A 57671-nucleotide genomic window follows, 5' to 3' on the forward strand; every position below is an offset into this window, starting at 1 on the left:
TATAGCATCTGGCGCCAAGCGGCCCGGAGGTAGAGCACTGATTAGACTAGGGGGCTTCACCGCCTACCAAATCTAGACAAACTCCGAATGCCGGCCCGTGTTGCCAGGTAGTCAGCGTGGGGGCGATAACGTCCTCCCGCAAGAGGGAAACAACCCAGACCACCAGCTAAGGCCCCTAAATCCAAACTAAGTTGAACAAAGAAAGTTGGGTTGCCCAGACAACTAGGAGGTTGGCTTAGAAGCAGCCATTCCTTGAAAGAGTGCGTAATAGCTCACTAGTCGAGCGGCCCGGCGTCGATAATTCGCGGGCATAAGTTTGGTGCCGAAGCTGTGGATTGTACCGATTCGTCGGTACAGTGGTAGAGGAGCATTCCAGCGCCATCGAAGTTGGTCTGTAAGGACCAGTGGAGGCTCTGGAAGCGAAACTGTAGGCATGAGTAACGATAAGAGGGGTGCGAACCCCCTCCACCGAAAATCTAAGGGTTCCTGATCAACGCAAATCGGATCAGGGTTAGTCGAGACCTAAGGCGTAGCCGACAGGCGAAGCCGATGGAAAACCGGTTAAATATTCCGGTACCGCTATCCAGCTATAGATGAAGGCGTCACGCAGAAGTGACACTACCGCCTGCTGATGGAATAGCAGGTTAAAGGCAGTAGGCCGGTGGGTAGGCAAATCCGCCCACCACCAAGGCCGAACGCCGACAGTACGGGGAGCCTACGGGCAAACCGATAGCGTAGGTAATCTTGCTGCCAAGAAACCCGTCGTCATCTGCTGGCATAGCGCTCGTACCAAAACCGACACAGGTAGATGAGGAGAGGATCCTCAGGTGCTCGAGCGAATCGTGGCTAAGGAACTCGGCAAATTAGATCCGTAACTTCGGGAGAAGGATCCCCCCGGCCGGCTTCGGCCCGTCGGGGGCGCAGTGACCAGGTCCAATCGACTGTTTACCAAAAACACATGCCTCTGCTAAGTCGTAAGACGATGTATAGGGGCTGACACCTGCCCGGTGCTGGAAGGTTAAGGAAGGCTGTTAATCGCTTCGGCGATGAAGCGGCCAACTGAAGCCCCAGTAAACGGCGGCCGTAACTATAACGGTCCTAAGGTAGCGAAATTCCTTGTCGGGTAAGTTCCGACCTGCACGAATGGTGCAACGAATTGGACACTGTCTCAGCCACGAGCTCGGTGAAATTGTGGTATCGGTGATGACGCCGATTACCCGCAGCGGGACGGAAAGACCCCGTGAACCTTTACTACAACTTTACATTGGCTTTAGCTGCCCGATGTGCAGGATAGGTGGGAGACCCGGAAGCGCCAGCGCCAGCTGGCGTGGAGTCGTCCGTGAAATACCACCCTTTGGGCCGCTGAATTCTAATCCCGAGGATTCGGGAGACAGTGTATGGTGGGTAGTTTGACTGGGGCGGTCGCCTCCTAAACAGTAACGGAGGCTCCCAAAGGTACCCTCAGCACGGTCGGCAATCGTGCGCAGAGTGTAAAAGCATAAGGGTGCTTGACTGCAAGACATACAGGTCGAGCAGCTGCGAAAGCAGGGTTTAGTGATCCGGCGGTTTTCCGAATGGAAGGGCCGTCGCTCAAAGGATAAAAGGTACTCCGGGGATAACAGGCTTATCTCCCCCAAGAGTTCACATCGACGGGGAGGTTTGGCACCTCGATGTCGGCTCATCGCATCCTGGGGCTGGAGAAGGTCCCAAGGGTATGGCTGTTCGCCATTTAAAGCGGTACGCGAGCTGGGTTCAGAACGTCGTGAGACAGTTCGGTCCCTATCTGCTGTGGGCGTTGGAATGTTGCGGAGAGCTGCTCCTAGTACGAGAGGACCGGAGTGGACGCACCGCTGGTGGACCTGTTGTCCGGCCACGGGCATCGCAGGGTAGCTATGTGCGGAAGTGATAAGCCGCTGAAAGCATCTAAGCGCGAAGCACGCTCCAAGATAAACATTCCCTTTACAGCCTTCTGGAAGACGACCAGATCGATAGGCGGCAGGTGTAAGCGCGGTAACGCGTGCAGCCGAGCCGTACTAATAAGGCTACCGGCTTCCGCTTATATGGCTTGCACGACCCGTTGGGTCGGGCAGCCAAGCCGAAGCAACGAGCAAGCAGCAACCTCCGATCCACCCCTTACCCCAGCTATCACTACGTCGAAGACCACCCTTTGACATACTGTTTTTACACATTTTTGAGCAGGCGGGCCAAGCGCCGGGGCTCCACCCGTTCCCATCCCGAACACGGCCGTGACACCCGGCAGCGCCGATGGTACTTCCCGACCGGGAGGAAGCGTAGGTCCCCGCCCGCTCTCTTTTTTTATTTTTTAGCCCTTTTACGCTATGCGTGAAGGGCTTTTTTTATTGTAAAATATTCAAGATTAAATCTTTGTAGCTAAGATTTCTGCCTTTTCTTTATACCAGTTATGGAATGTATCATTGGCAATTCGCTCTTTTACTTCATTCATCAGCCATAAATAAAATGTGAGATTATGGAGGGAGGCTAATTGTAATCCGAGTAATTCATCATTACGAAACAGATGATGGATGTACGACATTTTATATTTTTGGCACAAATCGGTAGGAAATTCCGGATCTAATGGTTTCTGATGATTTTTCCATTTGGCATTTCGAATATTTATGTATCCATTGCGGGTAAATATTTGACCATTACGGGCATTTCTTGTTGGCAATACGCAATCGAACATATCAATGCCTCGAGCAATGGCATGCAAAAGATTTTCGGGCTTTCCTACGCCCATCAGGTAACGGGGTTTATTTTCAGGAAGGTAGTCAGTATTGAGGTCAGTCATTTCATACATTAATTCGGTAGGTTCACCTACACTGAGCCCGCCGATGGCAATACCTTCGAAATCAAGATCGGTTATGAATTTAGAAGATTCTATGCGTAGATCTTCATAGGTGCCACCCTGAACGATCCCAAACTGTGCTTGTTGGTGGCCATATTTTGGGTTCGTCTCCAAAAATGCTTCTCTTCCTCTTTTTTCCCAGCGATGGGTAAGTTCCATAGATTCCTTGGCATATTCATAGCTGCTAGGATAGGGTGGGCACTCGTCTAAAACCATCATGATATCAGAACCAAGGGTGCGTTGAATTCCTACAATATTTTCGGGAGTGAACATATGTTTTGATCCATCCAGGTGGCTTTTAAACTTTGCTCCTTCTTCAGTTAGTTCTCGATTATCGGACAGAGAAAAAATTTGATATCCTCCGGAGTCTGTCAAAATGGGACGATCCCAATTGATAAAAGAATGAAGTCCACCCGCGTTTTCAATAATATCACATCCGGGACGGAGATAAAGGTGATAGGTGTTGCCTAATATTATTTGAGCTTTTACTTTATCGATCAGCTCGTCCTGCTTTACGGCTTTTACTGTGCCTAACGTACCCACCGGCATAAAGATTGGGGTATCAATTTTCCCATGAGCAGTAGTAAGTGTACCGAGACGTGCTTTTGTAGATGAGGCAGTCTTCTCTAAATTAAACAATGGTAATAAATATTAATAAGTTAGCAATTCTTTTATATTCTTAAGCGCTGAAGATAGGAAAATTATTTATGCAACATTAATAAGCTATTTCGTATCCTTAGTACATTTTAGGAGAATAGAGAAGTATCCGTTAAGCAGAAATAATCATTTTAACAAGATTTATGTCTAAAGAGACATTAGTAATAATTCCTACATATAACGAAGCTAATAATATTTCGGAGCTTATCGATCAGGTATTAAATCAAGATGAGGATATTGATTTATTAATTGTTGATGATGGTTCACCCGACGGAACAGCTGATTTAGTCAATGAAGCTCAAAATAAATTTGGGAATCGACTGCATTTAATTGAGCGATCCGGCAAACTGGGATTGGGAACAGCTTATGTAGAAGGATTTAAATACGCACTCGATCGAGATTATTTGTATATCTGTGAGATGGATGCCGATTTTTCTCACAATCCGGAAGATCTTCCAAAATTAATAGCAGAAGTAAAAGCGGGAGAGGCAGATGTGGCCATTGGATCGCGATATGCTAAAGGAATAAGTATTATTAATTGGCCATTGAGTCGGCTTATTTTGTCTTACAGTGCTAATCTTTATGCCCGATTTATTACGGGATTGCCAATTTTTGATACGACAGCTGGATTTAAATGTATCCATCGAAAAGTGCTTGAGGATATTTCAGTGGAAAAAATTCGGTCGAACGGTTACGCCTTTCAAATAGAACTTCATTTTAGGGCATGGCAAGCAGGATTTTCACTTAAGGAAGTAGCTATTATATTTCGTGAACGCGAAGAAGGAGTTTCTAAGATGTCGAAATCTATTGTTTGGGAGGCTATTTGGCGGGTATGGACATTAAAAATTCAAAGTATATTTGGGACACTTTAGACAGTAAGATATCTTCTTAATATCTTCGGATTAGTTCTTATATTTGAAGTCATTTTTAAGTGATAAAATTCGTTTATGCAGTATTTAGATTTTGAGCAACCTATTGCCGATCTGGAAAAAAAGATCAAAGAGCTGAGTGAATTGTCTGTTGCGGATGATGATGTTCTTTCGCCAGAGATAAAACGGCTTGAAAAACGTGTCGATGAACTTCGAGAATCGATATTTACAAATTTAACACGCTGGCAGCGTGTGCAGTTGGCACGTCATCCCGATCGTCCCTATACGTTGGATTATATTTATAAAATCACCGAAAACTTTGTTGAAATACATGGCGACCGCTACCACAGTGATGACAAAGCCATTGTAGGTGGTTTTGCGACTATTGATGGTCAGTCTGTCGTTATTATGGGACATCAAAAAGGCCGTGATACGAAAAGTAGAAAGTATCGCAATTTTGGGATGGCGAATCCCGAGGGATATCGTAAGGCTCATCGCTTGATGAAGCTGGGTGAAAAATTTGATATTCCGGTTATTACATTGCTTGATACGCCCGGTGCTTATCCCGGACTGGAGGCCGAAGAGCGTGGACAGGCTGAAGCTATTGCAAAGAATCTAAAGATGATGGCTACACTGAAGGTACCCATTATCACGATTGTGATTGGAGAAGGAGCCAGTGGCGGTGCCATAGGTATAGGTATGGGCAATGAAGTTTATATGATGGAGAATACTTGGTATTCGGTGATTTCTCCGGAATCATGTTCCTCTATTTTGTGGAAGACATGGGATTATAAAGAGCAGGCAGCAGCGGTATTAAAACTTACGGCCGAAGATCTCGAAGAGATGGATATTATTGATGGTATTATCAAGGAGCCGCTTGGCGGGGCTCACCGGAATTATGATCAGGCCGCTAAGGCGGTAAAAGAACAAATACTGGAATCGTTAAAACGGTTAAAGAAAAAATCATCCGAGAAATTAGTTGAATCCCGTATTGACAAATATGCCAACATGGGTGAATTCAAAAAAGTATCTAACAAGAAGTAGACCGGATTTCATTGTTTCCAGATAAAGATCCTATTTTTAGTTACAACCATCAGTTGCGCAGTCGATATGGTGAAACTGATAAAATGGGATATGTCTATTACGGCCGATACCTGGAATATTTTGAGGAAGCGCGTACCGAGATGATACGGTCGCTGGGACTACCTTATGCTAAATTAGAGCAAAATGGCATCATGCTACCTGTAATCCATACACAGGTGGATTATAAATCACCGGTTTTTTATGATGAGCTGATGGATGTAGAGGTATTGCTGTTTGATATTCCCACGGTGCGACTCGAAACGTATTATTATGTTAAAACTGAGCGAAGGGAAGCCCCACACATCCAAGGGAAAGTTGAACTCTGTTTTATGAAAGAGGATACTCGTAAACCGTGCCGGGCTCCTTCTGATTTTATAAATGGATTAAAAAAAGTAGTTAACGGTTAATGCTGTCATGCAAATACGCCAGCCAATATTATATGGATCAATATTATTTTTGGCTTTTGTAGTAGTATTTGTTGCTCTTGGAGGTGGATTGTTTAACCAGTCTACTCCATGGCCAGGGCAATGGCAACATCAGAGTTTTTATAGTTTATGCCATCAAATTGCCGATCGCTCGTTTTGGATTAACGGGCAACCCATGGCTGTTTGCAGCAGATGTATAGGGATTTATTCCGGATTTGCTTTAGGATGGGGGCTATTGCCAATTGTAACATTATTAAACATAAAGAGGGTAACATATATAAAGAAAATCGTAGTATTTATGCTATTATTTAATCTTCTTGACGCTGCCGGAAATTTCTTTGGACTCTGGCAGAATACGTTAGTTTCACGTACACTGTTGGGTGGGATGCTGGGAAGTTCAGCAGCATTAATTTTTATCGGAGATTTTTTTCATCATAACTAAAACGAAACGGGATCATTATGGATGAAGTAGCAGAACAACAAGCAGAGCAAAATAATCAACCACCGTATTGGACATCGGTAGGGATAGCAGGATTAATATTTGGGGTTATCGTTTTTGCACTGTCTTTAGTAACGAGCTATGCAGTTATTAATTCGGAACCTACGGGATCGTTATTTTCACCGGTGCAGCTGTTGGGAGTATTCGTTTGTTTGGTTGGTGCCTTTGGTGGTATGCTGGCTATATGGCACTATGCTAATGAATATGAGATAAGTATAAAACTGGGAAAAGGAGCACTTATCGGGTTGTTTACCGGTATTTGTATTGCATTGGTAACTGTTGTGTTTAATCAGATCTGGCTGCTTATTGATCCCGATATGACGCAAAAACTAATTGACAGTACGATTGCTAATTTTGAGGCCTCAGAATTGCCCGATGCTCAGAAGCAGCAGATGATTGATTCAACGGTGCAAAGTATGCGCAGCCAAAATAGTATAGGCACACAGCTTTTATATAATCTCCCCATGTATGGCATCCTAAATGTTTTAACCGGCATGATAGGAGCCAAGCTTTTTGGAAAGCAGGAAGGATAATTGTAGATACCAAAATAAGTTAGTGAATAACGAATCTTCTGGGACAGATACATTTAATTCAAATTATCATTCTTGGGCTGAACGCAACGGCTTTTCCGATTGGGCGCTGGCCCTGCTTTGGATTATAGCGGCGTTCATCCTTTTTCAGGTTACAGCCTCGGTTGTGGCTATTGTATTGATGTTAATGGAGGGCGGTATAAGTGCAGACGCCAACGAGATGATGTCGCAACTTACCGAAAACCTGGATCTGCTTTTTATAGGTAATTCGGCAGGACAGATATTATTTCTGGGATTGGCGACTTGGTTTTTTGCACGCTTGCACAGCTCTAAAGAGGGACGAAAAAAGTTTCTCCGGTTTTCTATTCGGCCCGATACTCTTCAATTATCGGTTATAACTGTTGTGCTAATTGTTGCGATACAACCCACTATTTGGTTTCTATCGTGGCTTAATGCTCTTGTCCCCGTACCCGAAATGTTTAGCAACATGCAAAATACTCAAATGCAGATGATCGAAAACTATCTGCGCGGTGATCACTTGTTGCTACTTACCTTATTTCATGTAGCACTGGTACCGGCCATTTGTGAGGAAACCCTTTATCGCGGATACGTAATGAGTGCTTTTCAAAAAAGCTGGGGTATCTGGCCGGCTATTATCGTATCGGGATTACTTTTCGGTTTATATCATATTCAGCTTAGTAATTTAATACCACTTGCAACGCTGGGCATGTTATTCGCATACATCACATGGGTATCAGAAAGTATTATACCGGCCATTGTCGCGCATTTGATTAATAATGGTGGTAGCGTGCTTGGTGGGGACGTATTATCCCGAATCAGCTTTTGCAGAAATTACCCCCGAATCAATGCCACCATTGTGGGCCGTAATTATTAGTCTGTTAATTACTGCTTATATTGTATATTGGATGTATGGTCAAAATAAGAAATTAATAGCCTAAGGAGGTTTATTATGTTCGAAGGTTCTGAACCAAACGACATTGAAAACTGGACGTGCGTAATGGAGGGTGGTACCGAGTACGAAGTTGAAAGCGCTAAAAATTACCTTGCCAGCCTTGAAATCCCCTCTAATATTTTGTCTAAACGTGATTCCTCATTCAGTGTAAATTATGGTGAGATGGGAATGGTTTACCTGTATGTGCCAGATGAATACGAAGAGGAAGCGCGAAATGCGTTGACTGAATTTGAGGTGCCGGAAGAAGGAAACAACGAAGAAGAATAATTGATCTGTGACTGAGCTTACGAAACGTATTCTATTTGCTGTCCCGGCTGCGGCTTTCTTTATATTTATCACATGGCTCGGCGACTTTTATTTTGTTGGATTAATTATTCTGGTTGCCCTTTTTATTCAGCGAGAGTTATCTATGCTGGCTGCAGGAGCTGGATTTGAGCCTGATAATCTCTTTCCATATACCATTGGCATGTGGATATTATTGAGTCCTTACCTGCCCCACGCACTTACCATAGGAATGGTTATATTTTTACTGTTTATAGCCATTCAAATTTTCAAGTCAAGTGACTACGCCTTAAAGCAGATAATTGGCACGTTCTTTTGTGGTATTTATGCTCCACTGGGATTATTGGCAATTATTTTGATTAGAAGTACGGGAGCTGCCGAAATTGGATTTGCGTTGACGATGGGGTTGCTGTTGATGGTCTGGGGGAATGATATATTTGCCTATTTTGGAGGTAAATATCTCGGAAAAAATAAATTGGCACCTGCAATCAGCCCTAATAAAACGTGGGAGGGATTTTTCTTTGGAATTCTTGGAGCTCTGGTTGGATTGACTATTGCTTTCTATGCTGTGCCTGTTGACCTTTCGGTATCACTATTTGTGTTAGCTCCTGTTTCATTGCTGATCAGCATTTTTGGTCCCATCGGTGACTTAACAGCCAGCAGAATAAAGCGGGCAGCCAATGCTAAAGATGCTTCTGATATTTTGCCCGGACACGGTGGATTTTTTGACCGCTTTGATGCTCTGATTTTAGCAAGTCCCGCATTTTATATTTACATATACGCGCTAAAAATTTCAGGATATGCCTCATTTTAAACTTGAATTTGAGAAATTAGAACTTTTACCCTCCCATCCATTTACAATAGCACGAGGAACCAAAAAAACAGTTTCTAATGTGTTAGTTACCTTATCGGCAGACGGGGTAACTGGTTTTGGAGAAGCGGGCCCGAATAGTCGATACGATGAAAATGCTGATGTAGTTTGTGAAGCTATAGAACAACTTCCTGAAATTTTTTTTGATGATATTGAGTCTGCCGATGAATTGTCTGAAGGATTAGAACAAACATCAATAAAATCAGTACAGTCAGCTAAATCTGCGCTCGAAATGGCTTGGCTGGATTGGTGGGGCAAAAACCAGGGGCAACCCTTATGGAAATTGTGGGATGCGCCTTCACAAACAACACCTCCGACCTCTTTTACTATTGGCCTTGATGACATAGATGTAATGCAGCAAAAGGTAGAAGGAGCAAAAGATTATCCCATATTAAAAGTAAAGCTCGGCACTGATCAGGATGAAGAAATTATTAAAGGTATTCGAGAGGTATCACATCAGATTATTCGGGTAGATGCCAATGAAGGATGGGAGGATTTGGCTACAGCTAAAGAAGCTATTCGGTTTTTAGCGGATAAAAATGTGGAATTTATTGAACAGCCCATGCCTGCATCATGTAAAAAGGAGTTGGCTCAGTTAAAAGAGTGGTCTCCGTTGCCTATTATTGCTGATGAAAGCTTTGTGGGCAGAGAGTATATGGATGAAATTGCTGATCAATTTGACGGCATTAATATTAAGCTTCAGAAAGTGGGCAGTTTGGTTGAAGCTTCTACGCTAATTGAGAAAGCCCGTGAGCGAAATCTTGAGGTGATGATTGGCTGCATGATCGAAAGTTCACTGGGTATATCTGCAGGAGCATTATTGGGCACATGGGCCGATTATGTAGATCTTGATGGTCATTTGCTGATCAGTAATGATCCCTTTTCGGGATTGACACTCACAGATGAAAAACGAATAAGAATGTCAGATTCTGCAGGATTAGGGGTCTCTCGAAATTAAAGAGTATCGTCTATTTGTTTAGATTTTGTTTTTGCGATTAGTACAAATGCAATAATAGTAAGCAGGATAAGCACCGCATTTCGGATTAGGGTAAATTCCAGCCCGGATGCAAAACCAAACGCACCAAAGCAACCGCAATTTTCTACCGACATCCCCTGAAAGTAAAAGTATGAAAGCACCGAAGAGAAACCAATGAGCATAGCCAAGGTTCCTGCTAAAGCCCATTTTAAAAGTTTGTTCCATATCAATAGGACAGCCAGTACGAGTTCTATGATGGATGTTGTAATTACAATAAAATTGGCATATTCAATAAGCCAGTAGTATTCAGTAGCCAACAACTCAACGAGGTATCGAGCGTCGGAACCGCTAATGAGTTTTCCTATTCCCGAAACCAAGAATAGAATGCCTAAGACGAAACGAATGACCGTTAATGCTTTATTAAGATATGATGGATTCATTACAGAACTGATTCTTAATGGAATGCTACTGAGATTCTTAATGTAATAGCTTCATATGAATATAAAAGAAAAATATTTATGAATATTTTAATTACTGGTGGTACCGGATTTATAGGATCTAATTTGCGAACGTTGCTGCTTCAAGAGGGACACTTTTTAACCATTGTTAGTAGATCACCGGAAGAATATGAGGATGAAACGGCAAAAAATCAGCAATTTGTTTCTTGGGATGATAACCTTGTGCCTGAAATGGAGCAGGCAGATGCTGTTATCAATTTAGCAGGATCCTCGATTTTTGGAACGCGATGGACTGATGAAGTGAAAGAGAAGATCTATTCCAGTCGCATCGAGTGTACAGAACAACTCGTTGAATGCTATTAAAGATGCGGACAATCCGCCTGAGGTGATGATTTCTGCTTCTGGAGCTGATTATTACGAGCCGGCTGGTGATACGGTATTGGATGAGTCGGCACCAGCTGGAAATAGTTTCTTATCAAAGGTATGTGTGGATTGGGAAGAAGCTGCCCAGCCAGTGACTGAATACGGGGTTCGCCTGGTGAATCCGCGTATTGGGGTTGTCCTTGAAAAAGACGGGGGAGCCTTGGAACAGATGCTACTGCCCTTCAAGCTTTTTGTTGGTGGACCGATTGGCAGTGGCGAACAGTATTTCCCCTGGATTCATATGCTCGATTTATGTCGCGGATTAATATATCCGTTACAAAATAAAGAGTTGGAAGGGCCATATAATTTGAATGCTCCCAATCCGGTGACGATGAATGAATTTGCCAGCGAACTGGCTTCCCAATTACATCGGCCGTCGTTGTTTAGAGTGCCGGAATTTGTATTGGATATGGTATTGGGAGAAGCTGCGAATCCCGTAATAACGAGCAAACGTATGCAGCCTAAAAAGCTGCAGCAACACGGATTTGAGTTCAAATTTGGTTACCTGCGACAGGCCTTGGGGGATATCCTGTAATTGTGGCTATTACTCTTGGGATTCTTCGCTATCCTCTTCAGCCTTATCTTCATTCGTACCAAAGATCGTCCAAGTGCGCAGACCTTCCCGCGTTTGGGCAATAAGTTCATTGTATCCATCGGCATCGATATCGGTAACAATAGGATATTGCATGCCGCTGGTTGGGACCGCATAAATACGTTCGCCATCTACTATCTCCCAAGCATATAGGCGGCCGAAGTTTGCCAATGCGACAATGTCTTTATGCCCATTCTTGTCAATATCTGAGACAAAAGGTGAAAACATCGGTGCAGCAGGTTGACCCATACTCTGTGTAAATCGTAATTGTCCTTCCTGATTAATCAAAAATACCGAACCATTTGAGCTCATTGTCAAAATCATCGGTTCCTGATGGGTTTGGTCTCCATCCTGAACTGTCAAATCGTGTACAGAAGGAGTTCCCACCAATGCGCTATTTGAAGCGTAAACAGCTTCGATATCAGAAGATTCGGTACTTGTCTCAAAGACGTTAAGTGAATCAGAAAATAGCTGGTTGGGTCCTATGGAATATAAATAACCGTCGGCTGCGTTTCCCAAAATATTACCTTCGTACAATACAGGAGAACCATTTAATGAGGCATTGATAAATTTCGGAAAACCGTTTCTTTCATTGCCATTTGCACGCCAACCATGCAGGGTGTTTTCAGCAAATGCGAAAATAGTTGTTGCCCCTTGATAATTTGTAACTGTTGGAATTGTTCTAATTTCAGCATTTGTAGTAACAGGCCAGCCGTTAATATTCTCACCGCGACCATTCATTAGGTGGAGTTTTCTATCCGCTGTAGCGATCATGGCATTTGGTAACCCGTCTCGGTCGATATCTTCTACAACTAATGGTGAAGTAATTTTTTCGTTGAGTTCAAAAGGAAACTTGGGAAGTAATTCCCCGTTGTCATTCCACCCATAGACTTTATTGCCGGCCGCAAGAAGAATTACATTTTGATTGGTTCCATACCAGTCGTAAACAACGGGAGGTCCAATCGGAGTATCAGATCCGGTATTAGCTCGCATAACAACTGTTCCATCAGCTGCCAGAGCATATAGATCGCCGGATTTTGTAGCAAAAATAACCTCATTTCTGTCACTGCCTCCAATATTAGCTAAAATTGGTTTGCCCGTTAAATCGGAACCCGTAGGGAATAGCCATTTTTCTTGATAAGGTGCTGAACGGTCTTCTGTTTGATACGCTTTTAAACTGAAAGAAAAATTATTTTCACTGTTTGCAGTCGTCGATGCTGTAATAATATCAAACTTCGAAGTGAGTGCATTAAGATAATTATTGGGGGACAGGAAAGGTTCTACAAATGAATAAAAATCACTGTTACCAATAAAAAATCCACTAATTTCTTCGGGGAGATCCTCTTTTATATCCCGAAATGTTTGCTCATAATACATGGTACGACGTCGGCTGCGGTCAGAGGAAACACCCTCGACAAGTCCTTTACGTTTTGAGATTGCTACTACATCTCCGATGATATCCAGATAAAAGTTCTGGAACGTGCAAAATGAACTCCCTATTAGCTGGGCAATTGCATTGCTGTGAATGACATATGTACCATCGCTGCGTTGAATGTGATCGTTGCGAGTCAATGAATTCAATGCTCGTCGCAAAGCTGGAACATCCGAAACCTTTCGCAAAAAGAGGTGTTCTCCGGTAGAAAGGAATCCGGACTGTGCATACATTACCAGTGAAAACTCCGGATCAAGCGTTTTTGCAATATCTGAGTATGCAATTTGGTCATCTATAAGAACCGAATCGAGACGTGTAGTGTCGGGCAGAGAAGTTGGGGGAACTCTTCGTGGCTCAAGACGAAATAACCCTGCCGCCGCTGCATTAGACGAAATATATTGATCTAAAACAATAGGTGCATTAGTAGATGAAACAGAAGCTACCAGATCGGATGGGATTTTTTCATTAAGCGGAACCGTGCCGGCAAGTTCAAGCATGCTTCCTTGTCCTTCGCCTTTTTGCGTAACGGATAATAATGTTGGTTCCGTACCTTCAAGTGCATTCTTAATAATCGGACGATACGTAACCATCGACAACTGTTCCGCCCATTTATCAAGAGAGGGTGTGTTCATGATGATGTTCCCCGCCTGGGGCGTAATATCGGACAGATTTGCCCGGGGATGAGTACCCGTGTATGCTCGGATAGTTTCTTCAAGGGCCAGGCTGGATTCGGATATAAATAGATCATCATGAAGTTGAGTTGCAAAAAGTCTCCGATCACCAAGATGTAAAATATGTATTTTGATGTCGTTAAAAGAGTACTGGTTTTGCGCAAAATCGAGATAAAAGTTGTTTTGCATCCGTTCAATAAATCCGCGGGACGCCTGGGCCATCCAAACAATGGCAAGCTGATTATCAGCGTCTGGATAAAGTGTGATAGCATTTAATGGAATTGGAGACTGGGCTGTAGAGTCGATTCGTGATAATAATTGAACGGCTGAAGAAGTGATGTCATCTAATAAAGGAGTGTGAGATGCATCAAGCACCGTATTGAGCGAAGCTGCTTCATCGGGAATAATTACAAAAGGTGCTTCTTCTGGTACGGCATCCGACCAACTGCGATCGGGAATATCTGAGCATGACGCTAATAGTAAAACAGTACATAAAAAAATACCTGCAGCTTTAAACGTATTCATGAATGGGGATAAATTTTTCTCAGTAATAATTGTTAAAATATCGCTGTTTATTTAATAGCTTATGAGTGGGCAATTTTATTTGAAGCCTTCAAAAGTAACAATTTTGATATAAATGAACTTTCTTAATCCTTTATTTTTGTTGGGGCTTTTGGCCGTAGCGTTACCTGTTATCATTCATTTGATTAATCTGCAACGGCCACAAAAGGTTGCCTTTTCAACCCTGTCTTTTTTTAATGAGCTTCGTAAAAGTACAATACGTCGCATACGAATCAAACAATATTTGTTGCTGGCGTTGCGAACATTGGCAGTATTATTTTTAGCTCTTGCGCTGGCCCGTCCTTTTTTACCTCCAACTATAACGGGCTCAGCAAGTTCCGGTGAATCCCGATCTGTGGCTATTTTGATCGATAACAGTGCCAGTATGAGCCGGGTTGGAACGGATGGCCCACTAATCGAGCAGGCCAAGGATGTTGTTGACCGGATAATAACAAACGGGAATTCCGATGATAAATTTCTTATAAAAACGACTAATGCTACTGATGCTACAACTAACGGGTTTGTCAATAGTAACAGGGCGATCAGCCAGTTGGATAATATAACATCCGTTAATCGTGGACATTATACTGCAGATCAGTTTAAAGAGGTGTATCAGCAACTTAAAGAAGCACCGAGTGGCCGATCTGTGTTGTATATTGTTTCTGATGGGCAGGTTAGTCAGCTATCGACTTTAGAAGAGATTGAACTTGACGATGAGTCGGAAGCAAAGTCGGTTTCTGTACAGCTCATTCAGCTGGAAGAGGCCAAACAACAAAATGTGGCTGTTAAATCAATTTCACTCGAGAGCCAGCTTCTGAGTCCGGGTTCTCCGATAACGCTTTCGGTAGAAGTAGAAAATACGGGTGATGCAGCTGTTGCCAATCAGTTTGTATCGTTGCAGGTAAAAGGGGAGATGACGGGCCAGTATGAAACTGCGTTAGAGCCGGGTGAAACCAAAGACTTTTTATTTGAACTCATTCCGGAAGAGGTGGGGTATCTGTCGGGTCAAATTCTGTTGGAGGGAGACGAAGTAGATTTTGATAATACAAGACATTTTGTAGTACATATTCCCCGGCAGCGGTCAATTTTATTGGTTAACAATAGCCAAGAGTCCCCTTCTTTCACATCTTATATTGCTCCGGCATTAGAAGCAGCCCGGAAAACCAATGCACGTATCCTATTTGAAGAAAAACAGGTGAATGACATTGAACAGGGGACCTGGACAGACTACGATGGATTGATATTAAATGGACTAACCAGTATTCCTGCATATTGGCATCAGGGACTGAGCCAGTATGTGCAAGATGGAGGGGGCATCCTGTTTTTACCCTCTGAACAGGGTGAAATCGAAAACTATAATCAATTTTTCTCTCTTTTTAATGCCGGCCAATTTGATAATGTGATGGGAGAGTACGGCTCTTTTGAAACTATTACTAAAATGGGAGGACTTGAAGAGGGACATCCAATTTTAGACGGAATCTTCAATAAAGAAAAAGATGAGGAAATTCGGGTCGACTTACCCTCGCTGTTCTACTACTACCATTATGAGCCTGCTTCAAATTCCAATAGTTTAACCTTGCTGGAAGCTGCAAATAATGATGTTTTGCTTGCCGAACATAGGTTTGGGGAAGGAATGCTGCTCATTTCTACATTGGGAGCTGATCCGGGCTGGTCAAATTTTCCTGTAAATCCCCTTTTTGCTCCCATGTATTATCGAACTATATTATATGCATCTTCCCCCGAAAGAGGCGGTCTTCAGCAGCATCAGCTTGGTAAAACCTTTGAATGGGAAGAAGCCATTTCAGAAACAGATATTACACTTTCGATAAATGGAACGGATTACAAGCCGGAGGTTCAGCGACAGTCCAATGGGATGAAAATAGTGTATGAGGGAAGAGAGTGGGAGCCCGGCATATTAGAAATATCTGCTGGCGATCAGGTAATTCAGGTGGCTGTAAATCAAAATATAATGGAATCGCACTTTGATACGTTAGAAGAAGAGGAATGGCGGCATATGCTGGATGATGAGGTTTATACTCCTGATATTATTGCTGCAGATGACCTCTCAAATGATAAATTGGATGAACAATTGCGTTCTTCTGTGTTCGGAAAAGAAATTTGGAATTGGTTTATTTGGATAGCATTGCTTTTTTTAGTTACAGAAACACTGGTTACGCGATTATACAAGGCCGAATCAACATCTTGATGATATGATAAGTACGAATGCTGATATTATTCTCTGGTTTGTGCTGGGCATTTTTACGTTGGGTGCGGCTGTACTGGCTACTTTCTCTGTAATAAATGTTATTCGGTTGCGTAATGTACGATTGAGCTGGAAAACCGGGAAATTGGGAGGATATCCGTTGTTCTCGACGTTGTTTATGCTTACCGTTTTTATAGCAGGCGGTGTTGCTATATACCGTGGTGCAACAAGTGAAATAGCACTTGCCGGCATGTATAGCTGGCTCGGGTTTTGCTGGTTTACCGCCAGTCATTTGGCAACAAAGCGATTTATTACTGACAACGGAATCGTAAAAAACGTGAATGAACCGTCACAAACCGTAGCTTGGCACCAGATTCGTGATTTTGTGGAAACAGAACATGAAACATATACGCATTATATTTTTATCTACAGTGTTGATAAAAGTAACAATACCGATAAATTTATTCGTTTGGAACTGGATGTGCCTCATCACAGGAAAGCCTCTTTTAAAAAAATAATTTCACACAAACTCGGACGACGTATTCGTTGTTATGTTAAGGATGATATAAACATCCAGCAGTTTAAACAGCTGTAGCAATCTTAATTAAAACTTTTAGACCTTACTCATTTGTTTGAAGAGATTCGAAATTCTGACATTGTTCAAGAACGGGCCGTTCTCGTAGGTGTTTATGGCCCCGAGACTCCGCGCATACAAGCCGAGGAATATTTGGATGAGCTTGAGCTGCTCACCTATACTGCTGGTGGTAAGACGATAGACAAAGTCTTGCAAAATCGAATGCACCCCGATCCCTCTTCGTATGTAGGGTCTGGTAAGCTTCGTCAGCTGAAATCGATGAAAGGAGAAAGAAATGTCGATACCTTTATTTTTGATGATGACCTTTCACCGACCCAGATCCGAAATATTGAAAAGGAGACAAAGGCCAAAGTATTGGATCGCAGTGGATTGATCCTGGATATTTTTGCATCACGAGCTAAAACGGCTGCTGCCAAAACGCAGGTAGAGCTGGCACAGCTACAATATTTGTTGCCGCGACTAACGCGATTTTGGACACACTTGTCACGTCAGCAGGGTGGTATCGGTACTCGTGGACCCGGTGAGTCTCAGATCGAGATGGACCGTCGCATGATTGACAAGCGTATTGCTACGCTCAAAGAAAAGCTAGATAAAATTGATCAGCAGCGGCAGACCCAGCGCAAGGGACGATCCGAAAAAGTGCGAATTTCGCTCGTTGGTTATACCAATGCCGGCAAGTCTACCTTGATGAATGCGTTGACAGATACGGAAGTGTTGGCTGAAAATCGCCTTTTCGCAACGCTTGACTCCACTGTGCGACAGTATGAAATTGGTAACCACGAAGCGCTTTTGTCAGATACTGTAGGATTTATCCGAAAATTGCCGCACGATCTAATTGCCAGTTTTAAGTCTACACTCGATGAAGTGCGTGAATGTGATATTTTATTACATGTAGTAGATGCTTCATCACGAGTAGTCCAGGATTATATCGATGTGGTAGATGATACTCTTGAGGATATGGAGGTAACTGATAAAAAGAATCTACTCGTGTTTAATAAGATGGATGCTATCGATTCGCATCGCATAAATGAGCTGAAACGGGCCTACCCGGATGCTGTATTTATTTCTGCCGAACGGAGTATTGGTCTTGATAAGCTGGAAAATAGAATTAAGGAACTTATTGAGGAAGATTTCGTTACAAAAACGATGACCATTCCCGCAGCGAAGTATGAAGGGGTCGCATTTTTACATCGCGAAGCAAATATTTTAGAAAAAAAATACGAAGGTTCAGATATAAAGCTTACGTTTAGTATAGATAAAGCAGATTTAATGCGGCTTAACGCAATACTCGACAATATTGATACGGCTGAATCAGTTATGTAACAAATTGTATTATATTATCTACCAATGCTTGTAAATAAATCTATAACAAAGTCAGAATTTGAACCTCTCCGAGGTACCGATACCGTTGAAGCGGTAAGGGAACGTATAAAAGAGGAGAAGGTAAATGCTTTGCCGGTAGTGGATCCTACTACCCAAAAGCTTATTGGTCAGATTGATCGTGATCAACTTTCCCGAGCCGAGGATAACCAGCGGATTTCAGATCTGCAGATGGATAAAGTTGTCAAAATTTTTGAAGGCCAGCACATTTTTGAAGGCGTTCGATTGATGTTGCAATATGAGTTAAACTTGCTTCCGCTGGCAAATAAAGAAGGTACCTATTTGGGAGTTATTACCAAGCAGCAAATACTGGAGGCCATCTCCAAGATGTTGAATCTCGAGCAAAAGGGCTCTGTACTGACAATAGAAATTGAGCCAATAGATTTTACACTCTCCGAGATTGTGCAAGTTATTGAGGCCGAGGGTGCAAAAATACTGGGTTTGGCAGTAGAGAATCCAGATAATAATCACGAGACATTTGAAATATCCGTAAAGCTTAATTTGGAAGATATTTCTCGTGTAACGGCCGCTCTTAAACGATACGGGTATTCTGTCCTTGTTGAATCGGAGAACACCGTCCTCGAAAATGATCTTGAATATCGAGCTGATGAATTGATAAAATACATGGATATGTAAAGTCTATGTATAAATGGAATTCCTTTCTGTTATTTGCGGAACAAAAACTCAATTCTTGGTATATTCAGTAATAACTGAAACCTGAATTTTATTTGATCAATGGTAACCGTGCGCCGAATTATTACATTACTATTCATCGGTATACTCACTGTATTTACACACCTTCAAGCACAAGGTATTCAGGAGGCGACTTCTCAAGATTTCGATAATGCTGTCACCCTTTTTAATAAAGGACTTTTCGAAGAATCTATTGATGAATTCAGGCATTTTATTCAGAATCATAAAAATCATCAGCTTGTTACTTCCGCAAACTATTATTTGGCAAGAGCTAAGGCTAAAACGGATTCTGTAAATAAATCAGCTCATTTTGAAGAATATATTGATGAGTTTCCGTTTTCCAGCTATTCCTCGAAATTGCTTTTTGATCTGGGTCATCAGGCTGATAGCGCAGGTCATTACAAACAGGCTGAAACCTACTACAACCGTGCCCTAAAATTGGGTTTGGATAAAAAGAAGTCTGCCAAGGCCTATTACTGGATGGGCGAATCGGCTGCAGCCGACAGTAATTTTGTACAGGCGCGACAGTATTTTATGACGTTGGCTGATAAATATCCCAAAAGCGAGTGGGCAGCCAAGGCACTATATGCTCGGGGAAGGTTATATCTGAGTGAAAATAAGTACGATTCTTCAAGCGTTGCCTTTGAAATCTTAAAAGACCGCTATCCCAATAACGAAATGACCCGTCGCGTGGGCACGGCATTAGGAGAATCCTATTATCAGCAGGGACGCTATGAAGAGGCTATAGAAGCTCTTAAAAATGCGATGCCTCATCTTGATGATGAACTGCGTTCTAAAGCGGTTTATTTGATTGCGGAAAGCAGTAATTATCTGGGTAATTATGATGAAGCCTCAAGATATTACAAGCAATATATAAATCTCAACGAGGGGACCGATGAAGTAAGAGTAGCTCATTATGGGTTGGGATGGCTCTATCATAAACAGGAGATTTACCATTGGGCTGCTGATGAGTTTGGAAAAGCCGCCGAGGGTAATGATGAAACAGCCCGAAAGGCTCTATACTATAAGGCAGTGAATGAAAAACTCGGTTCGCGATATGCTAATGCATTAAAAACCTTCCGCACATTTGGAGAACGCTTTCAAAAAGGACTCTGGGTAGAGCGAGCCTATTATGAATGGGCCATTACGGCTTATGAAGTTGGGCGATATACTGAGGCTATTGAGGCATTACTGCCGTTGGTACGGAGTGATCGTGAGCTCGACTGGAAAGGGAAAGTCTATACTCTACTTGGCGAAGCTTATTTTGCTAATAAAGAATATACGCGTGCCTTACAGGCTTTTGAGGCGGCAGAGAAAGTTACAGATGTTGATTCTGCCATAAAGCGTCAGGCCAAGTTTCAAAAAGCATGGGTTCAGTATAGTAATCATGCATATGAACAAGCTCAGCCAATTTTTAGATCTGTATATACTGAAGCGCCCGATACCAAATTGGGACAGGAAGCCCTTTTCTGGAGCGCCGATGCGCTTTATCACTTAAAACAATATGGACAGGCTGCCAAACAGTTTGGTGAATTTATAAATCGCTACCCCGATCATGAGATGATTGGTCCGGCTAATTATGCACTGGGCTGGAGCTATTTCAAAAACGGTGATTACAAGCAGGCTATTGATCCATTTAAAACCTTTTATGAGGATTATGAAGCTCCGGATGTGGCGTTATATCCCTATGATACTGACACGCAACTGCGAATTGGAGATGCCTATTATGCGATTAGTGACTACGAAAATGCTATCTCCTATTATCAGGAAGCGATAGGAGCCGAACCGGGCGGCGATTATGCGATGTATCAGATGGCGAACAGCTATTACCGGGATGAACAGACCTATGAGGCGGTGAAAACCTTCCGGCGATTTTTGAGAATTTATCCTTACAGCCAGTTTGTAGAGCAGGCACAGTATAATATCGCCTATATCTATTTAAATACCGGAAATTATACCCAGGCGGTTGAAGAATTCCAGCAGGTGATTAATAAGTATCCTAATACAGAATGGGCAGCACGTGCTCAGTACAATATCGGTGATGCCTATTATAATGCCGGTGATTACGAAAAAGCTATTGCCTCTTATAAAGGCGTGATGGAAGAATATCCACAGAGCGAGTATATCATTGAAGCGGTGAATGGTATTCAATATTCGCAGATGTCGATAGGGCAGCCCGATTCAAGTTCAGCTATTTTGGAAGATTTTATTGCAGATCATCCTCAGACTTCGATGGCCGACAGGCTTCGGTTTCGTCAGGCTGATAACCGCATGCAGTCGGGAAATTACCAGGCAGCTATTGATGAATTTCAGCAATATATCAGAATCACTAATAACCAAGAACTACTGCCGGATGCCCATTTTAACCTGGCCAATGCTTACGAGCAAACCGATCAAATTGCCAAGGCGATGGATGAATATGAGATGATTGTTAACGAGTTCCCTAATTCAGAGCGAGTTGGCCCTTCGCTGGCATCATTGGGACGTATTGCCTATTCACGGGTTGATTATCAACAGTCATTCGAATATTTCAGCCGTCTTGCTGAACAGGAGCAGAAATACCGACAGGAAGCATACATCGGTATGGGGAATGCTCAACTGGCGATGAATAATCTTGACGAGGCTGAGAAATATTATCAGTCGGCACTGGATAGTAATGCTGATTATGAGCCAGCAGAGGTTGGTTTAGCAAAAATTGCTATTGAAAAGGAAAATTACCAACGAGCACAGGAGTTATTGTCACCCATTGCCGAATCGAACACGACTGAAGTGGGAGCCGAGGCTCAATACTATTTGGGAGAAATTTATCAACAGCAGGGTAATTATCAGCAAGCGGTCAAGGCCTATGCCAACGTAAATATTTTATATGAGGCATTTAGTGATTGGGTTGCCCGAGCTTTGCTAAGGCAAGCTGAAAGTTATATTCAGATGGGGCAAACCGGTGAAGCACGATCTACGCTCAATACACTTATTGAAGATTATGCCGGTACACCACAGGCAAAAGATGCACAGAAATTATTGGATTCACAGTAGGCTATGAATAAAGAAGTTAGTCCCACTCGCGCCCTAAATGGAACAATAAAACTACCGCCAGATAAATCAATTTCGCACAGATCGGTGATGTTTGCTTCGCTGCACGAAGGCAGATCTGTCATACGCAACTTTTCTTCTGCCGCCGATCCTCACAGTACTATCGAGTGTATGCGTGGGCTGGGAGTAACGGTGAGTAAGAATGAGAGTACTGTGGCAGTCGAAGGTGTGGGTAGAGATAGGTTGCAGTCACCAGAAGGAGATTTAGACTGCGGAAACTCTGGCACGACTATGCGCTTGCTGAGCGGTATCATTGCGGGTTCGGGTGTTTCGGCGCGTCTTATCGGGGATGAATCCCTGTCAGCCCGTACGATGAAACGCATTATTGATCCGCTTACCGAAATGGGAGCGGAAATCACTGCTCGGGAGGATGATTTTGCTCCGTTGGAAATCAGTCGTCCTGGATCATTAAAACCACTGCACTTTCCATTGCCGATTCCCAGTGCCCAGCTAAAATCTTGTGTGTTGCTGGCCGGTTTGTTCGGAGATAAGCAGACCGAAGTAATAGAAACGCTTCCCAGCCGTGATCACACCGAGCGATTGTTGAATCTTACCATTAAGAAAATAGGGGACGAGAAGCATATCTATTCATCACGGACAGATAAAGTTCCTGAGCAGTCGTATCGTATTCCCAATGATTTTTCGGCTGCGGCCTTTTGGTTGGTAGCAGGAGCTATTCATCCCAATGCAGAAATTAGTTTGCCCAACGTAGGGATGAATCCTACTCGTTTTGCGGCTTTGGATATTCTAAAACAAATGGGAGCTAATATTACGGTGAGTGATGAGCACAATGAAGGGGCTGAACCGGTAGCTGATTTGAGCGTGGTAAGTTCAAAATTGCACCCGATTGAGATCACTGAGGAGTTCGTGCCCAACTGTATTGATGAAATTCCAATTCTTATGATTGCCATGCTTTTTGCCGACGGTGTATCTCGCATATCCGGTGCCGAAGAGCTGCGTCATAAAGAAACAGATCGGTTAGCAGCGATGGCTAAGATGCTTGAAAAAGCTGGTGCGGATTTTACTGAATACGAAGATGGATTTGAAATAAGAGGTAATCCCGACTTCGTGCCGGAATCGACATCCTTTAACAGTTATCACGATCATCGTATTGCTATGTCGGCCGCTGTATTGAGTATGATGGGAGATCATCCATCCCAAATACAGCACGCCGAATGTACTGCCATTTCTTACCCTTCGTTCTGGAATGATCTGTCACTCCTGACGAATTGATTGCCCAATCCGCAAATCTGACAATTCACTCTTGCTGATGACGTAATAATGCCAATACGTCATAAAAGTATCCCACCTTTACAGCTTGGCATTGTGATTGCTCATATAAAAGTGAATTCGAAACAAATGGGTAAATCCATGAATGATTTTGCAGTTGATATCGAACGACAGTTGAACAAGCTGGGAAAGGATATACAAAATTTTGTAGAGCGTATTGTACCCCTTGAAGATAGAGGGCATGATTTTGCACCGGCTTGCGATATTGTAGAGAGTGATGAAACGTATGTGATCAAACTGGATTTGCCCGGGTTGTCAAAGAAAGAAATTAATATTGCTCTTAAAGAGCATGTTTTAACGGTGAAAGGCGAACGGGCCGAAGAGTTAAATAATTCTGAGGTCTATCGTCGTCAGGAGCGTTCAGCGGGTGTGTTTTCGCGGTCGTTTGCGCTGCCTGAAAATGTGAATACTGCTGAAATTGATGCGGTATTCCGCAATGGGGTATTAACTATTACAATGCCCAAATCGGATGTTCTCAATGATGCAGAATCGATTCCGATTAAATAAATGATATAGAAAGAGTGTCATCCCGAACTTGTTTCGGGATCTTCCAAAAATTGAACTGGAGATGCTGAAACAAGTTCAGCATGACACAGAATAAAAAGAGTTTAAACAAAGAATTAAACAAACAACAAAAAATCATAAACTACTATTATGGGAAAAATTATAGGAATTGACTTAGGTACAACCAACTCCTGCGTTGCCGTAATGGAGGGTAATGAGCCTACTGTTATTCAAAACTCAGAAGGCGGCCGAACAACCCCATCGGTTGTGGCTTTCTCCAAAGACGGTGAGCGTTTAGTTGGTGCACCTGCGAAACGACAGGCGATCACAAATCCGGAAAAAACGATCTCTTCAATTAAGCGCTTTATGGGCCGCTTCTACGACGAAGTGGAAGAAGAATCCAAGCAAGCCTCTTATAAGATTGTAAAAGGCGATAACAATACGGCTCGCGTTCAGGTTGAGGATCGTACATACACTCCTCAGGAAATTTCAGCTATGGTGCTTCAAAAAATGAAGCAGACCGCTGAAGAGTACCTCGGAGATGATGTAACAGATGCGGTTATTACGGTACCTGCATATTTTAACGATGCACAGCGTAAAGCTACGCAGGAAGCCGGAGAAATTGCCGGTCTTAATGTGAAACGAATTATCAACGAGCCCACCGCTGCTTCACTGGCCTATGGTCTGGATAAGAAAGATCAGGATATGACCATTGCCGTTTACGACCTCGGTGGCGGTACATTTGATATTTCTATTCTTGAGCTCGGTGACGGCGTATTTGAAGTGAAATCTACCTTCGGAGATACTCATCTTGGCGGTGATGATTTCGACTCTCGTCTGATTGATCATTTGGCTAAAGAATTTAAGAAAGATGAGGGTATTGACCTTCGCAATGATCCGATGGCAATGCAGCGACTCAAAGATGCTGCTGAGAAAGCCAAAATAGAGCTTTCAAGCTCACAAAAAACGAATGTGAATCTACCGTTTATAACGGCTACGGATTCCGGACCCAAGCACTTGAATATTGATATTAGTCGGTCCCAGTTCGAGAAAATGATCGATGATCTGGTTCAGAAGACGCTTAATCCGTGCAAAAAAGTGTTGGATGATGCTGACCTATCACAAAGTGATATCGACCAGGTTATTTTGGTCGGTGGATCTACTCGGATTCCAAAAATTCAAGAAATTGTCAAAGATTTCTTCGGCAAAGATCCAAGCAAGGGCGTAAACCCCGATGAAGTTGTAGCGGTAGGTGCTGCAATTCAAGGAGGCGTAATGTCCGGAGATGTTGACGATGTTGTTCTGTTGGATGTTACTCCGCTCTCGCTCGGTATCGAGACGCTCGGTGGTGTTACTACAGAGCTGATAGAGGCAAATACGACCATCCCGACCAGCAAAACAGAAACATTTTCTACTGCAGCTGACAATCAGACCAGCGTAGAAATCCACGTAGTGCAAGGTGAGCGTGCCAAGGCTCAGGACAACAGAACGCTTGGACGCTTCCACTTGGATGGTATTCCACCGGCACCCCGAGGCGTACCTCAAATTGAGGTTACCTTCGACATCGATGCCGACGGCGTACTTAATGTAAGTGCCAAAGATAAAGGTACCGGCAACGAACAAAGCATTCGTATCGAGGCCTCTTCCGGTCTTTCTGAAGAAGAGATCGAGAAAATGAAAGATGAAGCCGAAAAGCACGAAGAGGAAGACGAGCGAATTCGCAAGCGTGCCGAGAAGTTGAACAAGGCCGACAGTCTTGTATTCTCAACACGTAAGCAGCTTGATGAGCATGAAGATAAAATCTCTGATGAAAACAAAGAGAAAATCGAAGCTGCACTTGATAAAGTGAAAGAGCTCCACGATCAAGAAAAAGTGGATGAGCTCGATGATGCCATGGAAGAGTTGAATAACGCATGGTCAGAAGCTTCGCAAGAAATCTATCAGGGTGCTGCGCAAGGTCAACCCGGAGCCGGTGCAGCCGGACCGGGAGGCGCTGCAGGAGCAGCTGCCGGAGCTGGAGCTCCCAATGGAGCCGCAGGCGCTGAAGCTGATCAAGACAGCGAAGATGATGAAGACGCTGTTGATGCTGACTTTGAAGTCGTCGATGACGAGGACAAAGAATAACAGCAATTAGATAAAGTACAGTTAAAAAGCCCTTCGCCAGCCGGCGAAGGGCTTTTTTATTTGAGCAAAGTTTGGTTGAAAGAAATCTCAGCTATTGATGTAAAATAGGTGTTTAAGCAATTTCGGTAGAGGGCCTGAGTTGGTTACAGTAGAAGGAACCTTTATATTTGGTTATTTCATTGGAATAGATAATACAGAAATAATATGGAGATATTGGGCATAGAATCATCGTGTGATGAGACGGCCGCTGCTATCTACACAGATGATGGACTCCAATCGAATATAATAGCTTCTCAGGCGGTCCATGAACAGTATGGCGGGGTTGTCCCCGAACTGGCATCGCGGGCGCATCACAAGACTATCTGGCATACGGTACAGCAGGCTCTTGATGAAGGTAGTACTTCTCTCGAGGAGATAGACGCCGTAGCAGTTACGCAGGGTCCCGGCCTGATGGGATCATTGCTGGTTGGTCTCTGTTTCGCCAAAGGATTATGCCTATCCCGTAATATTCCACTGGTGGGCGTCAATCATATGGATGCGCATATCTATGCCAATTTTATTGATGAGCAGCCCGAATATCCGTTTGTATCACTAACGGTGTCAGGTGGACATACTCAACTGGTTTATGTGTCTGCTCCCTTTGAGCATGAACTGCTGGGACAAACCCGTGACGATGCTGCGGGAGAAGCGTATGACAAGATTGGAAAGATTCTGGGCTTGCCCTATCCGGCCGGACCGGTTATTGATGAGCGATCAGAACATGGAGATCCCAATTTTCATGATTTTCCACAGGCGATGTTGGATAACGATTTTGAGTTTAGTTTTTCGGGACTCAAGACATCAGTCAAATATTTTTTGGAGGATCAGGACGACCAAGAGCAATTTTTAGAAGATCACTTGGATGATATTTGTGCAAGCGTCTCGCATGCGATTACTGAGGTATTGGTGAAGAAACTCCGTAATGCCATTGAGCATACCGGAGTAAAGACGATCGCCTTAGCGGGTGGAGTATCAGCGAATTCCATGCTACGAAAAAAAGCTAACGAATTAGCTTCAGATACCGGCTGTGAACTGCATATCCCCCAATTAGCTTATTGCACCGATAATGCGGCCATGATTGCGATTACCGGTTATATGATGGCTGAGCGGGAAATGTATGCGGATATGAATTTAAGACCGTTTGCGAATCTGAAACAAGTATTAAGTCAAAAGTAGAAAGTTTAAGCAACCCTCTTGTGAATATGAACTTTCTACTTAATACTATAGACTTTTTACTAAAATTATTGAAAACGTTTAGAGGCTTCTACCGCTAACGCATCCACGCGGTTATTTCGCTCATTATCGGAGTGTCCTTTAACTTTTATCCACTCCACATCATGGGGTTGCATTGCTGTAAGCATTTCCTCCCATAAGTCTCGATTTTCAACCGGTTTCTTGTTGGCTTTTTTCCATCCTCGTTTAAGCCAGCCGTCTATCCAACCCTGTTTAAAGGCATTGACAATCAGGGCACTGTCACTGTGAATTTTTACATGACATGGCTGGTTGAGTGCATTCAGAGCTTCAATTACAGCGCGCATCTCCATACGGTTGTTGGTAGTATGTTTAGCACCGCCCGTTAATTCTTTTTCCTCGCCGTTCCACTGCAAAAGTACGCCCCATCCTCCGGGTCCCGGATTTCCGCTACAAGCACCGTCGGTAAATACAATAACTGTTTTTTTCTTTTCTTTAGACATAGCGTTCTGTTATTGGAGCCAATTTCGTTTTTAAATTCTTTGCAGTTTCAGCTACCTGTCGGTCCCAATTGACTTCATTTTTTCCTGCGTAAATAATACTCCGGCTGGAGTTGATAAGGGGAGTGCCTGCGTGTTGTTCCAGTGATTTATTTAAGGCTGAAATCGATCCGCCTTGTTTGCCAACTCCGGGAATAAGTAGCGGAGATGTGGAAAATTTATTGATCACTGATTCTAATTCATCGGCCTTGGTTGCCCCAACGACCATTCCGATGGAGGTTTTGCTTGCCCGCTGTTTTATGTTTAGCTCTTTGGCGATAAAGCTGGAAATAGTTCCTCCATCCGCTAATTGTTTAAGCAAAATATCACGAGCTCCGGGATTCGAAGTCAGCGTTAGCACATAAATGCCTTTGGAGTCATCATTTAGAAATGGATCCAGGGTTTCAAAGCCCATAAGGGGATTCAGGGTTACCGCATCTACATTAAATTGTTCAAAAAAGGCTTTGGCATAATGCTCTGCGGTAGAGCTGATGTCGCCCCGCTTGGCATCAGCAATGATGATCTTGTCATTCGGGATATAATCTAATATAGCTTCAAGCGTATCCAACCCATCAGCACCCAGCGCCTCGAAAAATCCAAGATTTGGTTTATAGGCCGCGCAGTGATCAGCCGTTACATCAATTACTTTTTTTAGAAATTGTTCTACTTTTTGGGGATTGGATTGCTCTGTTGATGTAATTGGATCCGGCATTAAATTCAGGTTGGGATCGAGTCCCACACAAAGGGTAGATTCTGTAGCCTGTACGGCCGATTTGAGTTTTTCGTTGAAAGTCATGAAAAGGTGATTTTAAGTTCAGCGGAAGATACAAAGGGCAGGGAGGAATCGAAATCAACCAAATAAAAAAAGTGGAGGGAAATCCCTCCACTTGAATCATAGAAATAGAATAGTACCAGTTAATTGGCAACAGGAATCCCTTCAGGGATTTTAGCTACATTTATACGTTGGATATTGGCATTGTAGGCTTCGTTAATAGCTTTAATTGTTTCGTTAGCAATGACAGCAGATCCCCTGTTTGTGGGATGCACGCCATCAAAGCTGAACAAGCTTCCAATGGTTGGTTGTAGGGTTACACTGGAGTTTGGATCGGTATACTGTCCATCCTGAATGATCTGATCAAAAGCCATTTACATCAACATCAGTAACTTTGAAATGAGTTAAAAGTTTCAGCAAAGATTTGATTGATGTCAACAACAGTAAATCCAGCCGAAGCAGCTGAATTTTCAATCGTAGCATTATATTGTTGAATAGCACCAGCTGCTTGTTCAATTTCAGAGCTGCCTTGAGGGCCCCCTGCAGGGCCATCGAGTACTAAATTATCTGGAACGGCTGTTTGTGGCTGTACGGGAGGTTGAGTTTCACCATCTCTCACTTGAGCAAAATAGGATTGGGCGGAAAGCAGCGGGAAATCGGCTTGACGCATCACACGTGTTCCGTCATCAGTTTCAATATAAATATCGAGATTACCTTGCTCTGTAACGAGTTGATATCTTTGAGTCTCATCGTTGAATACTATAGCCCCTTGTTGTTCTAACTGTGTTCTTAGATAGAATACATAGGGAATTGTAGTTACATCAGGTATGGTATAAACAACAACATTGGCACTGGTTGAAGCCATCGCTTGAACTGATCCCTGATAAAGTTGAGAAAAGTTGTTAGGATTGGTAATACTTTGTCCTTCTCCCCCGGATGTAACAAATCCAAGCACATCATTATTACCTAACCAGAAAGTAATAAAAGTTGGTTGTTGTTTGGCAACTTGATTGTGCAAGTTCGGAGCATTTTTAGCCAATTCTGACTGTTCCATTACTAATCCGTAGAATGGATTATATGCAGGGTTATCTGGATTTGTAGCTCTTCCTTTAAGGTCACCACTATTATTTGGATTAAGATAATCCACAAGTACAGCACCAGGAACTCCAAGGTTTGTAAATGGTTTAGCATTTTGATTGATAGGGGAACCCATTGAACTGTTTGCTGTAGTTTGAATCGGATCTAAGTTTGCAAGTTCTATGCGGCCGTCGCCACTGCTTATTCCTGGATCACTAACCAAAGGTTGATCAAAGTTTTCAGACTGATTTACTTGTCGAGCAAGTAATTTAGGGAATGAGTACTTCTGTCCAGATTGATATAGAGCATTGTTTTGAAAGCCGGCTGTTAAGCTATTGCCAACGGCTACATAGGATGAAAAATCAGCATCGCCGGTATCGACCGGATCAACATCAAGATCCTGATAGTCCTTACAGCTTGTTATAAGCGCCAGTACAAGAACCAGCGACAGTAGTTTTTTGGAATGTTTTATCAAATAATTCATAGCGTAATATCCTTAATTCAATTATAAATTCAGTGTGAAGCCGAGACCGGGAAGATTGGCATAGGTAGTATAAACACCGTCAATGCCACCTTCGTGTGTATTAGTTACTTTTCGCTGTTTCGCTCGGATAAAGATATAAGAGGCATCAACAGCAAAGTAATCAGTAACCTGGTAGCTTAGTCCGCCAGAAAACAACCAGCGATCAGAGTCGGGAAGAGTGGGGTCTACATAACGGTCGCGAATGGGGTTTTCATCATAAGCAATACCGCCGCGAACTGTTAAGCCTTTAACAGGAAGTTCGGTGTATTCAGCACCAAAACGAAGCTGCCAAGAATCTTTATAATTTCGTTCACTTACAATCGTACTGCCGCCGAGCGCCGGAATAGGTTGATCAAATTCAATAGCTAATTCATCATAACTTGACCAGCCCCACCACACGTAGTCGAGCTCGGTGCGCAGGCCTTCAATAGGCTCAACATTTACCGCAACTACATAGCTTGCGGGTAGGGTGATTTCGGCCCCGCCTTGGGCAGAGGAGGGAAAACCTACACTGAGATTTTCAAAAGTAGCATCACCTTCAAACTCGGTTGTTACTTCACTACGATAGGTGAAACCAAAGGTAACTTTATCGGTGGGTTCGTATTGAACGCCTGCATTGAATCCAAAGGCTGGTTCTTTAAGGTCTCCGTCCAGAGCAAAAGTACCTTCAGGCGAAAAGCTTGTTACAGCGCGGCTTAATTTAACTTTTCCGTGAGCAGCAACCCGCAGGCCGGCCCCAACGCGAATATCACCAATACCGGTATCCGAAAACTCATATCCTACCGAGGGGGTAACAAAAAGAGTTTCAATACTGGTTTCTATTGAAGATCCCCTGCCAACCCAGTCTTCCGGCCATTTTGTGCCTAACCCAAAGGGGGCATAAACTCCAATTCCGGCTGTCAGGTTATCGGTTATCTGATAAGAACCATAGAAGTTGGGTACCAGAAATTCCTGCTTCTCCATCTTTGTTTCCTGACCGATGGGAGCTAGTGGAGAGAGGTTTCGGAAGGATGAGCGCGGGGCAATAACAGTAGCACCACCGGTAATATTTATTCCTTCCAATCCACCTAATCCGGCCGGATTGTAAAAGATAGAAGATGCGTCTTCAGCATAAGCTGAGAATGCACCAAGCATTCCATTTGCTCGTACGCTGGCTTCGTAGATTGAAAATCCGCTTGAATAAGCCGATCCCGAGCACATCAATAGTAAAAATACCGTAGCTATTAGTCTTCGCATAGATTCAAAAGGTTTTGTTAGGTTTTAATGATCATCATGTAAATGATTTGTTATAAACACTATTAAAATTGTAACCGGTTTCAGTATCAACACATAATTAAAAAGTTAACAGTGTTAATCTTAAAAAATTAAAAGATTAGCAAACATAAAAGGATGGGTTTGCAATAGGGGTACTTTTTTGCTTCATTCGAGCATTAAATAATGTAAATGGTAACTAAAATAGTTTTATGGATTGGTTTGAAGAGTGGTTTGACAGTCCACTTTACGAAAAACTGTATGCCGATCGGGATGAGGCAGAGGCAGAACAGCTGGTTGAATTTTTAGAAGAAACCTTACTATCAGAACAATATCACTCAATTCTTGATTTGGGCTGTGGTCGAGGGCGCCATTCTCTTAATTTAGCTAAGCGGGGTTATGACGTAACAGGTATTGATCTATCACCAGAAGCGATTAAGACGGCCCAAGAGAAAGCAGAAAAACTGAATTTATCAAACACGCAGTTTAAAGTTGGTGATATGCGAGATCCGTTGCCCCGGAAGTTTGATGCTATTGTAAATTTATTTACGACCTTTGGATATTTTAAAAGTGATGAAGAAAATGCTTCCGTTCTTGATGGTGTAATACAGATGCTCAAGAACGAAGGGCTTTTTGTACTCGATTATTTGAATGCCGAAAAGGTAAAACAAGATTTTGTACCTGAGGAGGAGGGAGAGTTCCAGAAAATGAGATACGAGATTAAGCGCTACATTAAGAATGGAGCTATCCACAAAGATATTGCATTTGCGGGTGAAAAATTGGATAAACCGCGTGTTTATTGGGAGCGTGTGAAGTTGTATGGGTTGGATTGGTTTGAAAAGGAGATGGAAAAGCGAGACCTGGAAATAATTGACGTAAATGGAGATTATGAGGGCAGTGATTTTGATCCCGAGACAAGTCCCCGATTGCTGATAATCAGCAGATTATCAAAATAAGGAGATAAAAAAAGAGGTTATCCCATCTTAGAGATAACCTCTTTTATGAGTAGAATTTGGGTGAACTTATTTAGCAGAAATTCCGAAGCTGATATTTTCTGAAATCGCTTTTTGCTGCTGTTGGCTTACACAATCTCCGGCGCAAAGTTGAACGCTTGGCAAGTTAAGAACATCTACTTCGGGGATACTGGCTCCGAATGCCTCCTCAATAACGTGGATAAACTCATTGGCTAAGATAGCGTTTCCGCGTGCATTGGGATGGATGCCATCGGTTGAAAATACGCCATTGGGAGAAAAATCTGGCTGTAATAACGTACCCTCTACTCTGATTCCCAACTCCCCATCGATACCGAAAAGATCTGCAAAAGCCCCTAATTCGGTATTGGGATTCCCGGGGAAACCGGCGTTGATATCGAAGAGTGCCAGTCGGTCAGCATTTTGCGCAACAGTGGTTGCAATAATGGTGTTAAAAGCTGTTGTTCTGTTTTGGATTTGTTGTTGTTCAGGAATCGTCAAATAACACTCGTCACCTTGTACTTGTGTACATCCTAATGCAGGATTTTGAGGATTGGGAAATCCCAATGGAATTACTACGCCAATAGTAGTTGGTGCTTCACTTTGGGGATTATATTCTGTACCTAAAACAGAACCTGCCGACAATGTTACCAATTCATTGGCCGTAAGGGGACGTGATTGCTCATAGGGAACTAAGGCCTGCCGCTGTTCAGCAGGATAGCACCTAGTCGCTGATCAAATTCATCTTCAAGTTCAGCAAATTCAGGGTCATTGACTAAAATAGGATTCGTTCCTTCCTGGTAATTCACCTTTCGAGCATCCATATCTTCCTGCGAACGATTGGGGAAGTTAGCAGCAACAGCATCAAAAGCGTTATTAACACCGGCTAAGCTTGATTAAGTTGCGTTGCTTCTTCGCTCGATAATTCTACGGCATTAAAAGAAATAGCCCGGAAAAAGGGCACGGTAGAGACCGGGGGGATGGTTGCGACAACGCCATTTGCAGAAGTATTATTTAAAAGTTGGTTAATTACCCCACTCTGACCATCTGAATTATTAAAATAATCTTGAAAATCCTGTTCCGATGTTAACAGATTTGGATTTGCTCCACCCGATACGGCATAACCCAGTACATCATTGTTCCCAATCCAGAGGGTAAAAAATGTGGGTTGGGTTGCAATGGCATCACCTAATATGGTGGAACCGTTAATACCATCTTGGCTGGGATTACTGGCAAACCTCTGATAAAAAGGGTTGAAAGCTGGATTGCTCTGTGTATTCGGCCCCCCGGTAGCAGGAGTTAACAGCTGACCAACGAGAATACCCGGAACGCCGAAATTATTGAGTTCGCCGGTATTTCCCTGATAGGGAGCAATGGGATCTCCGCCAATGGTAGGAGATGGGCCGGGAATGTTGGTATCGAGTTTAAAACGCCCAAATACGGTGCCTGTTTGAGGATTTGGATTCGGTTTTACTGAGGTGTTAAATCCCAGTTCAGAATTTATATCCGGTTGATTGAAATTCCCTGGTGCTCCAGCAAATTGCATCTGTTTATGCAGCAGGGCGGCAAGGGAAAATTCTTGTCCTAAATTATAAAGAGCACCGTCCATATATCCCGCTGTAAGCGAGTTTCCGATGGCAACGTAGTTACTGAAGTCGGCCGATCCAGGATCACCTGAAATAGGTTCTGGAACAGGGTTTTCTTCAAGCTGATCTTCAACAAGGGAATCATAGCTACCTTCACATGCAAATAAAAAGGCAGCAACAAATAGCAGTAAAAATGATGTTTTTAAATAAGATATCATGGTGTAGGTAGTTTAATTCATGAATTGATCAAAAGTGAAGGAGACCAGATAGATAGCTCCCAACCGGGGGTTGCCAAATGAGGTGACATGTTGGCTGTTGAGGATATTGCTCCCACTCAATTTTATAGAAGTGTTGAGTTCGGGCAGGCGATAACTAACCTGTGCATCGAGTGTGCCGTAGGCATCGATTACACCTTTCCCGAATGAGGATTCCCAAAGGAAGGCATCCTGCCAGCGATATACCACATTAAACCCGATTTTTGGAGTAAGCTTCCGGTTTTCAAATTTGAGATTGTATCGCCACTCCGGGGTATTGTATTCGGCGCGGAAGCCCTGATCAAGGAGATCTTGCTGTGAAATCAGCTTATTGAACGCTACGTTTCCTCCCAGAGAATATCCATTGCCCAGTACATACTTGGCTTCAAAAGCAAAACCATGGGCTTCAACCGTACCGTCAGCGTTAACATCAAAACCGTACGACTGCAGGCGTCCATCATCGTTGGGTACGTTATTATTGATGATGGCTTCTTTACCATTGTCGGAATCGGGATCGAAACCCGGAGCACCGGATCAAATCCATCGCGAGCATCTTCATTACCTCGTTCAGCAATATCAACGGCCTGTGTAAATTGAATTTCAGCTATAAAGTCTTCATAGGCACTGTAGTAGTAATAAGCGTCTAAGAATAACTTATTGTTGATAAGGGTTTTGTATCCAATTTCGAATGAGTTTACCTTTTCGGTTTCAAACTCATCAAATGTTACCGGTTCCAACAGGGCACGAGCTTGGGCTATAGATTGCCCTGAATTAAGAGCCTCTCGGGCTTCTTGGATACTGTCTTCGTAGTAAACAGTATTGCTTTCAAAGTTGTAGCGATCGACAAGCACTGGGTTACTACCGATTAGCCGGCGTGTTACAACATCGAGATCAATAAGCTGTGTTTGTGTACTTGGGATCCGGAATCCTCGCTGGAATGATGCTCTGATGTTATGATTGTCAGCGACCGTAAAAACTGCAGAAAATCGAGGGCTGAACTGTCCGTCAAAATATTCGTTTTTATCATACCGGAGCGATCCCTGAAGATCTAACTTGTCATCAGCTAATGTTTTTGATGCTTGAACATAGGCTCCGAACTCGTCGATATCGAATTCTTCTCCGTTATCCTGCAGGGCAAAAAGGGTACCCTCTGAGTTTAAGTCGTATCTGCGGACGTTACCTCCTACGATAAGCTCTACAGTGGAGGGATCAATGATATCAGCAAAGTTGTATTTGGTTTCGGCATGCCATAAACCTGTTTTCTCGATAAACAGTGCACCGCCTTCAGAAATAGGAGTGTTTCTTATTTGATTTGAGAGATTTTGGAACTGTTGACTGCCCGGTTGCGGTTGTGCCTGATTTCCAGCGATACGTGCCTGGGCATGGGCTTCTTCAACGGTAGCTCCCTGTGTTCGGGCATTAGCAAAAGTTTGAAAATATGCCGGAACAAATGTTTCTATATTAATAAGTGTTGCCAGAGTATTGGCGGCGTAAGTATCACCGGCATCTTCCTGAGTAGTATAGGCGCGAACAAAGAAGTTGGGATTTTTAACCTCAACTTTTGCGGTCCAGATATTAAAATCATCAAGCACAAAACGGTCGTTGGCCGTATATACCGAACTGCCGGCCCCCCAGTTAAACTGTCCCAACATCTCATAGTCATCAGTTAAACGATAATGAAGGGCAGTGCCGAGTTTTAAGCTCTCGGAAGTGTTATCCACGAAAGATGACTCTGGGAACCCGGTGGGCGTAAAAGCTCCGGCCTCACCGTCAGGCAATAGATTTCTAATGCCAGCTATATCTTGGTTGCCTGAAGCAATCAGCTGGTCGGCAATTTGCCCGATAGTAAGCAGCTGGTTCCCATAAACATTGACGCCGTTATATACACGATTTCCGTTACGTGAAGTGGCCCCGCGTTCGACTACTCCATATGTAGCCGGACCTCTGTCACGCGTATCTTGAGCTACAAAGTCTTGAGCACGCAGATAGGAGAAGTTGAATTTATATGCGAATTTATTGTTTATGGCGTTGGCATATCGCAAGCCGTAATCTTGATAGATCTGAGGATTGTCTTCCACATTTGAGTCAAAATGATTGGCTCCCACTTTAACCTGTGCCGAAAGTCCTTGATATTTAAACGGGCTTTTGCTGTTAAGCAGAAGAATACCGTTAATAGCATTTGGTCCATAAAGTGCTGAGGCTACGCCCGGAATCAGTTCAGCGCTTTCCAGATCAAGCTCAGGGATACCCACTACGTTTCCAACAGGGAAGTTTAAGCCCGGAGCCTGATTATCGATTCCATCAATAAGCTGAACAAAACGAGTATTACCGTTAGCATTAAAACCGCGAGTATTGATAGATTTAAAAGTAATACTTTGCGTACTAAAATCGACTCCTTTTAAATTGGCAAGGGATTCATAAAAGCTGGGCGACGCCGATTGTTGTATACTTATCGCATCCAGCTTTTCAATAGACACAGGTGATTCAAGTATGTTCTCTTCCACCCGGGACGCTGATACAACGACTTCATCTCCCACAATAGCAGCCTCGGAGAGTTCGACTGTTAAATCGGTTACCGAGCTTTCGGTGATTTCTACTTCTTCGGTTCTAAAACCGACCATTGTAAAAATAAGTGTTAGAGGTGGAGCCTGTTGCACAGATAATGAAAACTGTCCGTTGGTTCCCGTTGAGGTGCCTACTACTTTGCCTTTAACACTTACATTTACGCCGCCGAGTACGGAACCATCTTCGGCATCCACAACGGTACCCGAAATCTGTGTTTGAGCGTAAGCTTGGGTGTTAATTACCAAAGTAAATGTAAAGGCCACCACCAATGCCAATAAAAACTTTTTAAAAATTATTCTATTCATATACATGTAGTTTTAGTGAAGGTTTGAAACAGTAGGGAGAAATTGTATAGCAACTGTAGATGTCTGATATTCATGGATGATCTGTTCTGAGTAAGCCATACAAATTCCGATCCCGGATACTAATTGTTGTGATCAGCATATGTTTTTTAAAATCTGATCCCTTTGCTTTTAAATAAATATAATGTATCCCTGTAATACTTAAGAATATTAAGTACTAAATAACAAAAAGCGGAGGTATTTTAAAAATTTATGGAATAACAAAAAATAGGTTCAAAAAAATCGGTAAAATATTTCAGGTGAGCATTTATAGAACGGTTTCGGGAAAAACCTCTTCAGCACCATGTGGAGGATTATCTAGTGTCCATGTTTCGAAATAGAAATGCCGCTCTGAACGCATACGCTTATTATTGATACTGAAAAAGCGAAACTCATTATCAACTAATGATTTGAAAGTTTCGAAAAGATGTGGATAAATATTTTGTTCAGAAAACAGATGGAGATCAAATCCGTGATGTGCCGGTTCTTTATATAAGAGGTAGGCCCCCGATTCAATAACCGATCTTATCTCATCTTTTTTATGTCCCACTTTTGTTTCCTCATCGATAGTCAAGGTTGCTAAATCTATATCAGGCAACTTATTGTTATTCGATATTACCAGGGCCTCTCCAATATGAAGGGTTTGCAAACCTGCTTTAATAGAATCGAATGATTTATTTGTAGTAGATATTAACTGATGATTTTTGAAAGTAGAATTGAGGTTATCAATTATTTCGTTGCTCTTGGAAAGTACGTTGATCCCAAATCTCTCCTCATTGAGGTCTGTACCGGTGATGTAGAATTTAGAATAGGTTGGATCGGGCTTCATAAAATCCTCAATGGTAGAGTCGTCCCCTTTTTTGGTTTTGTTGGCATTACGTTTGGCTAGTTTATCAAGACGAAGATCGTGATCAAAGAAGAGTTTAAAGATATCCATAAAGCGGGATTACGTGTTTCCTATTGCGTGGTATATATAAGCACCTTCAAAGATACGCAATACGCGACACGCAATAAACATAAAACAAAAAAGCCCCATCCCGTGGAATTGGGACAGGGCTTAATCTTGATAATTGTTTTCTAAGGAAGCTTAGATCATTGTTGCAATTACGAGCGCAACCACCGACATAAGCTTAATAAGAATGTTAAGTGAGGGACCTGAAGTATCCTTAAATGGATCACCTACGGTATCACCAACAACAGAGGCTTTGTGGGCTTCAGAACCTTTTTCGAGAAGTTCTCCGTTGTATTCAAAGCCTTTTTCGATCATTTTCTTGGCATTATCCCAAGCACCGCCGGCATTGGATTGGAAAAGTGCCATAAGTACTCCAGAGGCAGTAACGCCTGCCAGCAAACCGCCAAGCATTGCGGGTCCGCCAATGAATCCAAAAGCAACAGGAACAACTACGGCTAACACGCCGGGAGCAATCATCTCTCGGAGCGAAGCCGTGGTAGAAATTTCAACACATTTTTCATATTCGGCTTTTCCAATGGCCGTTTCAAAGGTATCCTGATCTTCTTGAGACCAGTCTTCGAGCTTGGTGCCTTCGTTGCGACTCATCACATCAAGTCCGGCGCGCAGTTCTGGAATATCATTGAACTGTCGTCGAACTTCTTCAATCATTGACATGGCAGCACGTCCTACCGCTTTCATGGAAAGCGCGGAAAATAGGAAGGGCAACATAGCTCCTATGAAAAGAGCTCCCATTACCTTGGGTTGAGTAATATTAATACCAGTTAATGCTACTTCATGTGTTGCATTATAAGAGGTGATAAATGCAGCGAAAAGTGCAAGCGCCGTCAATGCAGCAGAGCCAATGGCAAACCCTTTACCGATAGCTGCAGTGGTGTTACCAACTGCATCCAGTTTGTCAGTACGTTCGCGTACTTCACTGGGCAATTCAGACATTTCAGCAATACCGCCTGCGTTGTCTGAAATAGGTCCGTAAGCATCTACAGCTAACTGAATTCCGGTGTTGGAGAGCATTCCTACTGCAGCAATAGCTATACCATATAGTCCGGCAAATTCGTATGAAGCAATCATTGCAGTAGCAATAATTATGATGGGAATCGCAGTAGAGATCATGCCAACGCCTACACCGGCGATAATATTCGTAGCAGCACCGGTCGAAGATTGTTCTACAATGCCTGTAACAGGTCCTGTACCGGTTCCAGTATAGTGTTCGGTAATTAGACCAATAAGTAATCCCGCTGCCAATCCAAATATTGTTGACCAGAACACCCCCATACTTGTAATGGCAATTTCGTCTCCAAAAATAGTTGTGTGGTTCCAGCTTGCAGGTAGCATCCACTGGATTAACAGATAAGAGGCTACAAGCATTACAGCAGCAGAAACAAATTCGCCAATATTCAATGCGGTTTGTGGGTTGCCACCTTCCTTAACACGGACGAAAAATGTTCCGAGGATGGAAGTCAAAATTCCAGTACCTGCCAAAACAAGTGGAAGCAGTACAGCAGAAAGACCATTGAAGTTATCTGCCCATTCCGGATTAGCCATAAAAGCAGCACCCAATACCATCGTACCAATAATAGATCCTACATACGATTCAAAGAGATCGGCTCCCATTCCGGCAACATCACCAACGTTGTCACCAACATTATCTGCAATAGTTGCAGGGTTTAATGGATGATCTTCGGGAATACCTGCTTCAACTTTACCAACTAAGTCAGCTCCAACATCGGCTGCTTTGGTATAAATTCCACCACCTACACGAGCAAAAAGGGCGATGGATGAAGCTCCAAAAGAAAATCCGGTTACAACAGCCAATACTTTGTTGACATCGCCCGCAGTACCAGTACCAAACATATCTCCAAAGATTAGGAAAAGAACACTAAGGCCAAGAACGCCTAAGCCAACAACGCCAAGTCCCATCACGGAACCGCCGGCGAAAGCAATATTTAATCCTTTGCCAAGGCTTTCGCGAGCTGCGTTGGTTGTTCGAACATTTGCTTTGGTGGCAACACGCATGCCAATAAAACCGGCTAATCCTGAACAAAATGCTCCTACAATAAATGAAGCGGATACAAGCCAGTGGGATGTTTCAGCATTGGCGGTAACACCCAGTAGAATTGCTACGGATATTACAAATATGGACAATACTTTATATTCGGCTTTAAGAAATGCCATTGCTCCACGTTGTATGTGTGAGCTAATAGTTGCCATTTTTTTCGTGCCGGTGTCTTGTTTATTAACCCAAGACGATTTTAAGAAGGTATACAGTAGCGCAAGTACACCACTAACCGGTATTAAGTAGGTTATTAAGGTATTCATGTCAGCTTTAGTTTATTAGTATAAGTTAGTAGTCGATTAGTTAAACTTGTTCATTGCCTGATCGATACCCTCTCTGACAAAACAGAGAGCGGCATCCACCGCATTGTCCAAGGTTGTTTCAATAGTCGAACGCTCATCATCAGAAAAGGAGGAAAGTACATGCTGTACTTGTTGTCCTCTTGGAAAGTCATTTCCAATCCCAATACGCAATCGGGGAAAAGAATTTGTCCCTAATTTATTGATAATATCTTTTATTCCGTTATGGCCGCCTGCACTTCCTCCCGGACGCAAACGAATAGTTCCTACATCCAGATCCAGATCATCATAGCAAACCAGGCAGTTCCCAACATCTTCTTTATACCAATTTGCGGCCTGGCGCACGGCATCACCGCTGTTATTCATATAAGTAGTGGGTTTGATCAGGTAAATCGAATGTCCTGCATGATTTCCTTTTCCCACATGAAAAGGGCCTTTTCCAGGCCCCATTCGTACTGACAATGATGTTGCCAGTGTATTGATAAGTTCAAAACCTATATTATGACGAGTGCCAGCGTACTTACTCCCGGGATTTCCCAGACCTATAATTAGCGGCATAAAGCAGTTACGCTGGTTTGGTCAATACTATTATTCAGTTGTTTCTTCGTCGTCTTCGGTTTCTTCGCCCTCTTCGGCTTCTTCACCTTCTGCAAGTTCTTCGCCTTCTTCGAGTGCCTCTTCGCCTTCTTCGAGCTCTTCTTCGTCTGCCTCTTCGGTAATAAGTGAAGATGTAAGCAGTGCTTCGGATTTTGGAGGACGAATCGTTACCAGCGTTCTTCCAAGATCGTCGAGAGGAATAATTCCTTCAAGCTCGAGATCGCGTACGTGCAAAGAATCACCAATTTCTAAGTCACTAATATCAACGGTATAAGCTCCGGGAATAAGATCGGGCTTCACGCGGATGCGCAAGATATGCATTGGTTGGAAAACACGACCGCCGCCTTCTGTAACACCAACAGGAGTACCTTCCAGCCTGATGGGCACACTCAATGTAACTTTATGATCTTCGGCCATTACATAAAAATCGGCATGGACGGGACGATCGGTTAGTGGATGAAATTCCACATCTTTCAGAAGGGTTTCGTACTCTTCGCCATCGACCGTAATATTGAGTATCTGACGCTTACTTTCGCTTAGTACTTTTTCGAATTCCAGTTCATCAATCGAAAAATGTACGTTTTCTTCAACTTCAGGTCCATACATAACACAAGGCACGCGCATGGCATCCCGAAGGGCATCTGCGGCTTTGCGGCCTGTTTCTCTAATTTTTCCTTCTAAATCTACTACTTCTGGAGTAATCATAATCCTAAAACGTTAATTTAATCGTCAAAAAGTGCACTTATTGTATCGTTGGTGTGGATACGCTGTATTGCTTCAGCAAAAATACCCGCTACGCTCAAAACCTTAATCTTGCTCGAGGGTTTACGTAGCGGCACCGTATCGGTAACCAACAGCTGATCAATAGGTGAATCTTCAATTCGTTGGTACGCAGGCCCTGATAAAATAGGATGCGTACATGTTGCTATAATATTTAATGCTCCGCGGTCTTTCAGTGCGGAGGCTGCATTTGTTAGTGTGCCTGCTGTGTCAATAAGATCATCAACGATCAGCACATTCTTGTTTTCAACTTCACCGACAATATTCATTACCTCGGCTACATTCTGTTTGGGCCTCCTTTTATCAATAAAAGCAAGCCGTGCTCCCAGACGTTTGGCATATGCTCGAGCCATTTTCAGGCTGCCTACATCGGGAGCAACAACGACCAAATTCTCAATCGGATGGTCGCTGAAATAATCAATAAATAACCGGCTGGCATATAGATGGTCAACCGGAATATCAAAAAATCCCTGAATTTGTGCTGCGTGCAGATCCATTGTTAAAATACGATCTGCCCCGGCCTCAGTAAGTAAGTTTGCCATCAGCTTAGAGGCAATAGAAACACGCGGCTGATCTTTACGATCTTGACGGGCATACCCAAAATAGGGGATTACAGCTGTTACTCGCTTTGCCGATGCCCGTTTTGCAGCATCAAGGAGTAATAAAAGCTCCATGATATTGTTGCCCGGCGGCGGTGTAGATTGTACTACGAAAATATCTTCGCCGCGAATGCTCTGTTCGTACTTAACATAGAGCTCGCCATCCGAAAACGGCTTGATAGTAACTTCACCTAAATCTGTACCGTATTTTTCAGCAATAGCTCTTGTAAGAGCAAGATTGCTGCGTCCGGCAAATATGGCTAAGGGCGTATCCAACGAAGCGAGTTTTCAGGAAGTTATAAAAAATAGAAAAGGATGGCTATGAAGTCATCCTTTAGAATTTGTTGCCCGGGGAGGACTCGAACCCCCACTGACGGTACCAAAAACCGCTGTCCTGCCATTAGACGACCGGGCAATTTTATGCCTTTTTCAACAGATGCAGATGATATGAATTTACACGTTCTGAATCAAGAAGAAATTATACTTTTAAAAACTTTACAATCCTGACAATTGCGGGGACGGCAATAGGATCGCAGCTGATAAATAGATCCGAGTTTTTGTTTGTATAGGGAGGGAGAAACATCGGTATTATCAAAAAGTTTAAGCAGGGAGGAAGGAATATAAGCCTCATGTTTTTGCCAAAGTAACCAGCAATTATTTTTAAGCTCTTCTTTGAAAAATAGATTTCCTAAAAAATACATTGAAGGCAGAAATACGGTTCCGAAAAGAATAGAGGCCCGCTCTTGGCCAATACCTGGTGTTGTTTGGATATCATCAATTAATTTTTGCCACAAGTCTTTGGGACTATTTTGCAACCATTGTTCGAAACGAAGGTGGTGGATCTGCCAAAAGAGTTCTGCTCCTTGTTGAATGCGGAGCCGTGGGTGGTTACCGGGGCGGCATCCTTTATGATTCCAGTTAATGGATTCCCGGATGGTATGGTTACAATCAGTATCGATGCCTGAAAGTTTTAGAGCCCGAATGCGAAACGCATTTTTTGAGGAAGTATCATTATATTCTTTAAATAGAAGGTTGGCCAGCTTGCGCATTTGATGTCGATTGTGAGATATCCCAAGCCCGTCAAAAAGACCGGTAATGAGCATTTTTATCCATGCCTGCGACGGAGGCAGTGAAGCATCATAAAAAGCCAGAAGATCATCGACCTTTTGTTCGAAATATTCTTTGTGAGCTTTTTGCAGCTGTTGAGCAAAAGCCTCTTCTGATATGAAAGAAAGTTGACCTGCACAGGGCAGTTCAGGTTTGCTTTGATATTGTTCGAGGAAAGACTGCAGTGGTTGGGAGAGGTATGGGGCTAAACAAAGAGTGGGAATTTGTGTTTCATCACTCCTGCAGCTACGGGTTTCAGTAGCATTAAAAACAACGTGCAGAATGACGTTGTCAAAATTGGGATCAGTATGGTGATTATGTGCTTTCCAATCGGATAGTGACCAGTGCAACTCAACATTTCCAAACCAGCGCAGGTTCTCGATGGTAATCTCCGCGGATAAAAAATCGGGCCCGTCCGATTTATTAAGTTGCCCCGTATCATGTATCCGGACTTTTTTACCACCAATTGTTTTGAGGTTACGAAAGTTGAAATGGCGGGTTTCCCAGATCCAGTGAAGCAATTTCTCGTGATATGGAGAGGCTGACTTACTCATTTAGAATATTGTCACCGCTTAATGGAATAGTATCGGTAGCTTCATATAGATTGGGTATGTTTTGTTGGATTTCCTGGTGGATATTCTTACGGAGCTTCTGGAGTTCTTGAGAGCTTTTCCGTTTGGCCATGCGGCGTTGAATTTTTGCCCACCGGTTCAATTCCAAGGCGTTTTCTGATAACCATGCTCTATTTTGCTTACCCTTTGTGGGCGATAAAAGAAGGCCGGCTGCCAATCCTCCTAAAAAGGAGGTGGTAAATAACAGGAAGTTTGATTTGCGACTCATAATGAACCTCTCTTTTTATTTTTATTTGTTTTAACTATTAATAATGTACAAAGCTGTTTGTTTATTATAAATTATTTGCAACAGTTTATTTCTAATAAATAAAGCATTAAAGTCAATGAATTCCGGATCAGAATTAGTATTAATGAGCAGGGAACGCATTTCGCGATCCCTGAAACGAATGGCACACGAAATAGCAGAACACAATGTGGATGATGCTCCCATTGATCTTTTTGGAATCGATGAACGAGGATATGCTGTGGCCCAAGCTCTGGAGGATATTTTAAATCCTATATTTAATGATGAAGTGCGATTGATCCAACTTACACTAGAAGAGAAAAACTCACAGTCCACTTTGGAAGATATTGAATTACAGAAGAATCATTATCCGGTTATTGTGGATGATGTTATTTTTTCGGGTAAAACAATGTTTAAAGCCCTGAAAATCATTTCAAATCATATTAAACCTTCAGAAATTCATACTGCCGTATTGGTTGATCGCGGCCATCGTAAATTTCCTATAAAAGCAGAATTTTATGGTATGGAGCTGCCTACAAAATTGGATGAGCATGTCTCAGTAGTCGTGGAAAATAAACAGTTGCAAAATGTTAAGCTGATAAAATCTTGAATAACGAAACTTTTTTAGGCTCAAAAATGTCAATATATTCGAGCTGAAAATAATTAACCAATGCGATTTTTATTCCAGATAGTTTTATGAAAAAATATTTTTCATTTGTTCTCTTCCTTAGTATTACTGTTTTAATAAGCCCGCCGGTTTTAAGTCAAGAGGCTACTGAAATAAGTCGACTACTCGAAAATGATAGTGATATTTCTGTACGGGATATGTCGAATATAAACAGCAAGGTTGTTGTTGCAGACACCTTGAAGGGATGGCAAGTTGACTGGATTAGTGATTTGAGTGGTTCTCAGGCATCCTACGACAACTGGAGTCAAGGAGGGGTAAATACGATAAGTGTTACTGCTTCCACGGTGTTTAATGCTAAATATCGAAAAGGGCAGTTTGCCTATGCACTCGGAACGAATTTTAAATATGGCAAGGCACGTATAGAAGACGAGGGAACTCGCAAGACCAATGACCGTATTGCTATCAATAACAAGTTTAGCTATTTGTTTGAAGATGAACGATGGAGTGCTTTTGGGAATATCAATTTTAGCACGCAGTTTGACCAAGGATTTGATTACTCTACTGATCCTCCTGTGATGATTTCTCGCTTTTTTGCACCAGCTTATTTTACACAGATAGCGGGTATTTCATTTCAACCGGAAGATTATTTTACGGCTGAAGCGGGTATGGCAATGAAACAAACCATAGTTTCTGATACAGATTTGTCTACGCGCTATGGACTTGAGCCGGGTGAAAGCTTCCGATTTGAGCCGGGTTATTCCTTAGCAATGAACTTTGAAAAGAAAATTGTTTCGAATGTTCGTTTAATCAGTTCAGTGGAAACATTTACGAACCTGCAGCGCCACGTGGATAATACCGATGTTAACTTTTCAAATGAGTTGATCGGGAAAATTAACGATTATTTAAACATGTCATTCCAGTTTGTGATGGTGTATGACAGTGATTTCTCACGTGAGCTACAAATTAAGCAGGTGCTTTCAGCGGGATTTTCGTACAGTATTCTCTAAGGCAATACAGATAAATAATATTCCATTAAAAAAGCCCCGGTACCGGGGCTCTTTTATTTTGGTATAAGTTTTTGAAGGAAGAATTTATTCTACATCAAACTCAATGCCTTGTGCTAATGGCATTTCATCACTCCAGTTGATGGTGTTTGTTTGTCGGCGCATATAGGCTTTCCACGCATCAGAGCCGGATTCACGTCCGCCCCCCGTTTCTTTTTCGCCTCCAAAAGCACCGCCGATTTCAGCACCGCTGGTTCCTACATTGATATTGGCAATACCGCAATCTGAACCACGGGCACTTAAGAAGGTTTCGGCTTCACGCATATTAAGGGTAAACATGGATGAGCTGAGTCCCTGACGAACCCCATTGTGTTTAGCGATGGCTTCGTCCAGATCACTATATTTAATCAAGTAAAGGATAGGAGCGAATGTTTCTTCCTGCACGATGTCGTATTCGTTTTCGGCAATCACGATAGCGGGATTTACATAATGTCCTCCGTTGAGCTTCTTCTTTTCCAGTATTTCTCCGCCGTAAACAAGTTCACCGCCGGCCTGTTGAACTTCCTTAAGGGCCTGCTGCATGCTCTCGGCTGCTTGCTTATCAATAAGTGGGCCTACCAGAGTATCTTCATCCAGCGGATTGCCAATATTCACATCTTTGTAAATTTCAACCAGACGATTTTTCAGTTCATCAAAAACGTCTTCATGGACAATAAGGCGACGCGTAGAAGTACAGCGCTGACCACAGGTTCCTACAGATCCAAAGACGGTTGCCCGGGCTGCCATTTCGAGATCGGCATTTTCGGAGACGATGATTGCGTTGTTGCCACCAAGTTCAAGAATAGTTTTGCCGAGTCGGGCACCGACGGTTTGAGCTACTTCTTTGCCCATGCGGATAGAACCGGTTGCCGAAATGAGAGGAATGCGCTCATCTTCTGTCATCCACTCACCCACTTCACGACCACCGGTAACGAGGTTAAAAATGCCTTCGGGCAGATCATTTCGCTTTAATACTTTGGCAATAATATTTTGGACAGCAATGCCGCACAGAGGTGTTTTTTCGGATCCTTTCCAGATCATCACATTTCCACAGACGGCGGCAATCATGGCATTCCAACTGTAGACAGCAACCGGAAAATTAAAGGCCGAAATAATACCGGTAATACCCAACGGATGCCATTGTTCATACATACGGTGCTTGGGCCGTTCCGACTGCATCGTTTTGCCATACAGCATGCGGGATTGTCCTACAGCAAAGTCACAGATATCAATCATCTCCTGTACTTCGCCAAGCCCCTCTTGGTAGATTTTGCCCATCTCATAGGTAACAAGGCGTCCGAGATCTTCTTTATGTTTGCGCAGCTCAAGTCCTATCTGGCGAACAATTTCACCGCGTTTGGGAGCGGGAACCATGCGCCATTCTTTAAATGCCTCCTGTGCTTTTGCTACCACTTTATCGTAATCTTCGCGAGAAGTTACAGTAGTATCGGCTATTTGGGAGCCGTCAATTGGTGTGTGACTTGATATCGTTTCTTCGCTTTCTGATCCGAAAAACTTTTGTCCGGTACTTGTGCCCAGATTCGTGCCTTCGATACCTAATTTCTTGAGAAAATCCATAGCTTTGGCTTTGTGATTTATTAAATTTTGATATTAAAATAAGGATCATTTTCATGATATGAAGCTCAGTTCACAAATAATTTATTCTGGTATTTTGCAGGTGCGCATATATCAAACGTTTAATATTAATTTGTTTAGCGGTTAGATGGCAAGAATCAAGAAATACCTGCCGTGTCATCCCGGACTCCGATCCGGGATCTCGTAAGGACTATATCTTTGATCTGGCAATAGTTTTAATCAACGTTTCTTGTCCCTACCAGAACCTGAAACAAGTTCAGGATGACACATAGGCTACTTTTTAACCGCTAAACCCGTTAATACTAATAAAAATCAAATAGCTTACCATTGAATTTATCAACCGCCTCTAATCGTCAACAGACCCTTCTTCGTAAATTAAATCGCAAAAAGTATCGCTATAAAGAGCGCCTTTTTCTTTTAGAAGGGGCTCGTGCGGTACAGCAGGTGGTAGCTAATCAAGAGATAGAGATACAGGCCCTGTTTTTTGATGAGAGTCAGCGGTATTGGGAGCAAGCTGATTGGAAAAGGATAATCGATGAATTGGAGGTAGCTACCTTATCCCGGGAGCTGTTTATGGAAGTTTCGGATACCGATACCCCGCAGGGAGTTCTTGCGTTATGCGAGATGCCTACAGAGATGACGCCTGAAGAATTAGCTGACAAGTCGGGATTAATTGTTGCACTGGATGGATTGCAGGATCCGGGGAATTTGGGCACCATCATTCGTACGGCCGGTTGGTTTGGGATTTCGGGTATTATATCGGGTAAGGGAACGGTAGATATGTTTCATCCCAAAGTTGTGCGCGGAACGGCCGGGGCAACGGGTACGATTCCATTTATGAATGGGGAATTGTCCGAGGTTTTTGATACTCTTGAACGCGAAAACTGGGAAGTTTTTCTATTGGATGCCGGCGCTGAGTCAAAGGCATTGCATGAAATATCATCCCTAAAAAAGGGAGTAATTGTGGTGGGAAATGAAGGGCATGGCATTCGTGATGAGTTGATGACAGCGAACCGGAGTAGCGTTCGGATTCCGTCGCCGGTAGGTTCGAAAAATGTGGAGAGTTTGAATGCGGCTATTGCTGCGTCGATAGCGCTTTATGATTTGTCCGGGAAAATGTGAAATTTTAATTAATGAACCAGGTAAGTATTGATTCTGACTGGCTTATTCAATAACGTGTTAGAAACATTTGCGATATGGCTGTTTACTCCAATCTAAATCATTTTTGGTATGGCTAAATCCAAGAAAAAGAAAATTTACGTTCTGGATACTTCGGTTCTGTTGTATGATTCGGATGCGGTAAAAAATTTCCAGAAAAATGATATTGCTATTCCCATTACGGTGCTCGAGGAGATTGATACCTTTAAAAAGGGCAATGATGTTATAAATCTGCATGCGCGGGAATTCAGCCGCTATCTCGATAAGATATCTGATAAAAATTTGCTACAGAAATGGATTCCCCTGAATGGTAAAACGCACGGAAAGCTGCGGGTGATCAGCAATGAAAATAGTGAGCTGGATGCATCAAAGGTGTTCGGAAACGAAAAGAATGATCACCGGATTTTGAATTCGGTGCTGAAATTGATGGAGGAAGAGCCCAATAAGAAAGTAATCCTGGTTTCGAAGGATATTAATCTGCGGATCAAAGCGCGGTCGTTGAATATTGATGCTGAGGATTACGAGACGATCCAGATAAAGGATATTGATCACTTGTATCAGGGTAAGAAAGAAGTTACCTGTGATGATGCCATTATTGATAAGATATATGAGGAGGGGAAGTTGCCCTATACCGATTTACAGGAGGAGAAACCCAATAACAATCAGTTTTTTATTTTAAAGGGACAATCCGGTTCGGCCTTGGGATACTTTAATAATGAAAGTGATTCTGTGGAACTTGTAAAAAAGAGAACAGCCTATGGCGTAACGCCGCGTAATGCCGAACAGACGTTTGCCCTGAATGCTATTTTGAATCCCGATAATTTACTGGTGACGATTACCGGTGCGGCGGGTACGGGAAAAACGCTGCTGGCACTGGCCGGCGCGCTGGAACAGCGACGCAATTTTCACCAGATATTTTTGGCCCGTCCTATTGTTCCATTGAGCAATAACGATATCGGTTATCTGCCGGGCGATATCAGTTCCAAGATCGACCCCTATATGCAGCCGCTCTGGGATAATTTATCGTTTATCAAGAATCAGTTTCCGGAGAGCAGCAAAAAGTTCCAAAAGGTGGATGACATGCTTGAAAATGATAAGCTGCGCATTATTCCGCTGGCTTATATTCGGGGACGCAGTTTGTCGAACGTGATTTTTATCGTAGATGAGGCGCAAAACCTGACGCCGCATGAAGTGAAAACGATTATTACCCGTGCGGGCGAAAATACGAAGATCATTTTTACAGGAGATATCTTCCAGATCGACACCCCTTACCTGGATACCCAAAGCAATGGGCTGTCATTTTTGGTGGATCGCATGCATGACAGTGAGCTCTACGCGCATGTTAATCTGGAGAAAGGAGAACGATCCGAGCTGGCAAATCTGGCCAGTAAATTATTATAAAATAGCCAACAGATTTATAGAAGTCTTTGCAAAACTATACTGTCATCGCGAATATAATGCAGCGATCTACTTTTAGAAGCTTTGATCGGGAGATTGCTTCTCAGGCTCGCAATGACAAGCTTAATTTTCGGGTTTTGCAAAGGCCTCGTACAAAAATTATTGCTTGCGACTATCTGTTTACCTCCGTGATAATCTGAGGCTGTTGCTATTCTCCCCCAATATGTTGAGCCGCAATCCAGCCGGTGGTCCAGGCTGATTGGAAGTTGTATCCGCCGGTGATGCCGTCAATATTCAGCACTTCCCCGGCAAAATAGAGGTTAGATATCTTTTTGCTCTCCATGGTTCCCATATTCACCTCATCCAGTGGAATACCGCCGCTGGTGACAAACTCTTCTTTGTAGGTGGTTTTTCCCTCAATGTCATAGCTTGCATTTGTAAGTTGTTCGGTAAGGTGATGGATATTTTCGTTGGAGAGTTCAGCCCATCTTATTTTGGGATCAATATCAGCCAGTTCCAGGAATCGATTCCACAAACGATTGGGGATAGGGAAGGTGTCCTGTTTTTGAGCAGTTTTCCGGGCATTGGTATCCCGAAGCTTTTTAAGCTTTTGTTGCACTTCCTGTGAATTAAGAGGATGCAACCAGTTTACCTGAATAGTAAAATCGTAGTTCTGGTCATAGAGATATCGCGCCGCCCAGGCTGACGTTTTTAGCACGGCCGGGCCGCTGAGTCCCCAGTGGGTAATTAAAATAGGACCTTCATGTTGATAGGAGGTACCCGCAATACTTACAGATCCGTTTTCTATTGATATGCCGGACAGATCTTTGAAAATGTTCTCTTTAAAATTGAATGTAAACAGTGATGGGACGGGCTCTACGATGGAATGTCCCAGATCCTCCAACCACTTATAAGTACTGCGGCGATTGGAGCCGCCCGTGGCAATAACTACGGCATCAAAAATCTGGGACTTTTTATTTTTGATTGACAGCTCAAACTTTTTATCACTTCTGCGGGTAATCGTTTCCACTCGATGGCGGGTATGAACATCAACATCGTGATGGTTGGCTTCTTCCTTCAGGCAATTGATAATCGTTGCCGAGTCATCGGTGGTGGGAAACATGCGTCCGTCGCTTTCTGTTTTAAGCTCAACGCCCCGATCTTCGAACCAGGATACCGTATCGGTCGGCTGAAATTGTTCAAAAGCCCAGCGGAGTTCACGGGAACCTCGGGGATACGCTTTGGACATTATTTCCGGGTCGAAGCAGTGGTGGGTTACGTTGCAGCGTCCGCCGCCTGAAATGCGAACCTTGGAAAGGACTTCCCTACTTTTTTCAAAAATAGTGACGTTGAGATTGGGATTAAGGCGTGCCGCGTTTATGGCAGCAAAAAATCCGGCAGCTCCACCGCCAATAACGGCAAGTTTATTGGATGTTGGCATATTTCCTAAAGGTGGATGAACTCAGAATTTATTGTATCGCCCCAGAAAACATTCGCATGAGCGTCAAAATCGTCGGTAGAGTCGGTGGTAAGAAATCTGCGTGTTCCGTTTTGGGTGCATTTTCCTTCAATTTCCGGATGTCGGTTTAAATAATCAGCCAGGCTTTTGGCCACAATTTCACCTTGACTCAAAATGGTAATGTCTTCATCAACAAACTTTTTGATTTTATTAATTAGTAATGGGTAATGAGTACAGGCCAAAAGCAGGGTATCAATTTTGGGATCCTTAGATAGAATATTATCAATATGTTGTTGTACGAAATAATCGGTCCCGTCACTGTCGAATTCTTGGTTTTCAACAAGCGGAACCCACATTGGGCAGGCCTCTTGAAGAACAGTTAGTTCTGGAAACTGATTATTGATTTCTATTTTATACGAATTTGAGGTAACCGTTCCGCTGGTTCCAAGTACGCCCACATGCCCGGTTTTAGAGTAGTTGCCGATAACTTCGGCAGTTGGACGAATAACACCCAGTACTCTTCTGTTGGGATCAATATTTGGCAAATCCTTTTGTTGGATTGTTCGAAGGGCTTTGGCTGAGGCCGTATTACATGCTAAAATGATTAGGTGACAATTTTGGTCAAAAAGATATTTAACACACTCCAGCGTGTAGTGATAAATGGTTTCAAACGAGCGGGTTCCATAGGGAGATCGCGCGTTATCGCCGAGGTATAGATAGTCATATTGCGGAAGCTCGCTGACGATGTCTTTCATGACCGTCAGACCACCGAAGCCGGAGTCAAAAATGCCAATCGGAGCAGAACTCATTAGAAGTAAAATTGGAAGTGAATATTTTTCAAAAAGGATCTAAAACTAATAAAAATATTCTAATTCCTAATTCTTAATTCCTCATTTACCATTCTTAATTTAGCTGTCGGGCTAAGACAACGGTTTTCTTGAATGTTTCATCGCTTCCTGAAGCGCTGTCGTACGCTTCGAAAATGACAATATAAATACCGATGCGGTTGCGGCTGTTATCATCTTTTCGCCCATCCCAGATAAGCTGTCCTTCAAAACCGGCTTGTTCTCCGTCGGCCAACGTGCGCACCAAGCGTCCGTAGCGGTCATAAATACGTACTTTTATCAGATAGTCCTGTTGATCGAGTTTATAGTTGATAAACAGGTTATCTTCATAGCCGTCATCATCCGGTGAAAAAGGATTGGGATTGAAACTTATGCCTGTTTCCTGGCTTAATTCGCCATTTTCTTGATAGATAGAGTTCTTTGAATTTGGCGTACCTCCTTTTTCAGTTACACTGGATCCCCAGTTTGTTTCATCACTGCTGGGCCCTTCAGGGGCTATACGTTCGAGGGCAATGCCACGGGTATCGATGATGTTAGGATTGTGCCAGCTTTCATCATAAAAAACGGAATCGATAGTGGTGCCCGTGCTGTCGGCTATGTAAATGGCGTCATCGGAGGAAGCTAAGCTTAAACTGGATCGATTTGCCCGCATTATCGACTGCATATTTGGTGATGTCAGATCGAAAAAGACAGCAGTTTGACTCTCCTCAAAGCTTGTACTCTCATCGGCATGGATGAGTACATGGCCTTGCGGCGAAACCCATTTTGCCGTAGTGGAGACCGGCTGTATATCGCGAATATTGCCGTTTTCGTCAGGTTCGTCATGCAAGAATAAGCCCTTCAGTGAAATAGCATAATCTTGAGTATTGCGCAGCTCGATGTATTCGGTTTGATCGGGCTGGTTGTCATCAGCATTGGCCAGAGGATTAAACATAATTTCATTGATAACTAAATCTCCGTTTTGCAGGGGTTGTGCTACCGGAATTTCAGAACTTGTTGTTGTATTTCCCTTAACATCGCTAAGATTTTCTACTCGGATTGTCGTGTTATTCGCATTCATATTATTACTTTTTGAAGCGGAGGAAGACAGAAAAATTACATCAGCATTGGTTGAGTCAAAATCAAAGATCGAAAGACGTTCTCCTCCGGAATAAAAAGCAATATTATCGGTTAGACGTATAAATTCATTAAACCTAATTTCATATTTCCCGTTACTCAATACCTTGGAAAAAATCATCTGCGGGGAATCGGTATCCTCTTGGAAAGATATATTTTGGTTTCCTGCCGAGATGCCGTTATCAGAGTTGTTGGTCTGCCAGTTTGAGGCATCATTTGAAGCCGCTAATGGGTCTTTTCGCTCGAGGGAAGATCCATCGGCATTACCGCCCCAGCTCTGGTAGTACCGCAATGAATCGATTGTTTCACCATTTTTATTTCTGATATAGATGTCATCAGGTGTATTATTATTTAAAGATGGAAATCCGCTTATGGCTATAGCATTGGGAATTCCTGCTGCAAAATTTTGATTGCCGGTAAGCACGATATATTCCCGGGCTTCGAGTTGCAGGGGATTTTCAATTGTGGTTTCGGTACTGTAATCGCCCACCACCCATTCGGTTAAATCAAAATTTTTATTCGTGGTATTATAGAGCTCAATGAAATCTGCCTTTCCTTCGGATCCCGGGTTATACAAAATTTCATTAATAACGATTTGTCCTGACTGGGCCTCATCAATTTGCAGATATTCAAGGTCCCGGGTAGCGTTTATCAAGGTATTACCAAAAATGTCAGATATATTAGAAACAGTTACTTCATAGATTTGTCCGTCAGTAAGTGCCTGCTCTAAGAATAGGGTTACTGTTTCATCTTGTGCTGATATCAACTGAATTCCGATTGACGGAGAAAGCCGGTAGTTTTGCTCATCCGTAGCTGATGATGGGGCTAGTTTTTCGGAAAATGTAAGTTCAATTTTGTTGTTATCAACGCTAATCAGGTTTTTAAAAGTAGGCGGCGTTTGATCTTGAGGTACATCATTTTGGGAACCCGGAGTGCCAAATTTATTGGGAGCATTACTCCAGTTTTCATGAAATATTCCTGCGACCTCTGTTGTACGCCGTTCAAGCGCTACTTCGTCGCCACCCCAGTCGGAAGTGTATTGCAGGGAATCCAGTAGTATACCATTCTGGTCCCGGATAATGATTCGATCGCCGCCGTTATTGAGGGCCGGGAAATCACCCATGGTCAACAGCACAATATTGGGATATTCGGATTCAATCGTGTTATCGGGAGCAATCACCACAAAACTATCCGGGGGTATGATGAATTGGTTGTTGGATATCGTGCCTTTAAAAGTTTCCCGGTTATCACTGAGTGTCCATCCCTGCAGGTCAAGTGATTTGTCGGAGTGATTGTAGAGCTCGATATATTCGGAGCTGTTTGCCGGTGGTGCGTACATAAATTCATTGATAGCTATATCACCGGAATCCACCGGAGACGGATCATAAAATGTGAAGGATGTATCGGTGGAAGCGATGGTATTGCCAAAAATATCAGAGGTATTTTCGACGGATAAGGTATAATCCTGGGCATTTTGCAGGTCTGATCCCAGAGAGATTTCTACGGTATCAGCTGCGGTTTGATCGACTGATGTAATACTACCGTTGGTGATCTCATAGCTGCCGGGTTTATCCAGTCGTTCATCAAAAACAAGTTGCAGCGTTTCTGGAGATAGAATATTTAGACCTGTGAACTTGGGCGGTGTATTATCTTCGGCTACCTCATTGACCATACCCGGTGTACCGCCATCGGGATTAGGGGAATCGCCCCAATTTTCTTTATAGATACTCGGAGCAGAAGCTGACCGCCGTTCCAGCGCTACATCTGTACCGCCCCAATTGGAGTTGTAACTCAGGGAATCCGCTTTAGCTCCGGTATCAGTAATTAATTGTACTGCATCTGGTGTTGTATTATTAAGAGCCGGGAAGTCGGCTTCGTGATAGGCTCTATTGCCAAAAAGATTATTCAATTCGGTAGTATCTGCTGAAATAACTAAGAAACTGTCAGGCTCTATGGGGATGGGATCGGAGCCTAAACTGGAACTGCTGTTGATATCTGCTATTTGCCAATTGGCAAGATTCAGGTACCTATTACTGGTATTTCGGATCTCGATATATTCTTCATTAATTGTTGTCGGATAATCGTAAGCAAATTCGTTGATGATGATATCGCCCTGGACGTAGGAGTCAAAAAACTGAAATCCAAAATCAGTATTGGGATCGATAGTATTGCCCTCGTTGTCAGCAATGTCGCTAACATTCAAGGTGTATTGTCCGCCAGAGATGGGATTATTATAGGTGAGTTGAACGATATCGCCTGACGTAGCAGTGTTATCGGGATTTCCGATATTGGGAGTAATAGTAAAATCTGATGTTTGAACACTGGCAGGATCGACATCCAGATTGAAAGAAACTTCAATGGTCTGATTATCTACGACGGAAACATTTTGGATATCGAGTGGTGGATTGACTTTAGTTACTTGAATATCGTCGTATTCGAACAGGTTCGATCGGGTGCTGGTATAATCACCAAATAAACCGATAAATTCACTTTGGATATATGTATTATCGGATGCCATTCCCTGGGAGTTATATGAAGTGTCTCCGGCAGGATCAGCGAAAAGCTCCCAATTTCCATCGAGATCTCTGGTAACCCGTATGCGAACAGTTACAGGATCAGTATCGACAAGCCCATCGGCTCCGTCTATAATTTTTGTTGTATTGTTACCATCTTGGCGATAAAGGCTTATTTCATCTTCGGTATCGCCTATTTGAACAAAATATCCATCAATACTGCCCTTCATATTTTGATTGTCAGCTATAATATAAAATCTTGCTAAATTGCTGCTTGATGGATTGAAACCCAGCTTAATATATGCTTCCCATTCGCCATAAGCGGCTGTTGAAGGAGTACTGATTACAGCTTCAGCAGTTTCGCCGGGTGCATCGAGCTGAAGTAGATTTGAGGCATTAATGATATGTTTGGACTCACTGTCTGTCCAGGTGGGATTATTTGTAAAATCACCGTCACTGAAATCATCATTGATGATAACGGTTTGTGCAAGTACTTCTGCCGAAATGAATGTGGTTAGAAAGAAACAAAGGGCTGTAACTTTATATCGCATATTGATTTCTCCTGAAAATAATTTTATAGAAGAATAATATAGAAGGGGGTGAATGGCAAGAAAATCACTATAGACTAATAAAAGGTGGTGAAACTGCTATCAAGAATCTCTCTTTCGAATTCTATAGCTTTTTTGCTTATGTGTTGATCAAATTTTTTAAAAATGATGTGATCAGATTACCAAACTGTAAACTGGAAAAGCTCTCAGAAAGTAACTTTATAGGGTTTTTAGGGATTTAATCAGGCAAGATAAGTTCAAAATCACCAGAATAAATGGCGTAGTCTACATTCTTATTTTGTAGAAACTCTCTCACCAATTCTTCCTTGGTTCTATCAATATCAGCCATAGCTAAAAACAAATTGCCAATGATTTCTTCTCTTTTTTGAAGTCTTTTATGTACTTCCTTTTTATCATTACTTATACAGTTTTTACACAAACTTATTTTTTTGGATTGTTTGTAGTTTAATTTTACTTCCACTTCCAAAAGGTTGGAAGTGGTTTGACATATTCTACATTTTTCCATCCCAAGTTATTTTCCAAATAAAATTTTTACTTGGGTTTAAACACGCACAAAATTTAAAGAGTTACAACTCTCTTTTAAAGGTTTAATGGAATTTAATACTTTTCATAAGAGCTTGCATTAAGTTTTTGAAAGAAGCTGAAGACTATATTTTTTTGCTCATCACTTCGCTTTGGTGGCTAAGAGTTCCAATATTTTGTCTTCGAAATCCACTTTAAAAATGTCAGATTTTGTTATCTCTTTTTTTGCATTATAAAGCCTTTCAAGATAGTACATAAATGCAATGGGAACTTGGGTGCTTTTTCCATACTAATTTTGAAAGGACTACTTAAGTCGCTTGTCAAGTACTTTGTAGTAATTGGTGGAACAGCCTGAATCTCAATCAATAAATCGGATTTTATTTGTCGTAGTTTTACAACCTTTGA

At 42.8% G+C, this 57671-nt stretch carries 50 protein-coding genes, 1 tRNA gene and 2 rRNA genes (1 of these 53 running past the window's edge); 27 read left to right on the forward strand and 26 right to left on the reverse strand.

Annotated elements, in window-relative coordinates; genetic code table 11:
* Together U5J89_RS04650 and rrf are read left to right on the forward strand one after the other, a co-directional pair.
* Nucleotides 1-2058: ribosomal RNA gene (locus tag U5J89_RS04650) — 23S ribosomal RNA — on the forward strand (it extends 860 nt beyond the left edge of the window).
* Between the two features lie 137 nt (nucleotides 2059-2195).
* Nucleotides 2196-2308: ribosomal RNA gene (rrf, locus tag U5J89_RS04655) — 5S ribosomal RNA — on the forward strand.
* Between the two features lie 69 nt (nucleotides 2309-2377).
* Here rrf and tgt read toward each other — a convergent pair.
* The gene (tgt, locus tag U5J89_RS04660; RefSeq protein ID WP_322574442.1) at nucleotides 2378-3505 is read right to left on the reverse strand and encodes a tRNA guanosine(34) transglycosylase Tgt; all 1128 of its coding nucleotides are present in this window, start codon (nucleotides 3503-3505) and stop codon (nucleotides 2378-2380) included.
* 161 nt (nucleotides 3506-3666) lie between these two features.
* On the opposite strand from tgt, the gene U5J89_RS04665 reads away from it, so the two are divergent.
* From U5J89_RS04665 to U5J89_RS04705, 9 genes are all read left to right on the forward strand, one after another.
* On the forward strand, nucleotides 3667-4395 hold the full coding sequence (locus U5J89_RS04665; protein ID WP_322574443.1) for a polyprenol monophosphomannose synthase: 729 nt from the start codon (nucleotides 3667-3669) through the stop codon (nucleotides 4393-4395).
* A 75-nt stretch (nucleotides 4396-4470) separates the two neighbouring features.
* Nucleotides 4471-5436, forward strand: a complete 966-nt coding sequence (locus U5J89_RS04670; protein ID WP_322574444.1) for an acetyl-CoA carboxylase carboxyltransferase subunit alpha — start codon at nucleotides 4471-4473, stop codon at nucleotides 5434-5436.
* An 11-nt stretch (nucleotides 5437-5447) separates the two neighbouring features.
* Nucleotides 5448-5882 (forward strand): thioesterase family protein, encoded by a 435-nt coding sequence (locus U5J89_RS04675; RefSeq protein WP_322574445.1) that lies wholly within the window; start codon nucleotides 5448-5450, stop codon nucleotides 5880-5882.
* A gap of 7 nt (nucleotides 5883-5889) precedes the next feature.
* The gene (locus U5J89_RS04680; RefSeq protein WP_322574446.1) at nucleotides 5890-6342 is read left to right on the forward strand and encodes a DUF2085 domain-containing protein; all 453 of its coding nucleotides are present in this window, start codon (nucleotides 5890-5892) and stop codon (nucleotides 6340-6342) included.
* Nucleotides 6343-6359: 17 nt separating this feature from the next.
* The gene (locus tag U5J89_RS04685; RefSeq protein ID WP_322574447.1) at nucleotides 6360-6932 is read left to right on the forward strand and encodes a DUF4199 domain-containing protein; all 573 of its coding nucleotides are present in this window, start codon (nucleotides 6360-6362) and stop codon (nucleotides 6930-6932) included.
* A 22-nt stretch (nucleotides 6933-6954) separates the two neighbouring features.
* A complete protein-coding gene (locus U5J89_RS04690; RefSeq protein ID WP_322574448.1) occupies nucleotides 6955-7824 on the forward strand; it encodes a CPBP family intramembrane glutamic endopeptidase in 870 nt (289 codons plus the stop codon).
* A gap of 75 nt (nucleotides 7825-7899) precedes the next feature.
* Nucleotides 7900-8169, forward strand: coding sequence for a hypothetical protein (locus tag U5J89_RS04695; RefSeq protein ID WP_322574449.1), 270 nt, complete (start codon nucleotides 7900-7902; stop codon nucleotides 8167-8169).
* 7 nt (nucleotides 8170-8176) lie between these two features.
* On the forward strand, nucleotides 8177-8998 hold the full coding sequence (locus tag U5J89_RS04700) for a phosphatidate cytidylyltransferase (RefSeq protein WP_322574450.1): 822 nt from the start codon (nucleotides 8177-8179) through the stop codon (nucleotides 8996-8998).
* Nucleotides 8985-10013 carry a dipeptide epimerase gene (locus U5J89_RS04705; protein ID WP_322574451.1) on the forward strand — a complete coding sequence of 343 codons (1029 nt, stop codon included), beginning with the start codon at nucleotides 8985-8987 and terminating at the stop codon, nucleotides 10011-10013. The genes U5J89_RS04700 and U5J89_RS04705 overlap by 14 nt, the downstream gene beginning before the upstream one ends.
* Here the strand turns inward: U5J89_RS04705 and U5J89_RS04710 are convergent.
* Nucleotides 10010-10471 (reverse strand): MauE/DoxX family redox-associated membrane protein, encoded by a 462-nt coding sequence (locus tag U5J89_RS04710; RefSeq protein WP_322574452.1) that lies wholly within the window; start codon nucleotides 10469-10471, stop codon nucleotides 10010-10012. The genes U5J89_RS04705 and U5J89_RS04710 overlap by 4 nt on opposite strands.
* A gap of 78 nt (nucleotides 10472-10549) precedes the next feature.
* Here U5J89_RS04710 and U5J89_RS04715 point away from each other — a divergent pair, with 78 nt between their 5' ends.
* A complete protein-coding gene (locus tag U5J89_RS04715; protein WP_322574453.1) occupies nucleotides 10550-10852 on the forward strand; it encodes an NAD-dependent epimerase/dehydratase family protein in 303 nt (100 codons plus the stop codon).
* Nucleotides 10839-11447, forward strand: coding sequence for a TIGR01777 family oxidoreductase (locus tag U5J89_RS04720; RefSeq protein WP_322574454.1), 609 nt, complete (start codon nucleotides 10839-10841; stop codon nucleotides 11445-11447). Before U5J89_RS04715 ends, U5J89_RS04720 begins: the two co-directional genes overlap by 14 nt.
* A 9-nt stretch (nucleotides 11448-11456) precedes the next feature.
* On the opposite strand, the gene U5J89_RS04725 is transcribed toward U5J89_RS04720, so the two are convergent.
* Nucleotides 11457-14132, reverse strand: a complete 2676-nt coding sequence (locus U5J89_RS04725) for a hypothetical protein (RefSeq protein ID WP_322574455.1) — start codon at nucleotides 14130-14132, stop codon at nucleotides 11457-11459.
* A gap of 112 nt (nucleotides 14133-14244) precedes the next feature.
* Here U5J89_RS04725 and U5J89_RS04730 point away from each other — a divergent pair, with 112 nt between their 5' ends.
* From U5J89_RS04730 to tsaD, 9 genes are all read left to right on the forward strand, one after another.
* Nucleotides 14245-16374, forward strand: a complete 2130-nt coding sequence (locus U5J89_RS04730) for a BatA domain-containing protein (RefSeq protein WP_322574456.1) — start codon at nucleotides 14245-14247, stop codon at nucleotides 16372-16374.
* A 4-nt stretch (nucleotides 16375-16378) separates the two neighbouring features.
* The gene (locus tag U5J89_RS04735) at nucleotides 16379-16966 is read left to right on the forward strand and encodes a hypothetical protein (RefSeq protein ID WP_322574457.1); all 588 of its coding nucleotides are present in this window, start codon (nucleotides 16379-16381) and stop codon (nucleotides 16964-16966) included.
* A gap of 33 nt (nucleotides 16967-16999) precedes the next feature.
* The gene (hflX, locus tag U5J89_RS04740; RefSeq protein ID WP_322574458.1) at nucleotides 17000-18289 is read left to right on the forward strand and encodes a GTPase HflX; all 1290 of its coding nucleotides are present in this window, start codon (nucleotides 17000-17002) and stop codon (nucleotides 18287-18289) included.
* Between the two features lie 24 nt (nucleotides 18290-18313).
* The gene (locus U5J89_RS04745) at nucleotides 18314-18982 is read left to right on the forward strand and encodes a CBS domain-containing protein (RefSeq protein WP_322574459.1); all 669 of its coding nucleotides are present in this window, start codon (nucleotides 18314-18316) and stop codon (nucleotides 18980-18982) included.
* A gap of 99 nt (nucleotides 18983-19081) precedes the next feature.
* Nucleotides 19082-22072, forward strand: a complete 2991-nt coding sequence (locus U5J89_RS04750) for a tetratricopeptide repeat protein (protein WP_322574460.1) — start codon at nucleotides 19082-19084, stop codon at nucleotides 22070-22072.
* Nucleotides 22073-22075: 3 nt separating this feature from the next.
* Nucleotides 22076-23362 carry a 3-phosphoshikimate 1-carboxyvinyltransferase gene (gene aroA / locus U5J89_RS04755; protein ID WP_322574461.1) on the forward strand — a complete coding sequence of 429 codons (1287 nt, stop codon included), beginning with the start codon at nucleotides 22076-22078 and terminating at the stop codon, nucleotides 23360-23362.
* A gap of 138 nt (nucleotides 23363-23500) precedes the next feature.
* Nucleotides 23501-23926: an Hsp20/alpha crystallin family protein gene (locus U5J89_RS04760; RefSeq protein WP_322574462.1), complete on the forward strand. Its 426-nt coding sequence runs from the start codon at nucleotides 23501-23503 to the stop codon at nucleotides 23924-23926.
* Nucleotides 23927-24073: 147 nt separating this feature from the next.
* Nucleotides 24074-26047, forward strand: coding sequence for a molecular chaperone DnaK (dnaK, locus tag U5J89_RS04765; protein ID WP_322574463.1), 1974 nt, complete (start codon nucleotides 24074-24076; stop codon nucleotides 26045-26047).
* A gap of 204 nt (nucleotides 26048-26251) precedes the next feature.
* Nucleotides 26252-27262, forward strand: a complete 1011-nt coding sequence (gene tsaD / locus U5J89_RS04770; RefSeq protein ID WP_322574464.1) for a tRNA (adenosine(37)-N6)-threonylcarbamoyltransferase complex transferase subunit TsaD — start codon at nucleotides 26252-26254, stop codon at nucleotides 27260-27262.
* 65 nt (nucleotides 27263-27327) lie between these two features.
* Here the strand turns inward: tsaD and rnhA are convergent, their stop codons facing one another.
* From rnhA to U5J89_RS04795, 5 genes are all read right to left on the reverse strand, one after another.
* Nucleotides 27328-27780 carry a ribonuclease HI gene (gene rnhA, locus U5J89_RS04775; protein ID WP_322574465.1) on the reverse strand — a complete coding sequence of 151 codons (453 nt, stop codon included), beginning with the start codon at nucleotides 27778-27780 and terminating at the stop codon, nucleotides 27328-27330.
* Nucleotides 27773-28612 (reverse strand): orotidine-5'-phosphate decarboxylase, encoded by an 840-nt coding sequence (gene pyrF, locus U5J89_RS04780; protein WP_322574466.1) that lies wholly within the window; start codon nucleotides 28610-28612, stop codon nucleotides 27773-27775. The genes rnhA and pyrF overlap by 8 nt, the downstream gene beginning before the upstream one ends.
* Nucleotides 28613-28731: 119 nt before the next feature.
* Nucleotides 28732-28962 (reverse strand): hypothetical protein, encoded by a 231-nt coding sequence (locus tag U5J89_RS04785; RefSeq protein WP_322574467.1) that lies wholly within the window; start codon nucleotides 28960-28962, stop codon nucleotides 28732-28734.
* An 11-nt stretch (nucleotides 28963-28973) separates the two neighbouring features.
* Nucleotides 28974-30149, reverse strand: a complete 1176-nt coding sequence (locus U5J89_RS04790) for an SGNH/GDSL hydrolase family protein (RefSeq protein WP_322574468.1) — start codon at nucleotides 30147-30149, stop codon at nucleotides 28974-28976.
* Between the two features lie 21 nt (nucleotides 30150-30170).
* Nucleotides 30171-31424 carry an OmpP1/FadL family transporter gene (locus U5J89_RS04795; RefSeq protein ID WP_322574469.1) on the reverse strand — a complete coding sequence of 418 codons (1254 nt, stop codon included), beginning with the start codon at nucleotides 31422-31424 and terminating at the stop codon, nucleotides 30171-30173.
* 227 nt (nucleotides 31425-31651) lie between these two features.
* Between U5J89_RS04795 and U5J89_RS04800 the strand changes: the two genes are divergently transcribed.
* Nucleotides 31652-32395 (forward strand): class I SAM-dependent methyltransferase, encoded by a 744-nt coding sequence (locus U5J89_RS04800; RefSeq protein ID WP_322574470.1) that lies wholly within the window; start codon nucleotides 31652-31654, stop codon nucleotides 32393-32395.
* A 66-nt stretch (nucleotides 32396-32461) separates the two neighbouring features.
* Here the strand turns inward: U5J89_RS04800 and U5J89_RS04805 are convergent, their stop codons facing one another.
* The 13 genes from U5J89_RS04805 to U5J89_RS04865 all read right to left on the reverse strand — a co-directional run bounded on the left by U5J89_RS04805 (nucleotide 32462) and on the right by U5J89_RS04865 (nucleotide 44404).
* Complete coding sequence (locus U5J89_RS04805; RefSeq protein WP_322574471.1) at nucleotides 32462-33055, reverse strand: hypothetical protein; 594 nt, start codon at nucleotides 33053-33055, stop codon at nucleotides 32462-32464.
* A 47-nt stretch (nucleotides 33056-33102) separates the two neighbouring features.
* Nucleotides 33103-33234 carry a hypothetical protein gene (locus U5J89_RS04810; protein WP_322574472.1) on the reverse strand — a complete coding sequence of 44 codons (132 nt, stop codon included), beginning with the start codon at nucleotides 33232-33234 and terminating at the stop codon, nucleotides 33103-33105.
* A 62-nt stretch (nucleotides 33235-33296) separates the two neighbouring features.
* A complete protein-coding gene (locus U5J89_RS04815) occupies nucleotides 33297-34214 on the reverse strand; it encodes a hypothetical protein (protein WP_322574473.1) in 918 nt (305 codons plus the stop codon).
* Between the two features lie 12 nt (nucleotides 34215-34226).
* Complete coding sequence (locus U5J89_RS04820) at nucleotides 34227-34460, reverse strand: hypothetical protein (protein WP_322574474.1); 234 nt, start codon at nucleotides 34458-34460, stop codon at nucleotides 34227-34229.
* 128 nt (nucleotides 34461-34588) lie between these two features.
* Nucleotides 34589-37120, reverse strand: a complete 2532-nt coding sequence (locus tag U5J89_RS04825; RefSeq protein ID WP_322574475.1) for a TonB-dependent receptor — start codon at nucleotides 37118-37120, stop codon at nucleotides 34589-34591.
* Between the two features lie 304 nt (nucleotides 37121-37424).
* Nucleotides 37425-38093, reverse strand: a complete 669-nt coding sequence (locus U5J89_RS04830) for a hypothetical protein (RefSeq protein ID WP_322574476.1) — start codon at nucleotides 38091-38093, stop codon at nucleotides 37425-37427.
* A gap of 150 nt (nucleotides 38094-38243) precedes the next feature.
* On the reverse strand, nucleotides 38244-40445 hold the full coding sequence (locus U5J89_RS04835; protein ID WP_322574477.1) for a sodium-translocating pyrophosphatase: 2202 nt from the start codon (nucleotides 40443-40445) through the stop codon (nucleotides 38244-38246).
* Between the two features lie 36 nt (nucleotides 40446-40481).
* Nucleotides 40482-41039 carry an aminoacyl-tRNA hydrolase gene (gene pth, locus U5J89_RS04840; RefSeq protein WP_322574478.1) on the reverse strand — a complete coding sequence of 186 codons (558 nt, stop codon included), beginning with the start codon at nucleotides 41037-41039 and terminating at the stop codon, nucleotides 40482-40484.
* A gap of 30 nt (nucleotides 41040-41069) precedes the next feature.
* Nucleotides 41070-41783 (reverse strand): 50S ribosomal protein L25, encoded by a 714-nt coding sequence (locus tag U5J89_RS04845; RefSeq protein ID WP_322574479.1) that lies wholly within the window; start codon nucleotides 41781-41783, stop codon nucleotides 41070-41072.
* A gap of 17 nt (nucleotides 41784-41800) precedes the next feature.
* Nucleotides 41801-42733, reverse strand: a complete 933-nt coding sequence (locus U5J89_RS04850; protein ID WP_322574480.1) for a ribose-phosphate pyrophosphokinase — start codon at nucleotides 42731-42733, stop codon at nucleotides 41801-41803.
* 68 nt (nucleotides 42734-42801) lie between these two features.
* Nucleotides 42802-42872 (reverse strand) — tRNA-Gln (locus U5J89_RS04855).
* Between the two features lie 52 nt (nucleotides 42873-42924).
* On the reverse strand, nucleotides 42925-44118 hold the full coding sequence (locus U5J89_RS04860; RefSeq protein ID WP_322574481.1) for a DUF2851 family protein: 1194 nt from the start codon (nucleotides 44116-44118) through the stop codon (nucleotides 42925-42927).
* Nucleotides 44111-44404 (reverse strand): hypothetical protein, encoded by a 294-nt coding sequence (locus tag U5J89_RS04865; RefSeq protein ID WP_322574482.1) that lies wholly within the window; start codon nucleotides 44402-44404, stop codon nucleotides 44111-44113. Before U5J89_RS04865 ends, U5J89_RS04860 begins: the two co-directional genes overlap by 8 nt.
* Before the next feature lie 115 nt (nucleotides 44405-44519).
* Between U5J89_RS04865 and U5J89_RS04870 the strand changes: the two genes are divergently transcribed.
* Both U5J89_RS04870 and U5J89_RS04875 read left to right on the forward strand, forming a co-directional pair.
* Complete coding sequence (locus U5J89_RS04870) at nucleotides 44520-45029, forward strand: phosphoribosyltransferase family protein (protein ID WP_322574483.1); 510 nt, start codon at nucleotides 44520-44522, stop codon at nucleotides 45027-45029.
* 86 nt (nucleotides 45030-45115) lie between these two features.
* Nucleotides 45116-46054, forward strand: coding sequence for a DUF3078 domain-containing protein (locus U5J89_RS04875; RefSeq protein ID WP_322574484.1), 939 nt, complete (start codon nucleotides 45116-45118; stop codon nucleotides 46052-46054).
* Between the two features lie 84 nt (nucleotides 46055-46138).
* Here U5J89_RS04875 and U5J89_RS04880 read toward each other — a convergent pair whose 3' ends face one another.
* The gene (locus tag U5J89_RS04880; RefSeq protein ID WP_322574485.1) at nucleotides 46139-47668 is read right to left on the reverse strand and encodes an aldehyde dehydrogenase family protein; all 1530 of its coding nucleotides are present in this window, start codon (nucleotides 47666-47668) and stop codon (nucleotides 46139-46141) included.
* Between the two features lie 345 nt (nucleotides 47669-48013).
* Between U5J89_RS04880 and U5J89_RS04885 the strand changes: the two genes are divergently transcribed.
* Nucleotides 48014-48808, forward strand: a complete 795-nt coding sequence (locus U5J89_RS04885) for an RNA methyltransferase (RefSeq protein ID WP_322574486.1) — start codon at nucleotides 48014-48016, stop codon at nucleotides 48806-48808.
* A 108-nt stretch (nucleotides 48809-48916) separates the two neighbouring features.
* Nucleotides 48917-50245 (forward strand): PhoH family protein, encoded by a 1329-nt coding sequence (locus U5J89_RS04890; RefSeq protein WP_322574487.1) that lies wholly within the window; start codon nucleotides 48917-48919, stop codon nucleotides 50243-50245.
* Nucleotides 50246-50450: 205 nt separating this feature from the next.
* Here the strand turns inward: U5J89_RS04890 and U5J89_RS04895 are convergent, their stop codons facing one another.
* The 4 genes from U5J89_RS04895 to U5J89_RS04910 all read right to left on the reverse strand — a co-directional run bounded on the left by U5J89_RS04895 (nucleotide 50451) and on the right by U5J89_RS04910 (nucleotide 57210).
* Nucleotides 50451-51683, reverse strand: a complete 1233-nt coding sequence (locus tag U5J89_RS04895) for an NAD(P)/FAD-dependent oxidoreductase (RefSeq protein ID WP_322574488.1) — start codon at nucleotides 51681-51683, stop codon at nucleotides 50451-50453.
* Between the two features lie 5 nt (nucleotides 51684-51688).
* Nucleotides 51689-52510 (reverse strand): glutamate racemase, encoded by an 822-nt coding sequence (gene murI, locus U5J89_RS04900; RefSeq protein ID WP_322574489.1) that lies wholly within the window; start codon nucleotides 52508-52510, stop codon nucleotides 51689-51691.
* 94 nt (nucleotides 52511-52604) lie between these two features.
* Entirely contained in the window at nucleotides 52605-56726 is a 4122-nt protein-coding gene (locus U5J89_RS04905; RefSeq protein WP_322574490.1) for a lamin tail domain-containing protein, read from the reverse strand.
* Between the two features lie 235 nt (nucleotides 56727-56961).
* The gene (locus tag U5J89_RS04910) at nucleotides 56962-57210 is read right to left on the reverse strand and encodes a hypothetical protein (protein WP_322574491.1); all 249 of its coding nucleotides are present in this window, start codon (nucleotides 57208-57210) and stop codon (nucleotides 56962-56964) included.
* Between the last annotated feature and the right edge of the window lie 461 nt (nucleotides 57211-57671).

This window comes from Fodinibius sp. (assembly GCF_034521915.1).
In the GTDB taxonomy this organism is placed as follows: domain Bacteria; phylum Bacteroidota; class Rhodothermia; order Balneolales; family Balneolaceae; genus Fodinibius.

Excerpts from the sequence above, each read along its gene's own strand:
- U5J89_RS04695 (WP_322574449.1), top strand. The coding sequence starts at position 7,900 with ATGTTCGAAGGTTCTGAACCAAACGACATTGAAAACTGGACGTGCGTA.
- U5J89_RS04825 (WP_322574475.1), bottom strand. The coding sequence starts at position 37,120 with ATGAATAGAATAATTTTTAAAAAGTTTTTATTGGCATTGGTGGTGGCC.
- U5J89_RS04745 (WP_322574459.1), top strand. The coding sequence starts at position 18,314 with ATGCTTGTAAATAAATCTATAACAAAGTCAGAATTTGAACCTCTCCGA.
- U5J89_RS04860 (WP_322574481.1), bottom strand. The coding sequence starts at position 44,118 with ATGAGTAAGTCAGCCTCTCCATATCACGAGAAATTGCTTCACTGGATC.
- U5J89_RS04890 (WP_322574487.1), top strand. The coding sequence starts at position 48,917 with ATGGCTAAATCCAAGAAAAAGAAAATTTACGTTCTGGATACTTCGGTT.
- U5J89_RS04705 (WP_322574451.1), top strand. The coding sequence starts at position 8,985 with ATGCCTCATTTTAAACTTGAATTTGAGAAATTAGAACTTTTACCCTCC.
- U5J89_RS04870 (WP_322574483.1), top strand. The coding sequence starts at position 44,520 with ATGAATTCCGGATCAGAATTAGTATTAATGAGCAGGGAACGCATTTCG.
- dnaK (WP_322574463.1), top strand. The coding sequence starts at position 24,074 with ATGGGAAAAATTATAGGAATTGACTTAGGTACAACCAACTCCTGCGTT.
- pth (WP_322574478.1), bottom strand. The coding sequence starts at position 41,039 with ATGCCGCTAATTATAGGTCTGGGAAATCCCGGGAGTAAGTACGCTGGC.
- U5J89_RS04725 (WP_322574455.1), bottom strand. The coding sequence starts at position 14,132 with ATGAATACGTTTAAAGCTGCAGGTATTTTTTTATGTACTGTTTTACTA.
- rnhA (WP_322574465.1), bottom strand. The coding sequence starts at position 27,780 with ATGTCTAAAGAAAAGAAAAAAACAGTTATTGTATTTACCGACGGTGCT.
- U5J89_RS04795 (WP_322574469.1), bottom strand. The coding sequence starts at position 31,424 with ATGCGAAGACTAATAGCTACGGTATTTTTACTATTGATGTGCTCGGGA.
- U5J89_RS04735 (WP_322574457.1), top strand. The coding sequence starts at position 16,379 with ATGATAAGTACGAATGCTGATATTATTCTCTGGTTTGTGCTGGGCATT.
- U5J89_RS04845 (WP_322574479.1), bottom strand. The coding sequence starts at position 41,783 with ATGATTACTCCAGAAGTAGTAGATTTAGAAGGAAAAATTAGAGAAACA.
- U5J89_RS04680 (WP_322574446.1), top strand. The coding sequence starts at position 5,890 with ATGCAAATACGCCAGCCAATATTATATGGATCAATATTATTTTTGGCT.
- U5J89_RS04670 (WP_322574444.1), top strand. The coding sequence starts at position 4,471 with ATGCAGTATTTAGATTTTGAGCAACCTATTGCCGATCTGGAAAAAAAG.
- U5J89_RS04835 (WP_322574477.1), bottom strand. The coding sequence starts at position 40,445 with ATGAATACCTTAATAACCTACTTAATACCGGTTAGTGGTGTACTTGCG.
- U5J89_RS04830 (WP_322574476.1), bottom strand. The coding sequence starts at position 38,093 with ATGGATATCTTTAAACTCTTCTTTGATCACGATCTTCGTCTTGATAAA.
- U5J89_RS04730 (WP_322574456.1), top strand. The coding sequence starts at position 14,245 with ATGAACTTTCTTAATCCTTTATTTTTGTTGGGGCTTTTGGCCGTAGCG.
- U5J89_RS04865 (WP_322574482.1), bottom strand. The coding sequence starts at position 44,404 with ATGAGTCGCAAATCAAACTTCCTGTTATTTACCACCTCCTTTTTAGGA.
- U5J89_RS04880 (WP_322574485.1), bottom strand. The coding sequence starts at position 47,668 with ATGGATTTTCTCAAGAAATTAGGTATCGAAGGCACGAATCTGGGCACA.
- U5J89_RS04760 (WP_322574462.1), top strand. The coding sequence starts at position 23,501 with ATGAATGATTTTGCAGTTGATATCGAACGACAGTTGAACAAGCTGGGA.
- U5J89_RS04800 (WP_322574470.1), top strand. The coding sequence starts at position 31,652 with ATGGATTGGTTTGAAGAGTGGTTTGACAGTCCACTTTACGAAAAACTG.
- U5J89_RS04905 (WP_322574490.1), bottom strand. The coding sequence starts at position 56,726 with ATGCGATATAAAGTTACAGCCCTTTGTTTCTTTCTAACCACATTCATT.
- U5J89_RS04895 (WP_322574488.1), bottom strand. The coding sequence starts at position 51,683 with ATGCCAACATCCAATAAACTTGCCGTTATTGGCGGTGGAGCTGCCGGA.
- tsaD (WP_322574464.1), top strand. The coding sequence starts at position 26,252 with ATGGAGATATTGGGCATAGAATCATCGTGTGATGAGACGGCCGCTGCT.
- pyrF (WP_322574466.1), bottom strand. The coding sequence starts at position 28,612 with ATGACTTTCAACGAAAAACTCAAATCGGCCGTACAGGCTACAGAATCT.
- U5J89_RS04790 (WP_322574468.1), bottom strand. The coding sequence starts at position 30,149 with ATGAATTATTTGATAAAACATTCCAAAAAACTACTGTCGCTGGTTCTT.
- U5J89_RS04685 (WP_322574447.1), top strand. The coding sequence starts at position 6,360 with ATGGATGAAGTAGCAGAACAACAAGCAGAGCAAAATAATCAACCACCG.
- U5J89_RS04665 (WP_322574443.1), top strand. The coding sequence starts at position 3,667 with ATGTCTAAAGAGACATTAGTAATAATTCCTACATATAACGAAGCTAAT.
- U5J89_RS04810 (WP_322574472.1), bottom strand. The coding sequence starts at position 33,234 with ATGGATGCTCGAAAGGTGAATTACCAGGAAGGAACGAATCCTATTTTA.
- U5J89_RS04750 (WP_322574460.1), top strand. The coding sequence starts at position 19,082 with ATGGTAACCGTGCGCCGAATTATTACATTACTATTCATCGGTATACTC.
- aroA (WP_322574461.1), top strand. The coding sequence starts at position 22,076 with ATGAATAAAGAAGTTAGTCCCACTCGCGCCCTAAATGGAACAATAAAA.
- U5J89_RS04715 (WP_322574453.1), top strand. The coding sequence starts at position 10,550 with ATGAATATTTTAATTACTGGTGGTACCGGATTTATAGGATCTAATTTG.
- U5J89_RS04710 (WP_322574452.1), bottom strand. The coding sequence starts at position 10,471 with ATGAATCCATCATATCTTAATAAAGCATTAACGGTCATTCGTTTCGTC.
- U5J89_RS04785 (WP_322574467.1), bottom strand. The coding sequence starts at position 28,962 with ATGGCTTTTGATCAGATCATTCAGGATGGACAGTATACCGATCCAAAC.
- murI (WP_322574489.1), bottom strand. The coding sequence starts at position 52,510 with ATGAGTTCTGCTCCGATTGGCATTTTTGACTCCGGCTTCGGTGGTCTG.
- U5J89_RS04875 (WP_322574484.1), top strand. The coding sequence starts at position 45,116 with ATGAAAAAATATTTTTCATTTGTTCTCTTCCTTAGTATTACTGTTTTA.
- U5J89_RS04815 (WP_322574473.1), bottom strand. The coding sequence starts at position 34,214 with ATGATATCTTATTTAAAAACATCATTTTTACTGCTATTTGTTGCTGCC.